The 57,157-nt window shown below is 66.8% G+C and carries 53 protein-coding genes, 1 tRNA gene, 1 rRNA gene and 1 pseudogene (1 of these 56 only partly in view); 43 read left to right on the forward strand and 13 right to left on the reverse strand.

All coding sequences use genetic code 11. The features are described from left to right. Positions 1–23 precede the first annotated feature (23 nt). The 3 genes from AC5Y5B_RS06165 (at position 24) to AC5Y5B_RS06175 (ending at position 5,137) form a co-directional block, all read left to right on the forward strand. Positions 24–1,175 carry a metallophosphoesterase family protein gene (locus AC5Y5B_RS06165; protein WP_112634219.1) on the forward strand — a complete coding sequence of 384 codons (1,152 nt, stop codon included), beginning with the start codon at positions 24–26 and terminating at the stop codon, positions 1,173–1,175. Next, positions 1,172–3,793, forward strand: a complete 2,622-nt coding sequence (locus tag AC5Y5B_RS06170; protein WP_500004365.1) for an AAA family ATPase — start codon at positions 1,172–1,174, stop codon at positions 3,791–3,793. The genes AC5Y5B_RS06165 and AC5Y5B_RS06170 overlap by 4 nt, the downstream gene beginning before the upstream one ends. Before the next feature lie 99 nt (positions 3,794–3,892). Beyond that, positions 3,893–5,137, forward strand: coding sequence for an alpha/beta hydrolase (locus AC5Y5B_RS06175; protein WP_500004367.1), 1,245 nt, complete (start codon positions 3,893–3,895; stop codon positions 5,135–5,137). Here AC5Y5B_RS06175 and AC5Y5B_RS06180 read toward each other — a convergent pair. The 4 genes from AC5Y5B_RS06180 to AC5Y5B_RS06195 are packed head-to-tail and all read right to left on the reverse strand — an operon-like array spanning position 5,124 to position 10,543. Beyond that, positions 5,124–6,758: an ABC transporter family substrate-binding protein gene (locus AC5Y5B_RS06180; RefSeq protein ID WP_500004761.1), complete on the reverse strand. Its 1,635-nt coding sequence runs from the start codon at positions 6,756–6,758 to the stop codon at positions 5,124–5,126. The genes AC5Y5B_RS06175 and AC5Y5B_RS06180 overlap by 14 nt on opposite strands. Positions 6,759–6,810: 52 nt before the next feature. Then, complete coding sequence (locus AC5Y5B_RS06185; RefSeq protein ID WP_500004369.1) at positions 6,811–8,646, reverse strand: dipeptide ABC transporter ATP-binding protein; 1,836 nt, start codon at positions 8,644–8,646, stop codon at positions 6,811–6,813. After that, entirely contained in the window at positions 8,643–9,569 is a 927-nt protein-coding gene (locus tag AC5Y5B_RS06190) for an ABC transporter permease (protein ID WP_112634771.1), read from the reverse strand. Before AC5Y5B_RS06190 ends, AC5Y5B_RS06185 begins: the two co-directional genes overlap by 4 nt. Further along, on the reverse strand, positions 9,566–10,543 hold the full coding sequence (locus tag AC5Y5B_RS06195) for an ABC transporter permease (RefSeq protein WP_112634772.1): 978 nt from the start codon (positions 10,541–10,543) through the stop codon (positions 9,566–9,568). Before AC5Y5B_RS06195 ends, AC5Y5B_RS06190 begins: the two co-directional genes overlap by 4 nt. Before the next feature lie 210 nt (positions 10,544–10,753). On the opposite strand from AC5Y5B_RS06195, the gene AC5Y5B_RS06200 reads away from it, so the two are divergent. Continuing rightward, positions 10,754–11,245: a beta-class carbonic anhydrase gene (locus AC5Y5B_RS06200; protein ID WP_112634773.1), complete on the forward strand. Its 492-nt coding sequence runs from the start codon at positions 10,754–10,756 to the stop codon at positions 11,243–11,245. A gap of 5 nt (positions 11,246–11,250) precedes the next feature. On the opposite strand, the gene AC5Y5B_RS06205 is transcribed toward AC5Y5B_RS06200, so the two are convergent. Beyond that, positions 11,251–11,691, reverse strand: a complete 441-nt coding sequence (locus AC5Y5B_RS06205) for a PaaI family thioesterase (RefSeq protein WP_112634774.1) — start codon at positions 11,689–11,691, stop codon at positions 11,251–11,253. A gap of 201 nt (positions 11,692–11,892) precedes the next feature. On the opposite strand from AC5Y5B_RS06205, the gene cysD reads away from it, so the two are divergent. The 3 genes from cysD to AC5Y5B_RS06220 are packed head-to-tail and all read left to right on the forward strand — an operon-like array spanning position 11,893 to position 15,207. Further along, positions 11,893–12,822, forward strand: a complete 930-nt coding sequence (cysD, locus tag AC5Y5B_RS06210) for a sulfate adenylyltransferase subunit CysD (protein WP_165821872.1) — start codon at positions 11,893–11,895, stop codon at positions 12,820–12,822. Further along, positions 12,822–14,663: an adenylyl-sulfate kinase gene (cysC, locus tag AC5Y5B_RS06215; RefSeq protein ID WP_112634776.1), complete on the forward strand. Its 1,842-nt coding sequence runs from the start codon at positions 12,822–12,824 to the stop codon at positions 14,661–14,663. Before cysD ends, cysC begins: the two co-directional genes overlap by 1 nt. Before the next feature lie 58 nt (positions 14,664–14,721). After that, positions 14,722–15,207, forward strand: a complete 486-nt coding sequence (locus AC5Y5B_RS06220; protein WP_112634777.1) for an Rrf2 family transcriptional regulator — start codon at positions 14,722–14,724, stop codon at positions 15,205–15,207. 14 nt (positions 15,208–15,221) lie between these two features. On the opposite strand, the gene AC5Y5B_RS06225 is transcribed toward AC5Y5B_RS06220, so the two are convergent. Then, a complete protein-coding gene (locus tag AC5Y5B_RS06225; protein WP_112634778.1) occupies positions 15,222–15,611 on the reverse strand; it encodes a VOC family protein in 390 nt (129 codons plus the stop codon). A gap of 46 nt (positions 15,612–15,657) precedes the next feature. Further along, positions 15,658–16,080, reverse strand: a complete 423-nt coding sequence (locus AC5Y5B_RS06230; protein ID WP_430919976.1) for a VOC family protein — start codon at positions 16,078–16,080, stop codon at positions 15,658–15,660. A 57-nt stretch (positions 16,081–16,137) separates the two neighbouring features. On the opposite strand from AC5Y5B_RS06230, the gene AC5Y5B_RS06235 reads away from it, so the two are divergent. Together AC5Y5B_RS06235 and AC5Y5B_RS06240 are read left to right on the forward strand one after the other, a co-directional pair. Next, a complete protein-coding gene (locus AC5Y5B_RS06235) occupies positions 16,138–17,016 on the forward strand; it encodes an LLM class flavin-dependent oxidoreductase (RefSeq protein WP_500004763.1) in 879 nt (292 codons plus the stop codon). A gap of 71 nt (positions 17,017–17,087) precedes the next feature. Then, a complete protein-coding gene (locus AC5Y5B_RS06240; RefSeq protein ID WP_112634779.1) occupies positions 17,088–17,957 on the forward strand; it encodes a tetratricopeptide repeat protein in 870 nt (289 codons plus the stop codon). 33 nt (positions 17,958–17,990) lie between these two features. On the opposite strand, the gene AC5Y5B_RS06245 is transcribed toward AC5Y5B_RS06240, so the two are convergent. Continuing rightward, positions 17,991–19,718 carry an NAD-binding protein gene (locus tag AC5Y5B_RS06245; protein WP_500004375.1) on the reverse strand — a complete coding sequence of 576 codons (1,728 nt, stop codon included), beginning with the start codon at positions 19,716–19,718 and terminating at the stop codon, positions 17,991–17,993. A gap of 112 nt (positions 19,719–19,830) precedes the next feature. Here AC5Y5B_RS06245 and AC5Y5B_RS06250 point away from each other — a divergent pair, with 112 nt between their 5' ends. The 7 genes from AC5Y5B_RS06250 to AC5Y5B_RS06280 all read left to right on the forward strand — a co-directional run bounded on the left by AC5Y5B_RS06250 (position 19,831) and on the right by AC5Y5B_RS06280 (position 27,545). After that, positions 19,831–20,808 carry a hypothetical protein gene (locus AC5Y5B_RS06250; RefSeq protein WP_500004378.1) on the forward strand — a complete coding sequence of 326 codons (978 nt, stop codon included), beginning with the start codon at positions 19,831–19,833 and terminating at the stop codon, positions 20,806–20,808. 223 nt (positions 20,809–21,031) lie between these two features. Then, positions 21,032–22,009: a hypothetical protein gene (locus AC5Y5B_RS06255; RefSeq protein ID WP_500004379.1), complete on the forward strand. Its 978-nt coding sequence runs from the start codon at positions 21,032–21,034 to the stop codon at positions 22,007–22,009. Between the two features lie 108 nt (positions 22,010–22,117). Then, a complete protein-coding gene (locus tag AC5Y5B_RS06260; protein WP_500004380.1) occupies positions 22,118–22,783 on the forward strand; it encodes a hypothetical protein in 666 nt (221 codons plus the stop codon). Then, on the forward strand, positions 22,704–23,096 hold the full coding sequence (locus AC5Y5B_RS06265; protein ID WP_500004382.1) for a hypothetical protein: 393 nt from the start codon (positions 22,704–22,706) through the stop codon (positions 23,094–23,096). Before AC5Y5B_RS06260 ends, AC5Y5B_RS06265 begins: the two co-directional genes overlap by 80 nt. A gap of 86 nt (positions 23,097–23,182) precedes the next feature. Next, complete coding sequence (locus AC5Y5B_RS06270; RefSeq protein WP_500004384.1) at positions 23,183–25,771, forward strand: hypothetical protein; 2,589 nt, start codon at positions 23,183–23,185, stop codon at positions 25,769–25,771. A 215-nt stretch (positions 25,772–25,986) separates the two neighbouring features. Next, positions 25,987–26,553 carry a hypothetical protein gene (locus AC5Y5B_RS06275; RefSeq protein WP_500004386.1) on the forward strand — a complete coding sequence of 189 codons (567 nt, stop codon included), beginning with the start codon at positions 25,987–25,989 and terminating at the stop codon, positions 26,551–26,553. Continuing rightward, a complete protein-coding gene (locus tag AC5Y5B_RS06280) occupies positions 26,550–27,545 on the forward strand; it encodes a sensor domain-containing protein (RefSeq protein ID WP_500004388.1) in 996 nt (331 codons plus the stop codon). The genes AC5Y5B_RS06275 and AC5Y5B_RS06280 overlap by 4 nt, the downstream gene beginning before the upstream one ends. A gap of 26 nt (positions 27,546–27,571) precedes the next feature. Here the strand turns inward: AC5Y5B_RS06280 and AC5Y5B_RS06285 are convergent, their stop codons facing one another. Beyond that, entirely contained in the window at positions 27,572–27,943 is a 372-nt protein-coding gene (locus tag AC5Y5B_RS06285) for a nuclear transport factor 2 family protein (protein WP_112634313.1), read from the reverse strand. A gap of 33 nt (positions 27,944–27,976) precedes the next feature. On the opposite strand from AC5Y5B_RS06285, the gene AC5Y5B_RS06290 reads away from it, so the two are divergent. Both AC5Y5B_RS06290 and AC5Y5B_RS06295 read left to right on the forward strand, forming a co-directional pair. Next, positions 27,977–28,546 (forward strand): NUDIX domain-containing protein, encoded by a 570-nt coding sequence (locus AC5Y5B_RS06290; RefSeq protein ID WP_205869165.1) that lies wholly within the window; start codon positions 27,977–27,979, stop codon positions 28,544–28,546. A gap of 73 nt (positions 28,547–28,619) precedes the next feature. Beyond that, entirely contained in the window at positions 28,620–29,129 is a 510-nt protein-coding gene (locus AC5Y5B_RS06295) for an Rv2253 family sensor-like surface protein (protein WP_500004391.1), read from the forward strand. 35 nt (positions 29,130–29,164) lie between these two features. Here AC5Y5B_RS06295 and AC5Y5B_RS06300 read toward each other — a convergent pair whose 3' ends face one another. Both AC5Y5B_RS06300 and AC5Y5B_RS06305 read right to left on the reverse strand, forming a co-directional pair. Next, positions 29,165–29,452, reverse strand: coding sequence for a DUF732 domain-containing protein (locus AC5Y5B_RS06300; RefSeq protein ID WP_500004766.1), 288 nt, complete (start codon positions 29,450–29,452; stop codon positions 29,165–29,167). A gap of 206 nt (positions 29,453–29,658) precedes the next feature. After that, positions 29,659–30,354, reverse strand: a complete 696-nt coding sequence (locus AC5Y5B_RS06305; protein WP_240631815.1) for a VldE C-terminal domain-containing protein — start codon at positions 30,352–30,354, stop codon at positions 29,659–29,661. A gap of 86 nt (positions 30,355–30,440) precedes the next feature. Here AC5Y5B_RS06305 and AC5Y5B_RS06310 point away from each other — a divergent pair, with 86 nt between their 5' ends. Both AC5Y5B_RS06310 and AC5Y5B_RS06315 read left to right on the forward strand, forming a co-directional pair. Continuing rightward, the gene (locus AC5Y5B_RS06310) at positions 30,441–30,968 is read left to right on the forward strand and encodes a nitroreductase family deazaflavin-dependent oxidoreductase (RefSeq protein ID WP_500004394.1); all 528 of its coding nucleotides are present in this window, start codon (positions 30,441–30,443) and stop codon (positions 30,966–30,968) included. Positions 30,969–31,098: 130 nt separating this feature from the next. Then, on the forward strand, positions 31,099–31,536 hold the full coding sequence (locus tag AC5Y5B_RS06315; protein WP_500004396.1) for a VOC family protein: 438 nt from the start codon (positions 31,099–31,101) through the stop codon (positions 31,534–31,536). Between the two features lie 58 nt (positions 31,537–31,594). Here AC5Y5B_RS06315 and AC5Y5B_RS06320 read toward each other — a convergent pair. Further along, positions 31,595–31,670 (reverse strand) — tRNA-Arg (locus AC5Y5B_RS06320). Positions 31,671–31,797: 127 nt separating this feature from the next. Here AC5Y5B_RS06320 and argS point away from each other — a divergent pair. The 21 genes and pseudogenes from argS (at position 31,798) to AC5Y5B_RS06425 (ending at position 53,380) form a co-directional block, all read left to right on the forward strand. After that, the gene (gene argS, locus AC5Y5B_RS06325) at positions 31,798–33,450 is read left to right on the forward strand and encodes an arginine--tRNA ligase (protein WP_500004398.1); all 1,653 of its coding nucleotides are present in this window, start codon (positions 31,798–31,800) and stop codon (positions 33,448–33,450) included. Further along, entirely contained in the window at positions 33,447–34,865 is a 1,419-nt protein-coding gene (gene lysA / locus AC5Y5B_RS06330; RefSeq protein ID WP_500004400.1) for a diaminopimelate decarboxylase, read from the forward strand. Before argS ends, lysA begins: the two co-directional genes overlap by 4 nt. 3 nt (positions 34,866–34,868) lie before the next feature. Continuing rightward, a complete protein-coding gene (locus AC5Y5B_RS06335; RefSeq protein ID WP_112634318.1) occupies positions 34,869–36,194 on the forward strand; it encodes a homoserine dehydrogenase in 1,326 nt (441 codons plus the stop codon). Then, positions 36,191–37,273, forward strand: a complete 1,083-nt coding sequence (gene thrC / locus AC5Y5B_RS06340) for a threonine synthase (RefSeq protein WP_112634319.1) — start codon at positions 36,191–36,193, stop codon at positions 37,271–37,273. The genes AC5Y5B_RS06335 and thrC overlap by 4 nt, the downstream gene beginning before the upstream one ends. A gap of 41 nt (positions 37,274–37,314) precedes the next feature. After that, positions 37,315–38,250, forward strand: a complete 936-nt coding sequence (gene thrB, locus AC5Y5B_RS06345; RefSeq protein ID WP_500004768.1) for a homoserine kinase — start codon at positions 37,315–37,317, stop codon at positions 38,248–38,250. A gap of 267 nt (positions 38,251–38,517) precedes the next feature. After that, positions 38,518–40,383, forward strand: a complete 1,866-nt coding sequence (gene rho, locus AC5Y5B_RS06350; protein ID WP_500004402.1) for a transcription termination factor Rho — start codon at positions 38,518–38,520, stop codon at positions 40,381–40,383. Positions 40,384–40,556: 173 nt separating this feature from the next. After that, complete coding sequence (gene rpmE / locus AC5Y5B_RS06355) at positions 40,557–40,787, forward strand: 50S ribosomal protein L31 (RefSeq protein ID WP_500004404.1); 231 nt, start codon at positions 40,557–40,559, stop codon at positions 40,785–40,787. A gap of 99 nt (positions 40,788–40,886) precedes the next feature. Next, positions 40,887–41,960, forward strand: coding sequence for a peptide chain release factor 1 (prfA, locus tag AC5Y5B_RS06360; RefSeq protein ID WP_112634322.1), 1,074 nt, complete (start codon positions 40,887–40,889; stop codon positions 41,958–41,960). After that, entirely contained in the window at positions 41,957–42,829 is an 873-nt protein-coding gene (gene prmC / locus AC5Y5B_RS06365; protein ID WP_500004405.1) for a peptide chain release factor N(5)-glutamine methyltransferase, read from the forward strand. Before prfA ends, prmC begins: the two co-directional genes overlap by 4 nt. Further along, positions 42,822–43,481: an L-threonylcarbamoyladenylate synthase gene (locus AC5Y5B_RS06370; protein ID WP_500004407.1), complete on the forward strand. Its 660-nt coding sequence runs from the start codon at positions 42,822–42,824 to the stop codon at positions 43,479–43,481. Before prmC ends, AC5Y5B_RS06370 begins: the two co-directional genes overlap by 8 nt. 28 nt (positions 43,482–43,509) lie before the next feature. After that, positions 43,510–44,719, forward strand: a pseudogene (locus tag AC5Y5B_RS06375) (glycosyltransferase family 4 protein); the annotation flags it as partial. A 214-nt stretch (positions 44,720–44,933) separates the two neighbouring features. After that, on the forward strand, positions 44,934–45,428 hold the full coding sequence (locus tag AC5Y5B_RS06380) for an ATP synthase subunit I (protein WP_500004409.1): 495 nt from the start codon (positions 44,934–44,936) through the stop codon (positions 45,426–45,428). Then, entirely contained in the window at positions 45,421–46,179 is a 759-nt protein-coding gene (gene atpB / locus AC5Y5B_RS06385; protein ID WP_112634327.1) for a F0F1 ATP synthase subunit A, read from the forward strand. The genes AC5Y5B_RS06380 and atpB overlap by 8 nt, the downstream gene beginning before the upstream one ends. An 87-nt stretch (positions 46,180–46,266) precedes the next feature. After that, positions 46,267–46,515: a F0F1 ATP synthase subunit C gene (locus AC5Y5B_RS06390; RefSeq protein WP_112634346.1), complete on the forward strand. Its 249-nt coding sequence runs from the start codon at positions 46,267–46,269 to the stop codon at positions 46,513–46,515. Between the two features lie 5 nt (positions 46,516–46,520). Further along, positions 46,521–47,054 carry a F0F1 ATP synthase subunit B gene (locus AC5Y5B_RS06395; RefSeq protein ID WP_500004412.1) on the forward strand — a complete coding sequence of 178 codons (534 nt, stop codon included), beginning with the start codon at positions 46,521–46,523 and terminating at the stop codon, positions 47,052–47,054. Positions 47,055–47,060: 6 nt separating this feature from the next. Beyond that, positions 47,061–48,401: a F0F1 ATP synthase subunit B/delta gene (locus AC5Y5B_RS06400; protein ID WP_500004414.1), complete on the forward strand. Its 1,341-nt coding sequence runs from the start codon at positions 47,061–47,063 to the stop codon at positions 48,399–48,401. Positions 48,402–48,459: 58 nt separating this feature from the next. Beyond that, positions 48,460–50,148, forward strand: a complete 1,689-nt coding sequence (atpA, locus tag AC5Y5B_RS06405; protein ID WP_112634330.1) for a F0F1 ATP synthase subunit alpha — start codon at positions 48,460–48,462, stop codon at positions 50,146–50,148. A gap of 6 nt (positions 50,149–50,154) precedes the next feature. Further along, positions 50,155–51,063, forward strand: a complete 909-nt coding sequence (locus tag AC5Y5B_RS06410; RefSeq protein WP_500004417.1) for a F0F1 ATP synthase subunit gamma — start codon at positions 50,155–50,157, stop codon at positions 51,061–51,063. A gap of 18 nt (positions 51,064–51,081) precedes the next feature. Continuing rightward, entirely contained in the window at positions 51,082–52,530 is a 1,449-nt protein-coding gene (gene atpD / locus AC5Y5B_RS06415; protein ID WP_112634332.1) for a F0F1 ATP synthase subunit beta, read from the forward strand. A 34-nt stretch (positions 52,531–52,564) separates the two neighbouring features. Beyond that, on the forward strand, positions 52,565–52,930 hold the full coding sequence (locus tag AC5Y5B_RS06420) for a F0F1 ATP synthase subunit epsilon (protein ID WP_112634333.1): 366 nt from the start codon (positions 52,565–52,567) through the stop codon (positions 52,928–52,930). Positions 52,931–52,936: 6 nt separating this feature from the next. Further along, positions 52,937–53,380, forward strand: coding sequence for a DUF2550 domain-containing protein (locus AC5Y5B_RS06425; protein WP_112634334.1), 444 nt, complete (start codon positions 52,937–52,939; stop codon positions 53,378–53,380). Between the two features lie 25 nt (positions 53,381–53,405). On the opposite strand, the gene AC5Y5B_RS06430 is transcribed toward AC5Y5B_RS06425, so the two are convergent. Then, on the reverse strand, positions 53,406–53,990 hold the full coding sequence (locus AC5Y5B_RS06430) for a cob(I)yrinic acid a,c-diamide adenosyltransferase (protein WP_112634335.1): 585 nt from the start codon (positions 53,988–53,990) through the stop codon (positions 53,406–53,408). A 68-nt stretch (positions 53,991–54,058) separates the two neighbouring features. Between AC5Y5B_RS06430 and murA the strand changes: the two genes are divergently transcribed. Together murA and AC5Y5B_RS06440 are read left to right on the forward strand one after the other, a co-directional pair. Then, positions 54,059–55,312: a UDP-N-acetylglucosamine 1-carboxyvinyltransferase gene (gene murA, locus AC5Y5B_RS06435; RefSeq protein WP_500004420.1), complete on the forward strand. Its 1,254-nt coding sequence runs from the start codon at positions 54,059–54,061 to the stop codon at positions 55,310–55,312. A gap of 360 nt (positions 55,313–55,672) precedes the next feature. Continuing rightward, positions 55,673–57,157, forward strand: a 16S ribosomal RNA gene (locus AC5Y5B_RS06440) (it continues 46 nt past the right edge of the window).

Consider the following 57,157-nt stretch of genomic DNA (forward strand, 5'->3'; position numbering starts at 1 on the left):
CACTTCGAAAGGGGGTCGCCGGCATGCGATTCCTGCACACCGCCGACTGGCAGCTGGGCATGACCCGGCACTTCCTCGCCGGTGACGCGCAGCCGCGCTATTCGGCGGCCCGCCGCGACGCGGTTGCCGGTCTGGGCGCGTTGGCGGCAGAGGTCGGCGCCGAGTTCGTCGTCGTGTCGGGCGACGTCTTCGAACACAATCAGCTTCCCCCAAAGGTCATCGGACAGTCCCTGGAAGCCATGCGCGCCATCGGGATTCCGGTCTACCTGTTGCCCGGAAACCACGATCCCTTAGACGCCTCGTCGGTGTACACCAGCGCGCTGTTCGCCGCCGAGCGCCCCGACAACGTGACGGTGCTCGACCAGGCCGGCCCGCATCGGGTGCGTCCCGGACTGGAGATCGTCGCCGCGCCGTGGCGATCGAAGGTGCCGACCACCGACCTGGTCGCCGACGTCCTCGACGAACTGCCCGCCGCCGCGGTCACCCGGATCCTGGTGGCGCACGGTGGGGTGGACATCCTGGATCCCGATCGGGACAAGCCCTCGCTGATCCGGCTCGCCACAGTCGACGACGCGCTGTCCCGCGGCGCGGTGCACTACGTGGCGCTGGGGGACAAGCACTCACTCACCCAGGTCGGCGGCAGCGGCCGGGTGTGGTACTCCGGCTCCCCGGAAGTCACCAATTTCGACGACGTGGAATCCGACCCCGGCCACGTCCTGATCGTCGACATCGACGAGGCCGACCCGCGGCGGGCGGTGTCCGTGACGCCGCGACGCGTCGGAAGCTGGCGGTTCGTCACCATGCACCGACAGGTCGACACCAGCCGAGACATCGCCGATCTCGACCTGAACCTCGACCTGATGACCGAGAAGGACCGGACCGTGGTGCGCCTGGCGCTGACCGGGTCGCTGACGGTCACCGACCGCGCCGCGCTGGACGCCTGCCTGGACAAATACGCACGGCTGTTCGCGTGGCTGGGCCTCTGGGAACGTCACACCGACCTGGCGGTGATCCCGGCCGACGGCGAATTCAGCGATCTCGGCATCGGAGGTTTCGCCGCCGCGGCGGTCGAAGAGCTGGTGGCGACGGCCCGCGAGGAGGACTCCGCGACCGCCGTCGACGCGCAGGCGGCGCTGGCGCTGTTGCTGCGCCTCACCGACCGGGGCGCGGCGTGAAGCTGCACCGGCTGATCCTGACCAACTACCGCGGGATTTCGCACCGGGAAATCGAATTCCCCGATCATGGGGTCGTGGTGGTGTGCGGCGCCAACGAAATCGGCAAGTCGTCGATGATCGAAGCCCTGGACCTGTTGTTGGAGGCCCGCGACCGCTCGACGAAGAAGGAAGTCAAACAGGTCAAGCCGACCCACAGCGACGTGGGCTCCGAGGTATCCGCCGAAATCAGTTGCGGTCCTTACCGATTCGTCTATCGTAAGCGTTTTCACAAGAAGTGCGAGACAGAGCTGACGGTGGTCCGGCCCTGCCGCGAACAACTGACCGGCGACGAAGCCCACGAACGGGTCCGGGCGATGCTGGCCGAGACGGTGGACAGCGACCTGTGGCACGCCCAGCGGGTGCTGCAGTCGGCGTCGACCGCCGCGGTCGATCTGTCCGGCTGCGACGCGCTCTCCCGCGCGCTCGATGTCGCCGCAGGCGATAGCGGCGGGCTGTGCGGCACCGAGCCATTGCTCATCGAACGCATCGACGCCGAATACGGGCGTTACTTCACCCCGACCGGACGCCCGACGGGGGAGTGGGCCGCCGCGATCACCCGGCTGGCCGACGCCGAGGCCGCGGTCGCCGAGTGCGCGGCGGCGGTCGCCGAGGTCGACGAGCGGGTGGCGCGCCACGCCGTGTTGACCCAGCAGGTCGCCGACTTCTCCCAGCGGCGGATCGCCGCCCGCCCCCGGGTGGCCGCGGCGCAGGAAGCCGCCGACAAGGTCGCGGCGCTCACCGCGCAGCGGCGCGAGGCCCAGCTGGTCGCCGACGCCGCGGTCGCCACCGCCGCCGCGGCGGGCGGCGCCCATGCCGCACGCCGGCAACTGCTCACCGAAATCGACACGCGCGCAGGGGCTGTCGCCGACACGCAAACGCAGGCCGAAGAAGCGGCCGCTGCGCACGCCGCGGCGCAGGCGGAGGGCGAAGCGTCCGACGCCGCGCTGCAGCAGGCCACCGAGGCCCTCGCCGAGCTGCACCGCCGGGCCGACTCCGCGCGGTGCACGGTCGACCAGCTCGCCCACCGCGAGGAGGCCGACCGGTTGACCGCCAGGCTGGCCAAGATCGACGCCATCGAGCGGGATCGCGAGCGGATCGGCGCCGAGCTCACCACCATCGCGGTCAGCGAGGCGGTGCTGCGACGCATCGAGGATGCCGCGGCCGCCGTCGACCGCACCGGCGACCAGCTGGCCCTGACCTCGGCGGCCATCGAATTCACCGCCGCCGCGGACATTCAGCTCATCGTCGGCGGACAGCAGGTCTCGCTGCCCGCCGGGCAGAGCTGGTCGGCCACCGCCGCCGGACCGACCGAGGTCGAGGTCCCCGGCGTCCTGACCGCCCGGGTCACACCGGGTGTGACCACGCTGGACGTACACGCCAAACATGCTGCGGCGCAAGACGAGTTGATTGCGGCGCTGGCGGCCGGAGAGGTGCCCGACCTCGCCGCCGCACGGTCCGCCGATCAGCGTCGCCGCGAGCTGCAGAGCACCCGTGACCAGCTCAGCGCCACTCTGGCCGGCCTGTGTGGTGACGAGCGGATCGACGAGTTGCGCTCGCGGCTCACCCAGCTGCGCGCCGAGAACCCCGCTGACGCCGACGCCGTTCCTGCGGATATCAGCGCCGCCCGCGCCGAACTCGCCGCGGTGCTTCAGGCCCGCGATGCCGCGTCGAGCGAATGCGAGGCCCGCCGTCAGGCGGCGGCCACAGCCTCCGCCAGGCTCGCCGAGTTATCCACGCGGGCAACGGTTCTCCAGAACACCCTGGCGACCCAGCGCGCCGAGCTCAACGCCGCCACCGGCCGGCTGGCCACCGAGCGGGCGTCAGCCGGCGATGCGGAACTCGCATCCTCGGCAGACGCGGCGCAGCGCGCGGCGCTGGCCGCGCAACAACGCGTCACCGAAGTCGCCGAAGCGCTGGCCGCGGCCATACCCGACGCGGTCGCCCGCGAATTGGCCGATGCCACTAAGGAAGCCGACTCGCTGCGCGAGCGCTACGAAGAAGCCGCCCGCGCATTGCGTGAGATCACGATAGAACTCTCGGTATTCGGCGGCGAGGGTCGCCAAGGCAAGCTCGACGCCGCGCAGACGGAGCGCGAACACGCCGCCAGCGAGCACACCCAGGTGGGTGGCCGCGCGCGCGCCGCGCAACTGCTGCGCTCGGTCATGACGCGGCATCGCGACACCACCCGGCGGCGTTACGTCGAGCCCTATCGGGCGGAACTGCAGCGGCTCGGCCGTCCGGTCTTCGGCCCCAGCTTCGAGGTCGACATCGACAGCGACTTGTGCATCCGTAGCCGCACACTGAACGGCATCACGGTGCCGTACGAATCGCTGTCCGGCGGGGCCAAGGAGCAGCTCGGCATCCTGGCCCGACTGGCCGGCGCGGCCCTGGTCGCCAAGGAGGACGCCGTCCCGGTGGTGGTCGACGACGCGCTCGGTTTCACCGACCCGGACCGCTTGACCAAGATGGGCGAGCTCTTCGACACCGTGGGAACCCACGGGCAGGTGATCGTGCTGACCTGCAGCCCCGACCGCTACGACGGGGTCAAGGGCGCGCACCGCATCGATCTCAGCGCCTAGCCCTGGCGGCGCGGCCGCGGCCGATAGTGCAGGTCAGTGCGATTCGGCGCCCATGCCGGCGCCTCGCCTGCAGAATGGGAACATGGTGGGCCCACGCGAATGACGATGACCGCGAAGCGCAGCCGGGTGCAGCAGAAGCTGGCGGAACTGCCCGGCGTGCGACCCGTGCGCCGGCCGATCTCACCGCACAGCGCCGAAGAGTTCGATCTGTACTACGTGCGCGCCGGACGCAAGTCCTCCTGTCCGGTGGTGATCATCCCCGGCGGTCCGGGCGTGGCGTCGGTGCAGATGTACAGGGGGCTGCGGCGGCGCGCCGCGGCGGCCGGCCTCGATGTCATCATGATCGAACACCGCGGGGTGGGGATGTCGCGGCACGACGATGCGGGCGCCGACCTGCCCCCGCAATCGATGACCGTGAACCAGGTGGTCGACGACGTGGCCGCGGTCCTCGACGACGCGCAAGCGGAATCCGCCGTCATCTACGGCGCCTCGTACGGCACCTATATCGCCGCCGGCGTCGGGGTGCGCCATCCGCAGCGGGTGCTAGGCATGGCGCTCGATTCGCCGTTGCTGTCCCGGCACGACATCGTGATCGTGCGCCGCGCGATTCGCCGGCTGCTGCTGAAGGGGGACAGCCCCGAAACCGCCTCGGTGGCACCCAAAATGCGCAAGCTGGTCGACGCCGGGGTCATGGACGCCGCGGCGACACAGGTCGTGGCGACGATTTACGGTTACGGCGGGGCCGACCTGCTCGAGCGGCAACTCGACCTGCTACTCGATGGCCGAAAGCTGTTGTGGTGGGCGCTGTCCCGGTTCACCACCCTGGGCAACCTGCCGTATCGCTACGAGGAAGACCTGGTGAGCCGCATCGCCTTCCGCGAACTGGACTACGCGGCCGAACCCGACGGCCTGCCGCTCGACCCTGCCGTCGCCGAAAGCAAAACCCGCACGCAGCGAGTGACCTTCGAGGACGAGCCCTATGACCTGCCGGCCGAAATGCCGAATTTCGACTGGCCCACCGCGGTGGTTTCCGGTGGTCGGGATCTGATCACCCCGCCGGCGGTCGCCCGGCGCGTGGCGTCGCTGCTGCCCAACGCGGTGCTGTTGAGCCTGCCGAGCATGGCGCACAGCGCGTTGGACTTCCGGGAGCCCGTCGCGCTCGCCACCGCCGATGCGGTTCGGCGCGGTGACCTCAAAGGGCTTGCCGCACAGGCGCCGGCGCTGGACGCGCTTCCGCCGCGCCCCGAGGTACGGCTGCTGTGGAAGGCGCTCGCAGCGGCGGCCGTCGCCGAGGGTGCGCTGCCGATCCCGAATCGGCTACGGCGGCGGCTCAATTCCGGGTGAACCCGATCGCGGTGTAGTCGAGGTCGGCGAGGCCGGCCGCGCCGAAGTTGGCCAGCGTGCTGCGCACCGCCACATCCCCGGGCGACTGCGTCAGCGGGAGGCTGAATCCCTCGGCCCAGATGAGCTTGTCGAGATCGTTGGCCAGCGCCCGCGCCTTGGCCGGGTCGAGTTCTTCCAGGGTGGCTTCGATGGCGGCGTCGATTTGCTCGCTGCCGATCTTGCCGAAATTGCTTTCCCCGTCCGACTTGTAGATCTGGGTCAGCGCCGAGAGCGGGAAGGCGTCTCCGAGCCAACCGAACTGGGCCATATCGAACGCCCCGACGTTGATGTAGTTGGTGAAAAAGCCGTTGCCGGAACGGGAGACGAGCTCGAGCCTGACCCCGATCTGGGCGAGGCTGTGCTGGGCGATCTGGGCGAATTGCCGGCTGCCCTGGGCGTCGTAGAACAAATCGCGGATGACCAGCTGCCGGCCGTCCTTCTCCCGGAACTGGCCGTTGCGCTTCCAGCCCAACGCGTCGAGTTCCCGGCCGGCCGCGGCCGGGTCGTAGGGAACGACGGAGCTGTTGTCCTGATAACCCTGCTGCCCGGCGACATAGATGTGGTTGCCCAGCGCCACCGGGCTACTGGTCAGCCCGTATTGGACGACCTTGGCGATGGTCTGCCGATCGATCCCCTTTGCCACCGCGACGCGCAGCGCCTTGTCGGACAAAATCGAGCCCGGCGCGCCGTTGAAGGTGAAGTGAGACCACGCCGGTGCGGGCGCGCGGAGGATCGAAATCCCCTTTGTGCGCTGTGCGATGGTCAGCTGATCGAGGCTGCCGACCCCGGTGGCGTCGATGGTGTTGTTCTGCAGCGCCGGTAGCCGCGCGGCATCGTCGAGCACCAGATAGGTGATGGTGTCCAGGCGGGCCCGCGTGCCCCACCATTTCGGGTTGCGGCGCAACACGATCCGCTGGGTGGTGCGATCCAGCGACGAGACGACGAACGGTCCGGCCGACGGGCCGGGGGCCTCCAGCTGGCCCTTGTTGAACGCCTCCGGGGTGGCGGTCACGCTCTTGGGCAGCAACATTCCGTTGCCGGCGAACATGCCGCGCCATTCGGCGTAGGGCCTGGCGAAGGTCATGATGGCCTGCCGATCGTCGACGCCGCGGGTCACCGAGGCGACGCGGTCGGCACCGCTGGGTCCGGCGATCTCGAACCTCTTGTCGGTTCCGCTGAGGGCGTGGATTTGGCTGGCGATGTCCTCCCAGGTGATCGGCGTGCCGTCGGACCACACCGCCTTGGGGTTGATCGTGTACGTAACCACCTGTGGCGCAGTGCCGGTGAGCTCGATGCTGGTGAAGTAATCGGTGTCGACCGTCGTGGAGCCGTCCGGCCCGATGACGAAGGCCCGCGGCAGGGTGGCCTTCATCATCGCGGAGACGTCGGCCGAATTGCCGTCGATGTGCAAAATGTTGAAGTTCGGCGGGAAGTCGGTGAGCGCCAGTCGCAGGTCACCGCCGTCTTGCAGGGTGGCCGGATCGCGCGGATTGACGTCGCTCGTCGAGCCGATCTGCGCGTTCTGGCCCGTTTCGGGAATGAGGCTGACGGCCGGCGAGCAGCCTGGCAACGCCAGCGTCATCGCGAGGAACACCGCCGCGAGGCGGGCTCCCCGGCGCGTTACGACCACGCGGCTAGGCACGTCTGTTCGGATCCGGTTGCGGCACCGCGCTCAGCAGCCGCCGGGTGTATTCGTGTTGCGGATCGGCGAAGACCTGCCGGCTGTCGCCCTGCTCCACGATCGCGCCGGCGTACATCACCACGACGTCGTGCGCGAGGTGTTTGACGACAGAAAGATCATGGGAGACAAACAGATAGGACAGGCCGAACCGCTCTTGCAGGTCCAGCAGCAGGTTGATGATCCCGGCCTGGATGGACACGTCGAGCGCGGAGACCGGTTCGTCGAGCGCCAGGATCTTCGGTTGCAGTGCCAGCGCGCGGGCGATGCCGATGCGTTGCTTCTGCCCGCCGGAGAATTCGGCGGGGTAGCGGACCGCGTCGGCGCGGCGCAGCCCCACGATGTCCAGCAGCTCGGCGACGCGCGCGTTGGTGCTGCTCTTGTCGAACCCGTTGGCCCGCAAGGGTTCCGCGAGGAGCTCGAACACCGGTAGTCGCGGGTCCAGTGAGGCGACCGGGTCTTGGAACACGACCTGGATGTCGCGCCGCAGCGATCGCCGGCGCGCCGCGCTCAACGTGGTGACATCGGTGCCGAGCACTTCGATCGAACCCGATTGGGGCCCGGTGAGTTCCAGGATCTCGTGCAAGGTGGTCGACTTGCCCGACCCGGACTCGCCGACGATGCCCAGGGTGCGGCCCTGCCGCAGCTCGAAACTGACGCCGTCGACGGCGCGGACCTCACCGGCGCTGCGGCGCCACACTCCCTTGGTCAGCCGGTAGGTCTTGGTCAGGTCGCGCACCGCGACGACCACCGAGTTGTCCCCCGATTGCACTTGGTGGGCTTCGGTGCTCACGCCGTAGATGTCCCCGGCACTGCGGCCGGCGACGAGCTCGGTGCGGATGCAGGCCGCCCGGTGATCGGTGCCGACGGGAACCAATTGTGGCTCCTCGAGCCGGCATTCGTCGATGGCCAGCGGGCAGCGCGGCGCGAACGGGCAACCGGGATCCAGGCCCGCGAGCGACGGCGGCGCGCCGGGGATCGGCACCAGCCTGGTGCCTTGGGCGGCGTCGAGCCGCGGCACCGAACCCAGCAACCCGACGGTGTAGGGCATGCGCCGGCCCCGGTAAAGCGTTGTGACATCGGCGGATTCGACCACCCGGCCGGCATACATCACCAGCGCCCGGTCGGCGAACTCGGCGACCACACCGAGGTCATGGGTGATGATGAGCACTCCGGCGCCGGTGATGTCGCGGGCCGTCTTGAGCACCTCGAGGATCTGCGCCTGCACCGTGACATCCAGCGCGGTGGTCGGCTCGTCGCAGATCAACAGGTCGGGGTCGTTGGCGATCGCGATCGCGATGACCACCCGTTGCCGCTCGCCGCCGGACAGCTCATGGGGGAACGCGCGGGCGCGTCGCTCCGGCTGGGCGATTCCCACCAGCTCGAGCAGTTCCACCGCCCGCCGGCGGGCGGCCTCCTTGCCCAGCCGCGGCTGATGGATCTCGATCGCCTCGGCGATCTGGTCACCGACGGTATAGACCGGCGTCAGCGCCGACATCGGATCCTGGAACACCATGCCGACCGTCTTGCCGCGAAACCGCGACATGGCGTCGTCGCCGAGGCCAAGCAGTTCGGTGCCGTGCAACCGGACCGAGCCGCGCACACGCGCGTATTCGGGCAACAGGCCGATGGCCGCCATCGCCGACACGGACTTCCCCGAACCGGATTCACCGACCATGGCGACGACCTCTCCCGGTTCGATGCGGTAGCTGATGCCGCGCACCGCGGTCACGGGCGCGCTGCCGGTTCCGAAGGTGACCGCCAAGTCGGTCACCTCGAGCAGCGCGCTCATCGGCCCCCACCCCGCAACCCCGCGCTGCCGGGGTCGAGCGCGTCGCGCAGGCCGTCACCGGTCAGGTTGGCGCACACCAGAATCAGCACCAGGACACCCGCGGGAAACAGAAACACCCAGGGAAACGTGGTCGCGGATTGGGTGCCGTTGGCGATCAACGTTCCCAGCGACACGTCGGGTGGCTGGATGCCGAAGCCGAGGAAGCTCAGGCCGGTTTCGGCCAGGATGGCCGAGGCGACGTTCAGCGCGGCGTCGATGATCAGGATGGAAGCCACGTTGGGCACCACGTGGCCGAGGATGATGCGACGGCTCGATACCCCCATATACCGTGCGGCCCGGATGAATTCGCGTTCACGCAAACTCATGGTCATGCCGCGCACCATGCGTGAGCTGACCATCCACCCGAACCCGGCCAGTAGCAGCACCAGCATCAACACATTGGCCGAGTTCTTGATTCGCGGTGTCACGATGGCGATGAGGATGAAGCTGGGCACCACCAGCAGCAGGTCGACCACCCACATCAACGCCCGGTCACGCCAGCCTCCGAAATAGCCGGAGATCGACCCGACCGTGGCGGCGATGCCGGTGGAGATCACCGCGACACAGACCCCGATCAGCATCGACTTCTGCATGCCGCGCAGGATTTGCGCCAACAGGTCCTGACCCAGGGCGTTGGTGCCCAGCCAGTGCCGCGCGTTCGGCGGCTGCAACAGCGCGGTGAAATCGAGGTCGTCGTAGGAGTAGGGCAGCGCCGCGGGCAGCGCGTAGCAGCCGACGAACAACAGGACCAGCAACGTCAGCGACGCCACCGCCAATCGGTTGCGGCCAAACCGTCGCAGCACCAGGGTGCGCCGCGAGGTGAAGTCCGCGACCTCGTGACCCGAAAACCCGTGGGCGCCATCGATATTGGCCTGAGACGTCATGACACCCGCACTCGCGGATCAAGGGCCGCGTAGAACACGTCCGAGAGCAGACCGGCCAGCAACACCACAGCGCCGGAGAACAGGGTGATCGCCGCGATGATGTTGGTGTCCTGAGTCGCGATGCCCTGCACCAGCCATTCACCCATGCCGTGCCAGCCGAAGATCTTCTCCACGAACACCGCCCCGGTGACCAGGCCGGCCACCCCGTAGGCGAACAGGGTGGCCAGCGGGATCAGCGCGGTCCGCAGCCCATGCTTGACCAGCGCCCGGCGGCGGGTCAGCCCCTTGGCGCGCGCGGTGCGAATGAAGTCCTGGCCGAGGACGTCGAGCATCGCGTTGCGTTGGTATCGGCTGTAGCCGGCCGCGGCGGCCAGCGCCAGGGTGAGCGACGGCAGCACCAAGTGCCGCAGCCGGTCGAGCAGCTGCGCCCCGGCGCCGGCGGTCACCCCCGGTGAGGTCTCCCCGGTGTAGTCGAAAACGTGGATGCCCAGCGCCCAGTTCACCCGCAGCGCAGCAAGGATCAGCAGGCTGGCGATCACGAATGTCGGGGTGCTGAGCACCAGCAGCGCCACCAGGGTGACGACGCGATCGCTGAGCCGATACTGCCGAATGGCGCCCCATGCCCCGGCCGCGATGCCCAGTGCGGTGCCCGCCAGCGAACCGATGACCAGCAGGCGCAGGGTGACTCCGACGCGACGCCAGAGCGTGGTCCCGACGGGCTGCCCGGTGACGGTCTTGCCGAAGTCGCCGCGGACGGCGTGTGACGCCCAGTGCGCGTAGCGGATCGGTATCGCCTCGTCCAGGCCGAGCGTGTGGGCCTTGGCGTCGATCACGGCTTGCGGGGGCCGCGGGCTGCGCTGCAGCAGGCTGTCGAGTGGCCTGAAGGCCGCCGACGTCAGGCAAAACGTGAGAAACGATGCCAGCGCCAGCAGCACAACGTAGTTGAGCAACCGGCGTGCCAGAAACCGCGTCATGCCCGTCCGCACACCCCACGTCGCATTGGGACAGGCTATCGAGCCGGCAGCACGACGTCGCGCGTTGCGGCGTCCGGCGCGTTCGGTCGCCTTCGGATCCGGTTGATTCTCACGGGTGAATCGCGTGTGATCGGTTGTTAGGATCCACCGCGGCACCGGGCCGTGCAGCAAACAAGCGCGTTCGGGCCGAGAACTCCCAAGGAGGCTTGCGTGACGGTTACCGATGATTACCTGGCCAACAACGCCGAATATGCGAGCACCTTCGAAGGGCCACTGCCCATGCCGCCGGGCAAACATGTCGCGGTCGTCGCGTGCATGGACGCCCGCCTCGATGTCTATCGCCTCCTCGGCCTCCACGAGGGGGAGGCCCACGTCATCCGCAACGCCGGCGGGGTCGTCACCGACGACGTCGTCCGCTCGCTGGCCATCAGCCAGCGGTTGCTGGGAACGCGGGAGATCATCCTGATTCACCACACCGATTGCGGCATGCTCACCTTCACCGACGACGACTTCAAGCGCGGCATCCAGGAGGAGACGGGCATCAAACCGCCGTGGGCGGCGGAGGCGTTCCCGGATTCCGCCGAGGACGTCCGGCAGTCGTTGCGCCGCCTGGAGGCCAGCCCGTTCGTCACCAAGCACGTCTCCGCGCGCGGATTCGTGTTCGACGTGGCCACCGGCAAGCTCGACGAGGTGACGCTGTAGTCCGGTCAGCCGACCTTGTAGGTCGCCAGCGCCTTGGCCACCAGCGTCCCCTGCGGGTCGACGATCTCTGCCTCGCAGTTGACCAGCGAGCGGCCGCGCCGCAGTACCCGGCCGATGCCGATCACGTCGGTGGCCCGGGCCGGGGCCATGAAGTCCAGCGCCATGGAGACGGTCACGCCCCGCAATTCGGGTGGCGCCTGCGCTCCGCACCACGCCGCCGCCATGACGGTCAGATCGGCGAGCGTGGCAATGGCGCCGCCGTGGACCATGTCACCGATGGTCACGTTGGACGGGTCCCAGGGCAGCCGCAGCCGCACTTCGTCGTCCTCGAGCCGGTCGGCGACAATGCCCAGCTTGGCGACGAAGGGTGACTGGGGGAGGAACTGGGCGATGACGTCGCGACCGCTCGGCGTGGGTGCGCCGGCGGCTTCAGGGGTGGCGGTCATCCCTCCATGCTTTCGCAACCGTCATCGGTCGCAAAAGTGCCGACGCGCTTCGTGACGCGATGTGTCCGGTGGTGGCCGCGCGCGCCATCCGGGCCGGCGGCTCGTCGGACCCCGCGGTTGACAGCGGCAGGACGAGCTGGTCTTATATCTTGCTAAGATGCCAAACTTGGTCAGTTCTGCCAGATTTTACCAAAGGAAGCCATGACCGGTGATCTGAAGGTGGCCCCCGCCGCCGGACAGTACGAGTTGAGCCATCTGCGCTCGCTGGAGGCAGAGGCCATCCACATCATTCGTGAGGTGGCCGCGGAGTTCGAGCGGCCGGTGCTGCTGTTCTCCGGCGGCAAGGACTCCATCGTCATGCTGCACCTCGCCCTGCGCGCGTTCCGCCCCGGGCGCTTGCCGTTCCCGGTGATGCACGTCGACACCGGGCACAACTTCGACGAGGTGATCGCCACCCGCGACGAGCTGGTCGCCGAGCACGGGGTGCGCCTGGTGATCGCGTCGGTCCAGGAGGACATCGACGCCGGCCGCGTCGTCGAGCCGAAGCAGGGCCGCAACTCGATTCAGACCGTGACCCTGCTGCGCGCCATCCGGGAGAACAAGTTCGACGCCGCCTTCGGTGGGGCGCGCCGCGACGAGGAAAAGGCCCGCGCCAAGGAACGCGTCTTCAGCTTCCGCGACGAGTTCGGCCAGTGGGATCCCAAGGCGCAGCGGCCCGAGCTGTGGAACCTCTACAACGGCCGGCACCACAAGGGCGAGCACATCCGGGTGTTCCCGCTGTCCAACTGGACCGAGTTCGACATCTGGTCCTACATCGGCGCCGAGAACATCGCGCTGCCGTCGATCTATTACGCGCACCGGCGCAAGGTGTTTCGTCGCGACGGCATGCTGCTGGCGGTCGACCGCAACATGCAACCGGGCGAGGACGAGCCGGTGTTCGAGACGACCGTGCGTTTCCGCACCGTCGGCGACGTCACGTGCACCGGGTGTGTGGAATCGCAGGCAGCCACCGTGGACGAGGTCATCGCCGAAACCGCGGTGTCCCGGCTGACCGAACGCGGGGCCACCCGGGCCGACGACCGCATCTCCGAGGCGGGCATGGAAGACCGTAAACGGCAGGGATACTTCTGATGACAACGCTCTTGAGGCTCGCGACCGCGGGTTCGGTCGACGACGGCAAGTCCACCCTGATCGGTCGGCTGTTGTATGACTCCAAGGCCGTGATGGAAGACCAGTGGGCCGCGGTGGAACAGACGTCCAAGGACCGCGGACACGACTACACCGACCTGGCGCTGGTGACCGACGGCCTGCGGGCCGAACGCGAACAGGGCATCACCATCGACGTCGCCTACCGCTACTTCGCCACGCCCAAGCGGAAATTCATCATCGCCGATACCCCCGGGCACATCCAGTACACCCGCAACATGGTGACCGGCGCGTCGACCGCGCAACTGGTGATCGTGCTCGTCGATGCGCGGCACGGCCTGCTCGAGCAGTCACGCCGGCACGCCTTCCTGGCGTCTTTGCTGGGCATCCAGCACATCGTCCTGGCCGTCAACAAGATGGACCTGATCGGTTGGGACAGAGAGAAATTCGAGGCGATCCGGGACGAGTTCCATGCCTTCGCCGCACGGTTGGACGTGCACGACGTGGCCACCATTCCGCTTTCGGCGCTGCACGGCGACAACGTGGTGACCAAGTCCGACCAGACGCCATGGTACGAGGGCCCGGCGTTGCTGTCCCACCTCGAAGAGGTGTACATCGCCGGTGACCGCAACATGGTCGACGTGCGGTTCCCGGTCCAGTACGTCATCCGCCCGCACACCCGTGAACACCAGGACCACCGCAGCTACGCCGGCACGGTCGCCAGCGGGGTCATGCGTCCGGGCGATGAGGTGGTGGTGCTGCCGGTCGGCAAGCGCACCCGGATCACGGCGATCGACGGGCCGAATGGCCCGGTGGAAGAAGCCTTCCCGCCGATGGCGGTGTCGCTGACCCTGGCCGACGAGATCGACATCTCGCGCGGCGACCTGATCGCCCGCACCCACAACCAGCCCAGGGTCACCCAGCAGTTCGACGCGACCGTGTGCTGGATGGCCGACAACGCGGCGCTCGAGCCCGGCCGCGACTACGTCATCAAGCACACCACCCGGACCACGCACGCGAAGGTGACCGCGCTCGACTACCGGCTGGACGTCAACACGCTGCATCGCGACAAGACGGCAACGGCGTTGCAGCTCAACGAACTCGGCCGCATTTCGCTGCGCACCCAGGTGCCGCTGCTGCTCGACGAATACACCCGCAACTCCAGCACCGGCTCGTTCATCCTCATCGACCCGCACACCAACGGCACCGTGGCGGCCGGCATGGTGCTGCGCGACGCTTCGGCGCAAGCGGCGAGCCCGAACACCGTGCGGCACAAGTCATCCGACGTCGCCGAGGCGCGGCCTCGTGGCAAGACGGTGTGGTTTACCGGATTGTCCGGGTCCGGCAAGTCGTCGGTGGCCATGCTGGTCGAGCAAAAGCTGCTCGAAAAGGGTGCTCTGGCTTATGTTCTCGACGGTGACAACCTGCGGCACGGTCTGAACGCCGACTTGGGCTTTTCCATGGCCGACCGGGCCGAAAACCTGCGCCGGCTGGCGCACGTGGCAGCGCTGCTCGCCGACTGCGGCAACGTCGTGCTGGTGCCGGCGATCAGTCCGCTGGCCGAACAACGCGAACTGGCACGCCAAGTGCACGCCGAGGCCGGCTTCGACTTCATCGAGGTGTTCTGTGACACCCCGATCGAGGAATGCGAAAAGCGTGATCCCAAGGGCCTGTACGCCAAAGCCCGGGCGGGTGAAATCACCCAGTTCACCGGCATCGACAGCCCATATCAGGCGCCGGTGAACCCCGATCTGCGGCTGACCCCGGACGGTACCGTCGAGGAGCAGGCGCAGCGGGTCATCGACCTGCTCGAATCACGCGGGTAGCGCCCCAGATCTGCCAGGCTGCACCGAAACGGTGCCGCCGGGTGGCACAATCCTGTGAGTGCGCATGTCGGCGAAGGCGGAGTATGCCGTGCGGGCGATGATTCAGCTCGCCACGGTGCCCGACGGAACGCTGGTGAAGACCGACGACCTGGCCCAGGCCCAGGGCATTCCGCCGCAGTTTCTCGTCGACATCCTGACCAACCTGCGCACCGACCGGCTGGTGCGAAGCCACCGCGGGCGCGAGGGCGGCTACGAATTGGCCCGTTCCGGCAAAGACATCAGCATCGCCGACGTGCTGCGCTGCATCGACGGACCGTTGGCCAGTGTGCGTGACATCGGGCTGGGCGACCTACCGTATTCGGGGCCCACGGCGGCACTCACCGACGTCTGGCGCGCGCTGCGGGCCAGCATGCGTTCGGTGCTCGAAGAAACGACCCTGGCCGATGTCGCCACCGGCGGCCTGCCCAAGCATGTCGCGCAGCTGGCCGACGACTATCGCCGGCAGGAAAGCCAGCGGCACGGCACGGCGCGCACCGGCGACTGAGCGCCAGTTATCGCTTAGCCCGCCGATCCGTACGGGCTGGTGAGGATCTCCATGGCATGCCCGGAGGGATCCGGGAAATAGACCCCGCGCCCGCCGTGATTGTGGTTGATCTCGCCGGGGCGTTTGGCGCCCGGATCGGCCCAGTGCTGCAGACCGCGTGATTGGATCCTGGCGTAGATGGTGTCGAACTCCTCCTCCGACACCAGGAACGCGTAGTGCTGGCGGGGGATGTCCGCGCCCTCGGGTGCGTCCGCATAGTCGAGGCTTGCGCCGTGCTCGAGTTCGACAACCATGAAGTGGCCGAAGGGCTTTGGGCTGGGCAGGCCGAACAGTTCGGTGAGGAACTCGGCTGATTCTTGTTTGTCGCGTGACGCGACGATGGTGTGGTTGAAACTGATGGTCATAGTTCTTTCCAGTCAACCACCGTCCACCCGGCGCGACAACGTCGCACTATTTCGGCGCGGTTAGCTCTAGGGCGATGTTGTCGGGATCGCGGAACTCCAGGATGAAGGACGGTCCGATGTCCTTGACCGGCTCATGGATGACGCCAAGTTCGTCGAGATGTGCTGCTGCCGAATCCAATTCGTCTTTGCTGGCGAGTCGGAAGGCGATGTGGTCGAGACCGACTCGATCCTCGTCGAAGCGGTCCGCGGCGACCGGGCGCAGCCCGAGCAGCGTGCCGCCCAGGTCGTAGATGACGCCGCCGAACAGGAAACTCAACTGGTTACGGGTGGGTTCGTCGGCGTTGTCGGGGACCTCGATCAACACCGGCCAACCGAACACGCTCTCGTAGAACTGCCGCGACCGCTCGATATCGGTCACCGTCAGCCGGACATGTGCGATGGAACTACTGGTGAACGCCACCCGGTCCATGGTTCCACTGATGGGCGGCATGTTAAACATGCCAAAATCGCGGTCGTGCAGATTGCGATGACCATGCCGGTGATGGAGCCGGATCTGGATGCGACCGTCCTCGAGAGCTGGGCGCGCGCCATCGACGAGGGCCCGTTCTCGTCGCTGTGCTGGGGTGAGCGCATCGCCTTCGACAACCCGGACAACCTGACGTTGCTGGGTGCGCTGGCCGCGTGGACCCAGCGGGTGCGGCTGCTGACCACGGTCATCGTGCCGCAGTTGCACGATCCGGTCATGCTCGCCAAGGGCTTGGCGACGGGCGATCTGTTGAGCGGCGGCCGCCTCACCGTGGGCATCGGGGTGGGCGGCCGGCACGAGGACTACCACGCCGTGAGCGCCGATCCGGCGACGCAGACGATGCGCGGCATGGCCGAACGCGTGGCGGTGATGAAGCGAGTCTGGGCGGGGGAGAAGACCTCCGACTCGGTGCTGCCGGTCGGTCCGGCCCCAGTCCAGCCCGGCGGTCCGCCGCTGTTCGTCGGCAGTATCGGGCCGAAAACCATCCGCAGCGCGGCCGCGTGGGCCGACGGGCTGGCCGGCACCACCCTGGACCTCGACGTGGCCAAGCAGAACGAGCTGTTCGACGTGACCCGGGCGGCCTGGGCGCAGGCCGGCAAACCCAAACCGCACCTGATCACGTCGTTCTGGTTCGCGTTCGGGTCGCCCGAGGGGTCCCGCGACCAGATACACCGTCATCTGCGCCGCTACATGAACTGGATACCGGCCGAATACGTCGACGCGATGGCGCCGATGACGGGCTGGGCCGGCAGCGAAGACGAGCTGCTGGACGTGCTGCGCCGGTTTGCCGAGATCGGCACCGAAGAGGTCCAGCTGATCCCGACCAGCTCGGATGTCGATCAGCTCCGTCGCGCCGCCGACGTGGCGGCCCGCCTCTAGCCTTAAAGGCATCGCCGCAGCTCAGACGGGGTGAATTGCCGCACCGGCGCGGTGGCGATTTCATTAGCGGCATGACGCAGCAGGAGCTGCCCGCCCCGCTGGCTGAACTGACCGGGCTCATGACGGAGTGCGCGAACAACGGCGATTACGCCGGGGCCGCGCGGCAGGCGAACGAGCTGGTCACCCTCTGCCGGGCAACGCTGGGCGAGCGTCATCCCACCGTCCTGGAACTCAAGGTGTCGCTGGCCACGGTGCAACTGCGGGCGGGCGACGACGCGGTCGCCTACGAAGAGTTCGCTCGGCTGATTCCGGACCTCGTCGAGGTGCTCGGGCGCGATCACCTCAGCACCCTGACCGCCCGCCACCTTTTGGCGGGGCGGCAACAACCGTCGCTGGCAGCGCTCGCCGAATGGTCGCAGTTGTTCGCCGACGAACAGCGGGTGTTGGGTGCCGAACACGAGAGCGTGTTGGTCGCCCGCGAGAAAATCGCTGAGAAGCGTTGGGAGATAGGTGATCTCGTCGGTGCAATGGCCGAGGGCGAACACGTACTCGCCGCGCGCCGACGCGTCCTCGGTGACGACCACGCCGACACCCTGGGGACGCGGTTGATGCTGGCGATCTGGCGAGGACGATCCGGCGATGTCGCCACGGCCGTCGCCGAGCTCGAGCCGTTGATCGGCGAGCTGCGCGACAAGCTGGGCGGCGACCACGTCCACCTGCTGATGGCCCGGCACATGTTCACGCTGTGGGCCCCCGACCTGGCCGGCGTCAAGGACGAGGTGGCGGCATGGGAAGCGCTGGTCGACGAAGAGGCCCGGGTCCTCGGCGACGAGCACCCGGTGACCGTCGCCGCCCGCCACGAGCTTGCCGGATGGTGCGCCCGGCATGGCGGTCACCCGGACCCCGGCGGCCAGGGCTCGTTGAACTGGTCGGCTTCGTGACCCGCCTGCGCGGTTGTGCGCGTCCGGCGAGGCTCAGGTCGCCGCGCGATCCGCGGGGCGCTCGTCGGTGACGGCGGGCTCCTGGGGCGGCTGCCCTTTGCGCAGCGTCTCCAGCAGCTCGCGGTACGGCCCCACCAGGTAGACGGTGTCGCCGCCGCGCAGCCAGGCGTCCCGGCGAGGATGCAGCTCGACGGGCGTATCCCGGCGGGTGATCGCGATGACCCGGGTCTGGGTGGACATCTCGAACATCCGCAGCCCGTCGAGCTCGCTGCCGGGCGCCACGTGCATGGCGCCGACCATGAACGAACGCGGCCCCACCGAGAACGTCCCGAGCACCTGCAGGCCCATCGCGGCGCCGATGAACCAGGGCGCGGCCAGGTCGACGGTCGAGCGGACATTCTCGAAACCGAACCGCTTGGCCACCGCGTCGCCCAGGGTGCGGTCATAGATCCGCAGCACGATCGGCACGTCGGGCCGGTTGACCTCGGGCATCACCCGCGGGCCGAGCATCTCCCGCAGCACGATCCCCGTCTCGATGTTGACCATGTCGTCCTGGGTCAGCACCGCGACGGCGCGGGCGCGGTCCACGCGGGCCGCCTCCAGCGTCTGGCGCAGCGTCGCGTCCCCGAAGATCACCGGCACGTCGAGTTCGTCTGCGGTCGAGAGGAATCGGTTGTTCTCATCGCGCTCGATCACCGCGACGTCGTATCCGGCGGCGGTCAGATCGCCGACGACGCGGCTGCCGAACGAGCCCAGCCCGACGACGATGATGTGGTTGCGCAGGTGGCGCGCCCGCCGGACCCCGGCCGATTGGACGAAGCGGCGCGACAGCAGCAAGTCCGCGAGGAAGGCGACGAGCAGCGCAGTAGTGGTCACCCCGGTGAACATCAGGGCGACGGCGAAAACTCGCAGCCACGCCGACTGGTGCAGGAAGGTGAATTCGCCGTAGCCCACGGTGGTGATGGTTTCCGCGGTGAAGTACATGGCGTCCAGCCAGGACAGCCGCGGCTTCGTGTAGGAGAAGTGCACCACGACCGTCGAGGCGAGCAGCAGGCTGAGCGCGAGCAGCATCGCGGGAAAGAGCATGGGGTTGACGTCGTCGCGCATCGCCCGCGCGGCGTCCGAGACGCGCCGCATCCACGATTGGCGCGACCGTGTCGCGCTCGGCCGGGGCGTCTTGATGCCGCGCGCGGCCAGCTCATCGGCGCTGCCGATCATCGCGGTCCAGTCGCCGGCGCGCACTTGATGATCGCGTCCCGGGCACGGGACCACCTCGTCGGGCGTGGCGGAGTTCTCGCCATGAATCACGGCTACCGGTGCCAGGTCGCCATAGATCTCGCGAAGGGTTGCGTCGCGGGGCGCCTCGGCGCCCGACACCAGGAATTTGATGCCGGCCGCCTCGACCGGATGCGTATGGCTCGACAGGCAGGCCTCAACCACCGAAGGCGCCGCGAGGTCGGCGACGTCCAGGATGGCGCCGGGACCGTTGTCGGCCGCCACCGCTGCCCGCAGCACGTCGTTGCCCAGGCGGGCGACGACGCGCACATGGGGGTTCGTTTTCCTTGCCAGCAAGGCGATTTCGAGATTCTTCGCGTCGTCATCCCCGGCGCACACGATGGCGTCCGCGCGGGCAAGATCGGCGGCGGCGAGCTCCTCGCTGTGCAGCTTGACGATCGTGGCGCCGGCGCGGTTCAGTTCCTCGGCAATCGTTGTGGCGAGCGCGTCGTCGCCGCTGACGATGATGTGGCGGCGCGTGCTCATGTATCCCCACCTCTGATGACATTGGCGCTCAGCTGTTGCTATGACTATCGGGCACCGTGCCGATTGATGCCAGCGCGACATGTCCTGAACTCGAGATGGATGGGAGGACGCCGTGGAGCGGGCGCCACTCGATTGGTGGTTGGACCGGGTCAACCTGCTGATCGACATGATGGGCGATGTCGATCTCGGCGGGGCGGTCGTGCTGGATTATTCCCAGGACTCACTGGCGGCGGTGGAGGCCGCGGCGCGGGGTCGGTTGGGCGGTCCGGCCGAGGCGCTCGATGGCGGGAATCAGTCCTTTACCGCGGGAGTGGTGGCGTATGTGGGTGAGGCGTTGATGCGTGTGGGTGGTGGGCGGTGGGACTGGGTGGCCGAGGCGCCCGCTGGTGTCGCGGTGGCTGACGCCGTGCTGGGGCAGCGGTTGGCTGAGCATCGTTGGCGCATCGACAGTGCGGGCGAGCCGGACGCGACGGGGTTTCCGATCATTCGTCCCGACGCCGAATCGGGGTTGGAGGCGTTGTCGCCGACGCATCTGTTGTTGCAGGCGTTGGCGAGCGACGAAAGCGCGGTGTTATCGGTCGTCCACCAGCGCTGGGAACGGGCCGTGAAGTCCCATGCGGCAACGAATCCCGATTGGTGGCCGGTCAAAGAGCGCACGCTGGCGGACGGGCTGTTCAACGCCCCGCCGCCCTCGACGGTGCTTGACGAGTGGCTGGCGCGGCGGGAGCAGAATTTCCCGGACTGGGCGGCCGAAAACGGCGGCGACTGGGATTACAGCCCCGACAGTCTCAACCGCCTCGCCGCTCTGGTCCTGCGGGTCACGCCGACTGTCGAGGCTTTCCACGATCCGGCTAACGTTGAGTTCGTCGACGGCGCCTCTTATTACCTGGGCGAGATGCTGCGTCGCGGCTATCCTTCCCGCTGGGTATACCGGGACTTCTTAGACGAGGGCGACTCGATCACCGCGAATTTCAAGATTCAGCTGAACGACGATGGCGGCTTTACTGGCCCTTACCATCTGCTCTCTCGCATGGTGAGGCGCGGCGATCTCAACCACACCCGCGCCTACTATGACGACTGGATCAGTTAAGTCCAGCACTACTGCGGTGCGGCGTTTTCGCCACCTACCGGACCGCGAGCGAAAACCGTTGCAAAGCTTATATTTCCGCGGTCCATCTCGACCCGTTGGTCGTGGCTGCGGCGGCAATGCTGATGATCGTCGTGCGATGATGTGGCGGGCAATCTTGCGGTACAACAGGGACAATGCGCATCATCGCGTATCGGGCGGCGCTGCGACTGGATAGGAGAACGCGGTGGAGGGTGGACCGCTGGATTGGTGGTTGGACCGGGTCAACGTGCTGATCGACATGATGGGCGATGTCGATCTCGACGGGGCGGTCGAGCTGGACTATTCGGAGGCGTCGTTGTCGGCGCTCGAGGCCGCGGCGCGGGATCGGTTGGGCGATCCGGCTGAGGCGCTCGATGGCGAGCAGCAGTCCTTTACCGCGGGAGCGGTGGCGTATGTGGGTGAGGCGTTGATGCGGGTCGGTGGTGGGCGGTGGGACTGGGCCGCCGAGGCGCCCGCCGGCCTCACGATCGATGATCCCCAGCTGCGGCAACGGCTCTCCGGGCATCGCTGGCGCATCGACAGTGCGGGCGAGCCCGATGCGACGGGCTTCCCGATCATTCGACCCGATGCCGAATCGGGGTTGGAGGCGTTGTCGCCGACGCATCTGCTGTTGCAGGCGTTGGCGAGCAACGACAGCGCGGTATTGGTACCCGCCTATGGCCGCTGGAAGCAGGTGGTCCAGGACTACGCCGAGGCGCATCCTGGATGGTCCCCGGTCAAAGAGCGCACGCTGGCGGACGGGCTGTTCAACGCCCCACCGCCCTCGACGGTGCTCGACGAGTGGCTGGCGCGACAGAAACGCAATTTCCCGGACTGGGCGGCCGCGAACGGCGGCAACTGGGATTACAGCCCGGACAGCATTAACCGGTTGACCGAGCTCGTATCGCGGAAAACGCCGACTGTGGCTGCGATTCGGGATCCCCGCAATGCTGAGTTCGTTGACGGTGCCAGCTACTACTTGGGCGAGATACTGCGGCGCGGCTGCCCGTCGCGTTGGGTGTACCGCGAGTTTCGCGACGACGGCGACCCGATTACCGCAAACTTTCAACTTCAGTTGAACGACGATGCCGGCTTCACCGGGCCGTTCCATCTGCTTTCCTTCATGCTCGAGCGTGGCGACCTCGGCCGTCCTCGCGCCTACTACGACGAATGGGTCGGCTGAATCCCGCCCCGCTGATCCAACAGATCGCGAGCGAAAACGGTTGAGGGAGGCGCACGTCGTTGCGGGCAGCCCAATGGGAGAGCCGTCAGAACCGATTAGGAGGTCGCGGTGGTCGGTGGGCCGCTGGATTGGTGGTTGGACCGGGTCAACGTGCTGATCGACATGACGGGCGACGTGGATCTCGGCGGGGCGGTCGAGCTGGACTATTCGGAGGCGTCGTTGTCGGCGCTCGAGGCCGCGGCGCGGGATCGGTTGGGCGATCCGGCCGAGGCGCTCGATGGCGAGCAGCAGTCCTTTACCGCGGGAGCGGTGGCGTATGTGGGTGAGGCGTTGATGCGGGTCGGTGGTGGGCGGTGGGACTGGGCCGCCGAGGCGCCCGCCGGCCTCACGATCGATGATCCCCAGCTGCGGCAACGGCTCTCCGGGCATCGCTGGCGCATCGACAGTGCGGGCGAGCCGGACGCGACGGGGTTTCCGATCATTCGTCCCGACACCGAATCGGGGTTGGAGGCGTTGTCGCCGACGCATCTGCTGTTGCAGGCGTTGGCGAGCGACGACAGCGCGGTATTGGTACCCGCCTATGGCCGCTGGAAGCAGGTGGTCCAGGACTACGCCGAGGCGCATCCTGGATGGTCCCCGGTCAAAGAGCGCACGCTGGCGGACGGGCTGTTCATACGCCCCACCGCCCTCGACGGTGCTCGACGAGTGGCTGGCGCGACAGGAGCAGAATTTCCCGGACTGGGCGGCCGAAAACGGCGGCAACTGGGACTATAGCCCCGACAGCATCGACCGCCTTGCCGCTTTGGTCCTGCGTCTGACGCCCACGATTCAGGCCTTCCACGATTCGGTCAATGCCGAATTCGTCGAGGGCGCCTGCTACTACCTCGGCGAAATGTTGCGTCGGGGGTATCCATCGCGCTGGGTCTACCGTGAGTTCCGCGACGAGGGCGCCCCGCTCAGCGCCAACTTCAAAATCCAGCTGAATGACGACGCTGGATTCACCAGCCCGTACGCTCTGCTGTACTCCCTGATCGAAAGCGCCAATCCCAGCGCTACTCGCACTTTCTATGACGAGTGGGTCAGCTGAATTTTCAAGGCTACCAATCCCGTCTTAGGATTCCGACATCTCTTGCTCGCCCTCGAGCGCGCGGAGGATGACGGGGAGGTTGGCAAATGGTGGGGCTTTGGCTGATATCGCGGCGTCTGGTCGCGACCGTCCTGGCCCTGGCACTTGTCGCCCTGCTCATGCCCATCGCGCAGGCCGCAGCAGATCCCACCCCGAAACTGCCCGGGTATTCCGCCGACCAGGATCCGCCGCCCGGCAAGACCCCCCTCACCTATACCTTTCCGTCAGCCAACGGCCTCTCTGCACTACCCGCACCGAGCCGCGCGGCCTTGATCGATATCAATACCAAGGGCAAGTACAAAGCCGGCACCGAGCAACATCTCTACAAGAGTTGGTTGGTCTATCAGAACCAGCGGGCGCCGGCTGTGGCGAATCCGTTGAGCTGGGCGGATTATCGCGACGCATACGTCCGCGCCTTCAACAATCGCAACACCGGCACCAGCTTCGAAACCGCGCTCGATCAAGAGCTGAAGTTGACCGAAAACGGTTACATACGCAACCGGAAGATCAAGGGCACCTCAATCAACCGCCGCCCTGACTTCCACAACGACCAAGAAATCGTCGAGATCAAGACCGGGGCCGTCGACAAGGCACAGCTCGAAGACTTCCTACGCATCGCGCAACAGACCGGTCGTCGGGTGGTGTACATCTTCCCGGACAAGCCTCCTCCGGCGACGCTTCAAGCCATGCTGGCTGCCGCTCAGGGCCTGGGCGCGTCCGACCGGCTATTCGTCCGGTATTACCCGACGGTGGGTGTACCCGACCCGTCGGGGAAAGCCGTCCTCGCCAGCGGCGGGCAGAACCCGGTCAACGGGGGTGCCGATCAAACCACCGGCGCATCTCCGGACTCGCCGGCCCAGGCGATCGAACAGGCCTTTGTCTCAGGGCAGGTCAACGCCGACATGGACATTGAACAGGCGGCCCAGGATCCCGAGTCGGTACCGGAGTCGGTGCCCGCCTCGGCGCCGGCTCCCGCCCCGGGCCAGCAAGCACCCGGTTCGGCCCCGGCTCCCGCCCCGGGACAGCAAGCGCCGGCCCCGGCACAGCAGGCGCCCGGTTCGGCTCCCGCCCCCGCCCCGGCACAGCAAGCACCCGGTTCGGTCCCCGCACCGCAAGCGCCCCGACCGGTCCCTGCCCCCCAAGCGCCCAAGCCGGCGGCCGGCCCGATGCCGATCAATCCGGGAGCCGTTGTTGGCCCAATCGTCGACGCCGGAGTCCTCGCAGGCGTGACGGCGGCCAACACCGTCGCCGGCATCATCGGCGCCGCTACGGGCGGCGCTGCCACGGTTTTGGCCAACGTCACGGGTGGCCTAGTCAGCGGCATCGCCGGCGCGGTGACCGGGGGAATCGTCGGCGGCGTGGCCAGTGGGATCGGGGGCGGCGCCGCGAGCGGCGTCAGCGCCGTTTCCAGCGGGATCGGCGGAGTGCTGGGCGGCGTCGATTTCTCCACGCTGCAGCTGCGCTACATCTCCGACACCGACCTCAACGGCAACGGTGTGCAGTATTCCTTTGCCGCCAATACGCAAACCGGCGGTGCGCCGTCGTTCGGCGGTAATACCAACGCCTACATGGCTTCCGACTCGTTCTTCGTCTGGCTGGCGCTACCAACCTCGGCGTTCACGGTGAACCTCAACCCGAACGAACCGGACCGCATCATCGACGCGCAGTTCGGTCGCACCGACGCCGGGCGGATCCTGCTGGAAGCCGACTACACCATGAAGCAGGCCACCGCGAAGCTGGTCGACCCCGCAACGCCGGACGGCCGCCAATTCTTGGACGCGTTGAAAGGCTCCAAATGCTTTTCCCCGCAACGGAAGTGGATCATCCCGTTGCCGGCCAGCGTGTCCACGCAGGGCGACTCCATGTACATCTTGGACGCCCCGCTGGATGTGAAACTCGAGATCGAGGGGATGGACTTGAAGCCGGGCATCGGCTGTCCGGCCCAGGATGCGGCGATCACCCGCCAAAACGACGATCTGTACCGGACGATGATTTTGCCGAAGATCGTCGACGAGGTGAACCACGCGCCCGAGTACGCCGACCTGCGCCGCGTCTATGCCAGCCGGATCGCCGCCGAGTGGTACCGGCAGCGCAGCGCCACCAAGCCCACCGCCTACTCGAAGATCGTCGATTCGGGCAACATCGACGCCTGGACCACCAAGGAACCGTTCAACCCGCAGGAACTCTTCAACCGTTATCGCAAGTCCTTCTACGAGGGCGACGCGACCTACACCTGGCAGACCGGGGACCGCACCACCTGGAAGCTGACCATCGGCGGCGTCGACTTCACCAACATCCCGATGGTCAACATGTCGCCGAAGGATTTCGCCAAAGACCATCCGACGCTGCCTGCAACCGCAAGCGGCTCGCTGTTCGGGCCGCGGCTGCAGAGTTCGGCGCAGCAGAGTTCAGCGCAGCAGGTGTGGCTGGGCGGCCTGACCAGTGCGCGACCCATGAGCCAGGTATGGAAAGGCGATCCGGGAGTGCTCATCCCGATGCCGAAGTCGGTTTTCGGGACGTCGCTGAGCCCGCTCATGTACGCCGCGATCGTGCTGCCGTTGGCCGCCTGGATCGGTGTCGGGGGTGCGCTGTGGTGGCGGCGCAGGCGGACCGCCGGCTTGCCGGGGAGGCGCTGACGGTGTCAGACCACTCCCAGGATCCCTTCTTCGATCCCTTTAGCCCCGAACCGGTTTCGCCCACGCCCTCGTGGGCCCCGCCGGCCTCGCCCGGCCTGCCGCCGCCACCCGCCGCGCCTCGACCATCCGCGGGGCAGCCACCGCCTGTCGCGCCGCCCCCCGGAAAACCGCGGCCGCCCGCGGCGCCGGCGCCGTCGGCCAGGCCGGCCGCGGGTGTGTCCCCGGCCACCGTGTTCTTCGGCAGCTACGTGTTCGCCGGCATCGCCGCCCTGCTGGTGGCGGCGGCGATCGCCGTGCTGGTGGCGATTTCGGATTTCCGTGCACGCGGTAGCACGTCGGGCCCGGCGCTGGTCGCCGCGGCCGCCGGATTGATCGTCGTCGCCGCGTTGGTGGTGTCACTGGGTGTGCTCGACGATCGCGGACGCAGCGGGGCCCGAGTCGTGACATGGGTCGTCTGCGGTCTTGGATTAGCCTCGGGCGCAGCGATTTTCGTTGTCGACCCGGGGGAGTCGGTGGCGTGGTTCGGTCAGTTGCTGCACGTGGGCGCGGTGGTGACGATCATCGTCTCGGCCGCCGCCGCCGCGTTGCTCGCGCTGCCGGACTCCAACGCGTACTTCCGGCAGAGCGGCCCTAAACCCGTTCCCGCATCGACCTTTCCGCAACACGTCGCCTTTCCGCCACCCGCGCCGCATCAACCCCCGGCGCCTCCGCAACCGCCGGCCGGTTCCGCACCGCCGCGGAGGACGCCCGCGAATGACCCTGACTACGACCCGTTCTCATGACGGCTAGCTGGCCGGGCCCCAGTTGGCCCAATCCGTTCGACCCGGGCGCCCCGCAGCCACCGCCGCCCGCCCCGCCCTCCGAGGAAGTGAACACGCTGGCGACGCTGTCGGTCATGTTCGCCTTTCTGCTGGCACCGGTGGGAGTCGTGTTGGGGCACTTCGCCCTCAAAGACATTCGTCGGCGGGGTGAGCGCGGCCGCAATCGCGCGCTGGTCGGACTGACGCTGTCGTACGCCTTCACCGTGATCGCCGTGGTGGCGCTGGTGCTGTGGACGACGCTGGGTGACAAGCAGACTGGCCAGTCGACGGCGCATTCCGGGGGCACCACCGCCGCGGGTGCGGCGAAGCCGACCGCCACCGCCTCGGCGCCGCCCGAACCGTCGGTGACGGCCGAAGGCCTGCAGTCGCTGGTGCTCACCGGCGAAGACGTCGCCGGTCTCATCAAGGCGCCGGGCATGTACGTCAACAAGACCTGGACGCAAACGCACGAACTGCAGCCCGGTGACAGCTTCGATCCCCCCGAATGCACCGAGGCGGTGTTCAACGGCTTGACGGCGTCCTATCGTGACAGCGGTTATCGCGCCATCTACGGCGTGGACCTGGGCCAGCACACCAACGGTTTCCCGCACGGGGTTTCGGAGTTCGTCGCGACGTTCGACAACGCCGCGGCCGCAAAGGGTTTCGTCACCAACGCCGTCAACCAAATCAACGGTTGCGCCGGCAAGCAATTGACCTACTCGCACGGCGGCATCTCCGGCATCTACAGCGTCGGAACACCGGCGCAGACCGGGCCGGTGACCTCGGTGCGCAGCACCCTGGGGACGGTGCAGGACAACGGGCGGACCACCGATGTCGGCGGCCAGCACACCAGCGCATTGCGGGCCCTGGCGGCCAAGGCCAACGTCGTGGTCGACGTCGACGTCATCGGACGCGATCTCGGCGACGACGCCACCACCCTCGTGCAGGGCATCCTGGGCCGTATCCCGAGTTGACCAGGCTGCCAACAGGATTGGTGGATCTACAAGACCCGAACGTCTGCAGGTGACCAGAACGCGCGCATCGAGGTGATCTTGGCGTCCCCGTCGAACGACATCGTCGAAATGGGCGAGATCCGGGTGCTGCTGTCGCCGGCGTCGAGCGTGAGATGCCACAAGAAGGCGGCTTCGCTGCCGCCGATCCGTATTTCGGCGAGCTCGGTGTCCTTCTTCGCGTCCTGAAATCCCGCATAGAAGGTCCGGATGGCGTCCTTTCCGCGGCGGATGTCGGACCCGATCGGGTCCTCGATGGTGGCGTCGTCGGCGTAGAGCGCCACGATGTCGTCGGCGGTACCCGTGGCGACCAGCGCGAGGTAGCGATTGACGGTCTCGGTGATGGCTTCTGGGGACGGCATGGCTCGGACGCTACTCCTAGCCGTTGCCACCGTATGCGTTGCGGTATTCGCGGCAATACTGGCGGCGTGACTTTTATCGAACGCCTCGCGAGCCGCGAGATCTACCGCAACCAGTGGATGGTGCTGCGTGAGGACGACATCCGCCGCCCGGACGGCAGCCAGGGTATCTACGGCGTCGTCGACAAGCCGGCCTATGCACTCGTGATGCCTTATGACGGGCGCCGCTTCCGGCTGGTCGAGCAGTTTCGCTATCCCCTCGGCGAGCGGCGTTGGGAATTTCCCCAAGGCACCGCTCCCGAATTGGCCGACGCCGAACCGGCCGAGCTCGCCGCGCGCGAGCTACGGGAGGAAACCGGGTTGCGCGCAACGTCGTTCGAGGCGATCGGCCAGCTCGACGTCGCACCGGGAATGACCAGTCAGCGGGGTTGGGTGTTTCTGGCCACCGGGATCGCCGAAGGGGAAGTCGAGCGCGAGCACGAGGAGCAGGACATGCGCAGCGCGTGGTTCTCGCGCGACGAGGTCGAACAGATGATTCGCGAGGGAGTCATCGTCGACGCGCAGTCGGTGGCCGCCTACGCGCTGTTCCTGTTGCGAGCGGGGTGAATCGGCGCGACGGCACCGCGATCGTGTCCGCGCCGAGATCGGGCCGCGTCATCGAACGTCCACCATTGACGCAATGCGGCCGACGTCTCGGGTAGGTGCGGTGCTCACTGCCGTCACCGCGTGGGTCGTGGGCGCATCCGGCGTGTCTGTCCACGCGATGTCGCCATCGTGGAGCGGCAAATATTCATTGGTGAGGTATGCGGCCGGTAAATCCGGCACCAGCGTCGCCGCCAAACAGGCCGAACCGACCTTCAGTGCCGATTACGTCTTCACCACCGCGTGCTCGTCGGGCCGGTGCGTCGCCACCGCCACGAACGGGCCCGCGCCCAAAAACCCGACGTTGCCCCGGCCTTCGCATTACACGTGGGACGGCGCCAAGTGGGTCGAGCGCTTCGACTTCCAATGGGATTGCTATATGGGCGAAGGGATTCCGAAGGTGTGGGCACCGGCACGGTCGTGGGCGTTCTACACACCGCAGGCGGACGGATCGTTGCGTGGCACCTGGCACACCGATATCAGCGGCGGGCCCTGCGGTGGGTCCGTCGAAATGCCGGTGGCGGCGTTCGCCGCCGCGCCGGCATGACGGAGACGCCGTCAGGGCGGCGCCTCAGAGATTGATCAGGGGCAGTAGTTGGATTCCGCCGCGCTCACGATGGCCGTCGCGTCCCCGTAGTTGAAGGAACTGTTCAACCCGGAATGGACATCGGTGGCCAGCTCGTCGGGAGTCTTGCCCGCGGCGCGATCCGAGCAGATGGCGTGGCCCAGCGAGATCAGCGTGCCTTCGCCGCCCGGTTGCCACACGACGCCGATCTTCTTCAGTTGACCCAGGTATCCGTCATCGTCGGCGGCGGCGACCCCGCTACCTGCCGTTAACGCGGCAGCAACGACCGCCGGAATACACAACATGCGCAGCCCGCAAACAGCCTTCATCTCGGCTCCTTCTCGTCAGGGATGGTGATAACGGGCTCATTATGCGGCGCTCCGTCTGCGATTGCGCGGCGAACAGCAAAAGCTGGCAAGCCATCACTGGGCAACTATGTCCTGCATCGGCAATCGAAGGCGATTGCCGTGGCAACCAACTCAAACCCGGTGCCGGGTAGTGGCCCGGCGGATCAGTCCGGCGGAGCTGGAGTCATCGAGGCGATGTAATAGGTTTCGTGCCCGCTCGGGTAGCCGCCCCCGCCGGTCGCGATATGGACGTGGTCGTAGTGGTCGGCGGTCTCCGAACCCAGGTCGGCCATCCAGTTGCCCCCGCCGACGCCCGGGTAGATCTTCTGTCGCCAGATCACGTGGTTGATGCCCCACCGTTTCGCGTTCGCCAGGGCGTAACCGGCGATCTGGTTGCCGAGCTCGATGCCTTCGGGGGAGTGGTAATTGGGGATCATCACGTCGATCGCCAGCCCGTTGGGATGCCACGGCAACGGGTCCTCGCGGTAGCCGTAGATGGTCTTGATCTGGGGGAAGAGCACGGTGATGACGCGGGCCGCCCAGATGGTCTTGACCTGCAACCGTTCTTCGGATCCCACGCTGTGCGGCAAGGCGAGCTGGAATTGCTGGCCGGCGGACGGGGCCGGCGGTGCCAGGGCCGTCAGCGACTCGATCTCGGCCGGGCTGGCCGGGCGCGGCGCGCTGGCGGGCGGCACAGGCGCCGTCGCGCTGGGGGTGATCGGACCCGGGGCCGCCGCGGGCGTTTCGACGCAGCAGCGCGTCTTGGTGCCCTGCGCGTGGATCATGGCCGCGGAGACGACGAGCGATGCCGCGATCGCCAGCCATCGCCCCCGCCCGTTCGCGAACACCTTCACGGCCACGACCAGCAGCTTAATGTCGTCTGTGACGCGTGGGGCCCGTTTTCACGTTGCTTGTCCAGCGCGGGCGAGCGGACCAGAATGACACCATGGCCGGGCGGTCGTTCGACGATGCGAATGCCTTTCACCGAACGATGCGCCGCTTCGCGTCGACGACCGTGGGCGCGGCGCTATTGCGCCCGACGGCCCACCACCTCGACCGCCTCGTCGCCAAGGCCACCGGAGGACGGAAAAGCTTCGCCGAGGTCGCGACTGGCATCCCGGCGGTCTTGCTCACCACCACGGGCGCCAAATCCGGTGCGTCGCGCACCGTCGCCGTGTACGGGATCCCGCATCCGGACGGCCTGGCCCTCATTGCGTCCAACTTCGGTGGCAGCAAGCATCCGGCCTGGTACCACAATCTCAAGGCCCACCCGGAAGCGACGGTCACGATCGGCCGTGACGCCTGGAATGCCACCGCGCGGCTCGCGACGCCACGGGAGCGCGACGAGATCTGGGCCAAAGGACTCGAGCTGTATCCAGGCTGGCACAAGTACGAGGTGCGGGCGAAAGATCGACACATCGAGGCGTTCGTGCTGGCGCGAAGCTCTCAACACAAACAAGGGTCGGCCTCATGACACGGCGACACAGGCAAGTCGACCGGACGTGAAGCCGAGGTCGGGCCACCCGAGAAGCCGGGGTGGGGCGACCGACCGCCGGCGTGAACTAGGTCGGCCGTGAGAGGCCCCGCTCGATACGATGCACCGCATGGCCATCAAACTCGAGAACGTCGGCATCGCCGTGCGTGACCTCGATGCAACGATCGCGTTCTTCACCGATCTTGGTCTCACGGTCGTCGGCCGCGACACCGTCCGCGGCGAGTGGACCGACACTGCCGTCGGCCTCGATGGCAACCACGCAAACATTGCGATGCTTCAGACGCCGGACGGTCATGGACGCCTCGAGCTCTTCGAGTACATCCATCCCAAAGCGATTGAGTCGAAGCCCACTCGTCCCAACGAGATCGGCATGCACCGCGTCGCGTTCTCGGTTGATGACCTCGACAAAGCCCTCGAAATTGCCGCGAGGCACGGCTGCCGTCCGCTTCGTGGCGTGGCGACTTACGAGGACGCCTACAAGCTCACCTACGTCCGCGGTCCCAGCGACATCCTTGTGATGCTCGCCGAGGACCTGAAGAAGGCCTAACGGCCGATCCCACTGGGGGTGTGGCTAGACCTTCGTCGAGGTCAGGCGGTGTTTTGCGTGGTGCCCCCGGCAGGATTCGAACCTGCGGCCTTCTGCTCCGGAGGCAGACGCTCTATCCCCTGAGCTACGGGGGCGCACCGACATACCTGTTGCGCCATGGGGCTTTCGAACAAGCACGGACAGACTAACGCATCCAAGCGGCCACCCTGCCACCGCAATGGATTCGGGGTGGGAGCACCCCAGCCAATAGGATGGACGCTCGTGACCCCCGCTGACCTGGCTGAGCTGCTCAGAACCACCGCCGCCGCGGTGCTCGCCGAGCGCGGGCTCGACGCTGCCGCGTTGCCGCCGACCGTCACCGTGGAGCGTCCCCGCAATCCCGAGCACGGCGATTACGCCAGCAACCTGGCGCTGCAGCTGGGTAAGAAGGTCGGCGCCAACCCCCGTGAGCTGGCCGGATGGCTCGCCGAGGCGCTGGCCCGGGCCGACGGCATCGCGTCGGCGGAGGTGGCCGGACCGGGCTTCATCAACCTGCGCCTCGAGGCGTCGGCGCAGGCCGTCGTCGTCACCAACGTGATCGACGCCGGCGACCGCTTCGGCCATTCGGACGGCTTGGCCGGGCGCAACATCAACCTCGAATTCGTGTCGGCCAACCCGACCGGGCCGATCCACATCGGCGGCACCCGCTGGGCCGCCGTCGGCGACGCGCTGGGCCGGCTGCTCACCACGCAGGGGGCCGCCGTCACCCGCGAATACTATTTCAACGACCACGGCGCCCAGATCGACCGATTCGCCAGCTCGCTGATCGCCGCGGCCAAGGGCGACCCCACCCCGGAGGACGGGTACGCGGGCGCCTACATCAACGACATCGCGGCTCAGGTGTTGCGCAAGGCGCCCGACGCGCTGAGCCTGCCCGACGGCGAAATGCGGGAGACCTTCCGCGAAATCGGCGTCGACCTGATGTTCACCCATATCAAGGAGTCGTTGCACGAGTTCGGCACCGACTTCGACGTCTACACCCACGAAGACTCGATGCACACCAAGGGCCTGGTCGAGGAAGCCATCGCCAAACTGCGCGAAACGGGCAACATCTACGAGAAGGACGGCGCAACGTGGTTGCGCACCAGCGCCTTTGGCGACGACAAGGACCGTGTCGTCATCAAGAGCGACGGCAAGCCCGCCTACATCGCCGGTGACATCGCCTACTACCTGGACAAGCGCCAGCGCGGCTTCGACCTGGCCATCTACATGCTCGGGGCCGACCACCACGGTTACATCGCCCGGCTCAAGGCGGTGGCGGCGGCGTTTGGCGACGACCCAGCGGCCGTCGAGGTGCTCATCGGCCAGATGGTCAACCTGGTCCGCGACGGCCAGCCGGTCCGGATGAGCAAGCGGGCCGGAACGGTGATCACGCTGGACGACCTGGTGGAGGCGATCGGCGTCGACGCCGCGCGCTACAGCCTGATTCGTTCCTCCGTCGACACCCCGATCGACATCGACCTTGCGTTGTGGTCGTCGGCGTCCAACGAAAACCCGGTCTACTACGTGCAATACGCGCATGCCCGGCTCTCGGCGCTGGCCCGCAACGCCGCCGAGCTCGGCCTGATCCCCGACACCGGCCACCTCGAGCTGCTCAGCCACGACAAGGAGGGGACGCTGCTGCGGACCCTCGGCGAATTCCCGCGAGTGCTCGGCACCGCGGCGACCTTGCGCGAACCCCACCGGGTGTGCCGGTACCTGGAAGACCTCGCCGGCGACTACCACCGGTTCTACGACTCGTGCCGTGTCTTGCCGCAGGGCGACGAGCAACCGACCGACCTGCACACCGCGCGCCTGGCGCTGTGCCAGGCCACCCGCCAGGTGATCGCCAACGGTCTGGCGATCCTGGGCGTCACCGCTCCGGAGCGAATGTGAACGTTCATCCCGCCGGTCCTCGGCACGCCGAAGAGACCCGCCACGCCGAGAGCCCGCTTCGGCCACAATCCCCCGAGGAGTTGCTGCTGCTGGCGCCGAACGTATGGCCGCGCAGCACCGTTCGCAACGACGATGGGGTCGCCAGCATCGCGGGCGTCGCGGTGACCGACCTCGCCCAGGAGTACGGCACCCCGCTGTTCGTCATCGACGAGGACGACTTTCGGTCCCGCTGTCGCGAGATCGCGTCGGCCTTCGGTGGCGGCAAGAACGTGCACTATGCCGCCAAGGCGTTCCTGTGCAGCGAGATCGCGCGCTGGATCGACGAAGAAGGGCTGTCGCTCGACGTCTGCACCGGCGGTGAGCTGGCCGTCGCGTTGCACGCAAACTTCCCGCCGGAGCGAATCACCTTCCACGGCAACAACAAATCCGTCGCCGAGCTGACGGCGGCGGTCAAAGCCGGTGTCGGCCATGTCGTTTTGGACTCGATGCTCGAGATCGAGCGTCTCGATGCCATCGCGGCGGAGGCGGGCATCGTCCAGGACGTCTTCGTTCGTCTCACGGTCGGTGTCGAGGCGCACACCCACGAGTTCATCTCCACCGCACACGAGGACCAGAAGTTCGGCCTGTCGTTGGCCAGCGGTGCGGCCCTGGACGCCGTGGGCAAGGTGTTCGAGACGCAGCACCTGCGGCTGGTGGGTCTGCACAGTCACATCGGGTCGCAGATCTTCGACGTCGCCGGCTTCGAAATCGCCGCGCGCCGGGTCATCGGCCTGCTGCACGACGCCGTGGAACGGTTCGGTGTCGACAAGGCCGCACAGATCTCCACCGTGGATCTCGGTGGGGGGCTTGGTATCTCGTACCTCGCCGTCGACGATCCGCCGCCGATGAATGAGTTGGCCGCCAAGCTGGGTGCGATCGTGCGGAACGAGTCGGCGGCCGTCGGGCTGCCGACCCCACGGCTGGTGGTCGAGCCCGGGCGCGCGATCGCCGGGCCCGGCACCATCACGCTCTACGAGGTGGGCACCGTCAAGGACGTCGACGTGAGCGCCACCGCACACCGGCGCTACGTCAGCGTCGACGGCGGCATGAGCGACAACATCCGCACCGCGCTCTATGACGCGCAGTACGACGCCCGGCTGGTCTCACGGCTCAGCGATGCGCCGGCGGAGCTGGCCCGCATCGTCGGAAAGCATTGCGAGAGCGGCGATATCGTGGTGCGCGACACCTGGGTTCCCGGCGATCTGCGGCCCGGTGATCTCATTGGGGTGGCCGCCACCGGCGCCTACTGCTATTCCTTGTCGAGTCGCTACAACATGATCTGCCGTCCCGCCGTCGTCGCGGTTCGCGACGGCCGCGCGCGTCTGGTCCTGCGTCGCGAGACGGTCGACGATCTCCTGAGTCTGGAAGTGAGGTGAACTGTGCCCCGTGACGAAAAGCCGGTCGGCGTAGCGGTACTCGGATTGGGCAACGTCGGCAGCGAAGTTGTCCGGATCATCGAGGACAGCGCCGATGACCTCGCCGCCCGTGTCGGCGCGCCCCTGGTGTTGCGCGGCGTCGGAGTGCGCCGCGTCGCCGACGACCGGGGTGTCCCCGTCGAGCTGCTCACCGACGACATCGAAGAGCTCGCCGCGCGCGACGACGTCGACATCGTCGTGGAACTGATGGGGCCGGTGGAACCGGCGCGCAAGGCCATCCTGTGCGCGCTCGAGCACGGTAAATCGGTCGTCACGGCGAACAAGGCGCTGCTGGCCACCTCCACGGGTGAACTGGCGCAGGCCGCCGAAAGCGCGCACGTGGACCTGTATTTCGAGGCGGCCGTCGCCGGCGCCATCCCGGTCATCCGCCCGCTCACGCAGTCGCTGGCCGGTGACACGGTGCTGCGGGTGGCCGGGATCGTCAACGGCACCACCAATTACATCTTGTCCGCGATGGACAGCACCGGCGCCGACTACGACACCGCGCTGGCCGAAGCCGGCGCGCTGGGCTACGCCGAGGCCGACCCCACCGCCGACGTCGAGGGCTACGACGCGGCGGCCAAGGCCGCGATTCTGGCGTCCATCGCCTTTCACACCCGGGTGACCGCCGACGACGTCTACCGGGAGGGCATCACCAAGGTCACCCCGGCCGACTTCGAGTCGGCCCGTGCCCTCGGCTGCACCATCAAGCTGCTGTCCATCTGCGAGCGCATCACGACCGACGGTGGCCAAGAGCGGGTTTCGGCGCGCGTCTATCCGGCGCTGGTGCCGCTCTCGCACCCGCTGGCCACCGTCAACGGCGCGTTCAACGCGGTGGTGGTCGAGGCCAAGGCCTCCGGCCGGCTGATGTTCTACGGCCAGGGCGCCGGCGGGGCGCCGACGGCCTCCGCGGTGGCCGGCGACATGGTGATGGCCGCACGCAACCGGGTGCTGGGCAGCCGCGGGCCGAAGGAATCCAAGTACGCCCAACTTCCGATCGCACCAATGGGTTTCATCTCCACGCGCTATTACGTCAGCATGAATGTCGCCGACAAGCCCGGCGTGCTGTCCTCGGTCGCGGCCGAATTCGCCAAGCGCGAGGTGAGCATCGCCGAAGTTCGTCAGGAAGGCGTCGCGGACGAGGGCGGACGGCGGGTGGGCGCCCGTATCGTCGTGGTCACCCACCGCGCCACGGATGCCGCGCTGTCCGAAACCGTGGAGGCGCTGGCCGATTTGGATGTCGTGCAGAGCGTGACCAGCGTGCTGCGACTGGAAGGGACCACCCTATGAGCGCCCCGCGAACCGCCGTCCACAAACCGTGGCCGGGTCTCATCGAGGCATACCGGGACCGGTTACCCGTGGGCGACGACTGGACCCCGGTCACCCTGCTCGAGGGCGGTACCCCGCTGATCGCGGCGGGCCGGATCTCGGAAAAGACCGGCTGCAACGTGCATCTGAAGGTCGAAGGCCTCAATCCCACCGGCTCCTTCAAGGACCGGGGCATGACGATGGCGGTCACCGATGCGCTGGCGCGCGGCCAGCAGGCGGTGCTGTGCGCGTCGACCGGAAACACCTCGGCGTCCGCGGCGGCCTACGCGGCGCGCGCCGGCATCACCTGCGCGGTGCTCATACCGCAGGGCAAGATCGCGATGGGCAAGCTGGCGCAGGCGGTGATGCACGGCGCCAAGATCATTCAGATCGACGGCAACTTCGACGACTGCCTGGAGTTGGCCCGCAAGATGGCCGCCGATTTTCCGACGATCGCGTTGGTCAATTCGGTCAACCCGGTGCGCATCGAGGGTCAGAAGACGGCGGCGTTCGAGATCGTCGACGCCCTGGGAACCGCGCCCGACGTGCACGCCCTGCCGGTCGGCAACGCGGGCAACATCACCGCGTACTGGAAGGGATACACCGAGTATCACCACGAAGGCTTGATCGAGAAGTTGCCGCGCATGCTGGGCACCCAGGCGGCCGGTGCGGCCCCGCTGGTGCACGGCGCGCCGGTCAAGAACCCGGAGACCATCGCGACCGCGATCCGCATCGGCGCGCCCGCCTCGTGGACGGCGGCCGTCGACGCGCAGCAGCAATCGAATGGCCGCTTCCTGGCCGCGACCGACGAAGAGATCCTGGCCGCCTATCACCTGGTGGCCGAGTCCGAGGGCGTGTTCGTCGAACCCGCCTCGGCGGCCAGCATCGCCGGGCTGCTCAAGGCTGTCGACGACGGCTGGGTGGCCCGCGGGTCGACGGTCGTGTGCACGGTGACCGGCAACGGCCTCAAGGACCCCGACACCGCGCTGCGGGACATGCCGACCGTGACCCCGCTGCCGGTGGATCCCGTCCTGGTGGTCGAAAAGCTGGGGCTGGCCTGACACATGTGCGCGCTCGCGACGAAGGGCTGTTGATGACCCCGATGCTGCCCGTCGGGCTGGTGGCCAGCGCCGTGGTGTCGGCGTCCAGCGCCAACCTCGGCCCCGGCTTCGACAGCATCGGCCTGGCGTTGAGCCTGTACGACGAAATCATCGTCGAGACAACCGATTCCGGTTTGGTTGTGCTGGTCGAAGGCGAGGGGGCGGGCCAGCTGCCGGTCGGCCCGGAACACCTGGTGGTGCGCGCCCTGGAATGTGGGTTGCGTGCGGTCGGGGTTCGCGCGCCGGGTCTGGTGGTGCGTTGCCGCAACGCCATCCCGCATTCGCGCGGCCTCGGCTCCTCGGCGGCCGCGGTGGTCGGTGGCCTGGCTGCCGCCAACGGCCTTGTCGCACAGACGGATTGGAACCCGCTCAGCGAGACCCAATTGATTCAGCTGTCCTCGGAGTTCGAGGGTCATCCCGACAACGCGGCGGCCGCCGTCCTGGGCGGCGCGGTGGTGTCGTGGGTGGACCGCGGTGGCGATCGCCCCCAGTACGCGGCGGTGCCGCTGCGACTGCACCCCGACATCCGTCTGTACTCCGCGATTCCCGAGGAACGCTCGCTGACCGCGGAGACCCGCGTGCTGCTGCCCGCGCAGGTCAGCCACGAGGACGCCCGCTTCAACGTCAGCCGGGCGGCGTTGCTGGTAGTAGCGCTCACCGAGCGCCCCGACCTGCTCATGGCGGCAACCGAAGACGTGCTGCACCAGCCGCAGCGCGCACCGGCCATGCCGGCGTCGGCGGAATATTTGCGGCTGCTGCGGCGTCATAACGTTGCGACGACTCTCTCCGGGGCCGGACCATCGTTGATCGCGCTGACCACGGCGTCGGAGTTGCCTGCGGAAGTGGCGGAGTACGGGGCGGCGCACGGATTTGCCATCACCAAAATGACGGCTGGCGAACCTGTTCGCTGGAACCCGGGGGTCACCGTCGTCGGTTGATCCACGGCGTGGCCGGAGGGTTTGCTTGCTTCCGACAGGGATGGGGGCTATCCTCGGAGCCGTCCAGCAATCGCAGCATCTGCATCTGCATCCATACTGCCTTGCCGCTAGGACAACACCAATTCTTCTTGTGGACGAGGTTCGCCGTTTACTCCGCCGATCCAGGCGATCACCGTTGCAGAGTCGATGATTGGGCGCACTCGGCAATTTGCCTGAATGCAACGAACCCCCCGTATGACCTGATCAGCGGGGGAAGAAAGGAAATCCGTGACTGATACGGACCTGTTCACGGCTGGCGAAAACACTGACGCCAATCAACTGTCGAATGCCGTGACCACTGACACTCCAGACGCGAAACCCGCCGTCTCGGGAGGTGCGCTGTCCACGATGGTGCTGCCCGAACTGCGCGCGCTGGCCAATCAAGTTGGCGTCAAAGGGACGTCGGGCATGCGTAAGAACGAACTGATCGCCGCGATCAAAGAAGTCCGGGCACAGGCCAACGGCGTTCCCGCCAACGGCACCACGTCCGCCGAGGACAGCGGCACGTTGGACAGCAACGACAACGCCAAGAACGGCACCGACGGCGCCGAGGCGCCGGCCGCCAAGGGCGACCAGAACGGCGCGAGCACCGAGGCGCCCCGCCGCGAACGACGCGGCGCTTCCCGCGAGGCCGGTTCGGCCGGGCGCGGCAACGACGAGGCCGACCGTGAGGGCGCAGGCAGCCGTGAGGGCGCAGCCACCGGTGAGGCCGAGCGTCGCGAGAAACCCAAAAATGACAACCAGAACGACGACCGCGGCCAGGACGGCGGCGGCAACGACCAGGATCAGAACTCCGGTGGCCAGCAGGGCCGCGGCGGCTCGAACCAGCAGGACGACGACGGCGAGGGCCGTCAGGGCCGGCGGGGACGCCGATTCCGCGACCGTGACCGTCGTCGCCGGGGTGAGCGGTCCGGCGAGGGTGGTGACACCGAGCTGCGTGAGGACGACGTCGTTCAGCCGGTAGCCGGCATCCTTGACGTCCTCGACAACTACGCGTTCGTGCGCACCTCCGGTTATTTGGCCGGTCCCCACGACGTCTACGTGTCGATGAACATGGTGCGCAAGAACGGCCTTCGCCGCGGCGACGCCGTCACCGGCGCGGTCCGCGTGCCGAAGGAAGGTGAACAGCCCAACCAGCGGCAAAAGTTCAACCCGTTGGTGCGCCTGGACAGCATCAACGGCGGCTCGGTCGAGGACGCCAAAAAGCGTCCCGACTTCTCCAAGCTGACACCGTTGTACCCCAACCAGCGCCTGCGTCTCGAGACCACGCCCGACCGGCTGACCACCCGGGTCATCGACCTGATCATGCCGATCGGCAAGGGCCAGCGCGCGCTGATCGTGTCGCCGCCCAAGGCCGGTAAGACGACGATCCTGCAGGACATCGCCAACGCGATCACCAAGAACAACCCGGAATGCCACCTCATGGTCGTGCTCGTCGACGAGCGGCCCGAAGAGGTCACCGACATGACCCGCTCGGTCAAAGGAGAGGTCATCGCCTCGACCTTCGACCGGCCGCCGACGGACCACACGGCGGTCGCCGAGCTTGCCATTGAGCGCGCCAAGCGCCTGGTCGAGCAGGGCAAGGACGTCGTCGTGCTGCTGGACTCGATCACCCGCCTGGGCCGCGCCTACAACAACGCGTCGCCTGCGTCGGGCCGGATCCTGTCCGGTGGTGTCGACTCCACCGCGCTGTATCCGCCCAAGCGGTTCCTGGGCGCTGCCCGCAATATCGAGGAAGGCGGGTCGCTGACCATCATCGCCACCGCGATGGTCGAGACCGGGTCCACCGGTGACACGGTCATCTTCGAGGAGTTCAAGGGCACCGGTAACGCCGAGCTCAAGCTGGATCGCAAGATCTCCGAGCGCCGGGTCTTCCCCGCGGTCGACGTCAACCCGTCGGGCACCCGCAAGGACGAGCTGCTGCTCTCGCCGGACGAGTTCGGCATCGTGCACAAGCTGCGCCGCGTGCTGTCGGGGCTGGACTCGCATCAGGCCATCGACCTGCTGATGTCGCAGCTGCGCAAGACGAAGAACAACTACGAGTTCCTGGTCCAGGTGTCCAAGACGACCCCTGGGGCGATGGACAACGACTAGGGGGACGGTCGCTCACCGCGACACTTAAACCACGCACCCGACACGCCGGCCGCCATCGCCGTGATTTAAGTTTCGGCGCAACGGCCCCGGGAATGGCGGAGCCCATCCCGCTGTTTTGGGGACATGGCGGTTGACCCGGCATAATCGACGCGGACACGATCGAAGAGGACATCATGAAAGCTGACATTCACCCCGCCTACGCGGAGACCACGGTGCTCTGCGGGTGTGGCAACACGTTCCAGACGCGCAGCACCAAGGACGGCGGCCACATCACCGTCGAGGTGTGCTCGCAGTGCCATCCCTTCTACACCGGCAAGCAGAAGATCCTGGACAGCGGTGGCCGGGTGGCGCGTTTCGAGAAGCGGTACGGCAAGCGCACCGCCGGAGCCGCTGCCGACAAATAGCTCGGTTACCGACGCCCGAACTGTGCGAGTCGTCGCACGGGCCGGGCGTCGGTTTGCGTTTGCGGCAATGACGGGCACAACGGGGCAGGAGGTAGGGCGGTGACCAAGCCGGTACAGACCATTGACGTGCTGCTGGCCGAGCACGCCGACCTCGAGCGCCGGCTGGCCGACCCCGAATTGCACAGCAACCCCGACGAGGCGCGCAAGGCCGGACGCCGGTTCGCCCGGCTGGCCCCGATCGTGGGCACCTACCGCAAACTGGTGGCCGCGCGCGACGACCTGGAGACCGCGCGAGAGCTGGCCGCCGACGACGCGTCCTTCGCCGCCGAGGTCACGGACCTGGAAACCCAGGTGGCCGAGTTGGACACCCAACTCACCGACATGCTGGCCCCGCGCGACCCGCACGACGCCGACGACATCGTGCTCGAGGTGAAATCCGGTGAGGGCGGGGAAGAATCGGCCCTCTTCGCCGCGGACCTGGCGCGAATGTACATCCGCTACGCCGAGCGGCACGGCTGGACCGTCACCGTGCTGGACGAGACCACCTCGGATCTGGGCGGCTACAAGGACGCGACGTTGGCCATCGCCAGCAAGGGCGACAGCGCCGACGGGGTCTGGTCCCGGATGAAGTTCGAGGGCGGAGTGCACCGGGTGCAACGCGTCCCGGTAACGGAATCCCAAGGCCGCGTTCATACTTCGGCGGCCGGCGTGCTGGTGTACCCCGAACCCGAAGAAGTGGGCGAGGTGCAGATCGACGAGTCGGATCTGCGCATCGACGTCTACCGCTCCTCGGGGAAGGGCGGGCAGGGCGTCAACACCACCGACTCCGCGGTGCGCATCACGCACCTGCCCACCGGCATCGTCGTCACCTGCCAGAACGAGCGCTCGCAGCTGCAGAACAAGGCCCGCGCCCTGCAGGTCCTGGCCGCCCGTCTGCAGGCCTTGGCCGAAGAACAGGCGCTGGCCGATGCCTCGGCGGACCGCGCCAGCCAGATCCGCACGGTGGACCGCAGCGAGCGCATCCGCACTTATAACTTCCCGGAGAACCGGATCGCGGACCACCGCATCAACTTCAAGGCGCACAATCTCGATCAGGTCCTCGACGGTGACCTGGACGCCCTATTCGACGCCCTGGCCGCCGCCGACAAGCAGACCCGGCTGCAACAGGCATGAACGTCCTGCGGCGCGCGATCGACGATGCTGCGGCCACCCTTGCCGAGGCGGGAATCGATTCTGCGCGTTGGGATGCCGAGCAGCTGGCCGCGCATCTGGCGGGTACCGACCGGGGGCGCCTGGCCCTGCTCGAGTCGCCCGGCGCGGACTTTCTCGGGCGCTACCGCGACGTCGTCGCCGCACGCTCGCGACGGGTGCCCCTGCAACACCTGGTGGGGACCGCGGCGTTCGGCCCCGTCCTGCTGCACGTCGGCCCCGGCGTCTTCATACCCCGCCCCGAGACCGAGGCCCTGCTGGAATGGGCGACCGCGCAACAACTTACGCCGAAACCTGTCATCGTCGACCTGTGCACCGGTTCGGGCGCTTTGGCGGTGGCGCTGGCCCACCACTGGCCCGAAGCGCGAATCGTCGCCATCGACAACTCCGATGCCGCGCTCGAGTATGCGCGCCGCAACGCGCGGGGCACGACGATCGAGCTGCTGCGGGCCGATGTCGTCGAGCTGGCGTGCGATCCGGGCCTGCTCGCCGATCTGGATGGGCGGGTCGACATGGTGGTGGCCAACCCGCCCTACGTTCCCGACGATGCCGTGCTGGATCCTGAAGTCGCCCAACATGATCCATACCAGGCCGTCTTCGGCGGTCCGGACGGAATGGCGGTGATCGCGCCCCTCGTCCGTCTCGCCGGTCGCTGGCTGCGCCCCGGCGGGCTCATCGGCGTCGAGCACGACGACACCACCTCGGCGCAGACGGCGGAATTGTTCGTTGGCACAGGGGCGTTCGACGACGTCCAGGCCCGCCGCGACCTGACCGGACGGCCACGCTTCGTGACGGCGCGACGAAAAGCGGGGGAGAGCGGCGCCGATGACTGACGTCTTCGATTGTGCGGATCCCGATCAGCGCTCACGTGGAATCGCCGCCGCAGCGGCAGCGCTCAAGGGTGGCCGGCTGGTTGTCATGCCGACCGACACGGTGTATGGCATCGGCGCCGATGCGTTCAACAGCGCCGCGGTATCCGCATTGCTGTCGGCGAAGGGGCGCGGGCGCGACATGCCGGTGGGCGTGCTGGTCGGCTCCTGGCACACCATCGAGGGGCTCGTCTACACCATGCCGGACGGGGCGCGCGACCTGATCCGTGCCTTCTGGCCGGGCGCGCTGAGCCTGGTGGTGACCCAGGCGCCGTCGCTGCAGTGGGACCTCGGCGATGCCCGCGGCACCGTGATGCTGCGCATGCCGCTGCATCCGGTGGCGATCGAACTGCTGCGCGAGGTCGGGCCCCTGGCGGTCTCCAGCGCCAACATCTCCGGCCATCCGGCCGCGGTTGACGCCAACGAGGCGCGCAGCCAGCTCGGCGATCTGGTCGACGTCTATTTGGAAGCGGGTCCCTCGGATCAGGGGGCGGCGTCCACGATCGTCGACCTGACCGGGGCCACGCCGCGGATTCTGCGACCGGGCCCGGTGAGCGCGGAGCGGATCGCCGAAGTGCTGGCCCTCGATCCGGAAAGTTTGACCGCCCAGGCCTGACTGGAGCGGTTGTCGAGGTACCAGGTTTGTCCAGTACGGTCTCGGTGATGTCCAGCGACGTGACCAACCTTGCCGGTGGTTTGCTCGCGCTGGCCGACCGCGGTGCCGGCGTTCCGCTTCGCGAACTGGCGCTGGTGGGGCTGACCGCGGCGATCATCACCTACTTCGCCACCGGGCCGGTGCGGGTGCTCGCGACCCGGCTGGGCGCGGTCGCCTATCCGCGGGAGCGCGACGTCCACGTGACGCCGACGCCCCGGATGGGCGGGCTGGCGATGTTCGTCGGCGTCATCACGGCCGTCTTTCTGGCGTCTCAGCTTCCGGCGCTCACCCGTGGGTTCGTCTACTCCACCGGCATGCCCGCGGTCCTGGTCGCCGGCGCGGTCATCATGGGTATCGGCCTGATCGACGACCGTTGGGGCCTCGACGCGTTGACCAAGTTCGCCGGTCAGATCACCGCGGCCAGCGTGCTGGTCACCATGGGTGTGGCATGGAGTGTCCTGTACATCCCTATTGGCGGCGTGGGCACCATCGTGCTCGACCAGGCCTCGTCGATCCTGCTGACCCTGGCGCTCACCGTCTCGGTCGTCAACGCGATGAACTTCGTCGACGGGCTCGACGGTCTGGCCGCCGGGCTGGGGCTGATCACCGCCCTGGCCATCTGCATGTTCTCGGTCGGGCTGCTGCGCGACCACGGCGGTGACGTCTTGTTCTATCCGCCCGCGGTCATTTCGGTGGTGCTCGCCGGGGCGTGTCTGGGCTTCCTGCCGCACAACTTTCATCGCGCCAAGATCTTCATGGGCGACTCCGGTTCGATGCTGATCGGTCTGATGCTGTCGGCCGCGTCCACCACCGCCGCCGGCCCCGTCTCGCAGAACGCCTACGGCGCCCGCGACGTGTTCGTCCTACTGTCGCCGTTTTTGCTGGTCGCGGCGGTCATCTTCGTACCCATGCTCGATTTGCTGCTGGCGATCGTGCGCCGCACCCGCGCGGGCCGCAGCGCGTTCAGCCCCGACAAGATGCATCTGCATCATCGGTTGCTGCAGATCGGTCATTCGCATCGCCGGGTGGTGTTGCTGATCTATCTGTGGGTGGGGATCGTCGCGTTCGGCGCGGCCAGCACGATCTTTTTCCGTCCCCGCGATACCGCTGCGGTGATGCTGGGCGCCATCGTGGTGGCCGGCATCGCCACCGCGATCCCGCTGTTGCGGCGGGGCGACGACTACTACGACGAAGGGTAGTAGTAGGGTCCCGCATGTGGTACGGTGCTGGTAGAACCCCAAAAAGCCGTGCAGGCTACCGGCCCATCGGAGGCCACTCCGACCGGGCTGGTTCGAGACCGGCCTCGGGAGATACCCCTTGGGTGATTCAACTGTGACGTGCGATACGCTCGGCGGACCACCGATCAGTCGGTCGGGGGGTTCCCGTTCATCAACCTGGGATTGAGGTGCTGCAGTGACGACACCAGCGCAGGACGCGCCGTTGGTGTTTCCCTCTGTTGCTTTCCGTCCGGTTCGGCTCTTCGCGATCAGCGCTGTCATCACCGCCGTGGCGGTGCTCGCCGCCGCACTGTCCGGTCACCTGATGGTCGGCGTCTTCTTCGGGGTCGGGCTTCTCCTGGGTTTGCTCAACGCGGTACTGGTGCGTCGCTCGGTTGAGTCCATCACCGCCAAGGATCACCCGCTGAAAAGGTCGATGGCCGTCAACTCGGCGTCACGGCTGGCCATCATCACCGTCTTCGGGCTGATCATCGCCTACGTCTTTCGGCCCGCCGGCCTGGGCGTCCTGTTCGGATTGGCGCTGTTCCAGATCCTCTTGGTCGCCGCGACGGCGCTCCCGGTGTGGAAGAAGTTGCGCGCCGGCGACTGGGCGGAGCCGACGGACGGTGCCGAAGGCGGAGTGATCGCAGGGTCGGAAGGACCGGAAGGAAGGAACATCACCGATGCCTGAGACGACGTTCCTGGCCGAGGGCGCGATCGAGGTCGGCGCCCACACCCAAGCCAAGTGGCTCGGCCTGACCGTCAACACCGACACGATTCTGGCGACGGGTATCGCCGCGGTGATCGTGTTGGCATTGGCCTTCTTCCTGCGCGCCAAGATCACCTCCACCGGTGTGCCCAGCGGCGTTCAGCTGTTCTGGGAGGCCATCACCGTCCAGATGCGCGATCAGATCGAGAGCGCGGTCGGCATGCGCATCGCGCCGTTCGTGTTGCCCTTGGCCGTCACCATCTTCGTGTTCATCCTGATCTCCAACTGGCTCTCGGTGCTCCCGCTGCAGTACACCGATAAGTCGGGCCACACCACCGAGCTGCTGAAGTCGGCGGCTGCGGACATCAATTACGTTCTGGCGCTGGCTCTGTTCGTGTTCGTCTGCTACCACGTGGCGGGCATCTGGCGCCGCGGCGTCATCGGACACCCGCTCGCGGTGATCAAGGGCCACGTGGCCTTCCTGGCGCCGATCAACCTGGTCGAAGAGCTCGCCAAGCCAATCTCGTTGTCGCTGCGACTTTTCGGAAACATCTTCGCCGGCGGCATCCTGGTCGCCCTGATCGCGCTGTTCCCGCCCTACATCATGTGGGCGCCCAACGCGATCTGGAAGGCCTTCGACCTGTTCGTCGGGGCGATCCAGGCCTTCATCTTCTCGATCCTGACCATCCTGTACTTCAGTCAAGCCATGGAGATCGAGGATCACCATGACTGAGACTGGCCGTGAATCGCTTTGAGTCACACACCATTACAGAAGCCTGGTAGACCGCTACCAGATTAGAGGAGGAAAACAATGCCCAGCTTGGACCCCCAAGTCGCAGCCGCAGCTCTCATCGGCGGTGGACTCATCATGGGCGGCGGCGCGATCGGTGCCGGTATCGGTGACGGCATCGCCGGTAACGCGCTGGTTTCCGGCATCGCCCGGCAGCCCGAGGCGCAAGGCCGGTTGTTTACGCCGTTCTTCATCACCGTCGGTCTGGTTGAGGCGGCCTACTTCATCAACCTGGCCTTCATGGCGCTGTTCGTCTTCGCAACCCCCGTCGGCAAGTAGTTCGCATGGGTGACGCGAGCCCGAGCGTCCTGGCATCCAGCCAGGTGGTGGCCGAGGGGGGCAGCAACTTCCTCGTCCCGAACGGCACCTTCTTCTTCGTGCTGGCCATCTTCCTGATCGTGCTGGCCGTCATCGGCACCTTCGTGGTGCCACCGGTCATGAAGGTGTTGCGCGAGCGTGACGCCATGGTCGCCAAGACGGCTGCCGACAACAAGAAGGCGGCGGAGCAGTTCGAAGCGGCCAAGGCCGACTACGAAGAAGCCCTGACCGAAGCGCGGGTTGAGGCGTCGTCTTTGCGCGACGACGCCCGCGCCGAAGGCCGTAAGGTGATAGAAGACGCGCGCGCCCGTGCCGAGCAACAGGTGATGTCGACGTTGCAAATGGCATCCGAGCAATTGAAGCGGGAGAGGGACGCCGTGGAACTGGATCTGCGTGCCAACGTTGCCGCGATGTCGGCGACACTGGCCAGCCGGATCCTGGGCGTCGAGGTCGCGCCCGCCACCGCCAGCGCGTCCGCAACAGGGAAGTCCGGGCGGTAATCACCTATGTCGACTTTCATCGGGCAGTTAATCGGATTCGCGGCCATCGTGTTACTGGTGGTGCGGTATGTCGTGCCGCCGGTGCGTCGTCTGATGACCGCTCGGCAAGACGCCGTACGCCAGCAGTTGAAAGACGCTGCGACGGCGAGCGATCGGTTGACCGAGTCGACCACGGCACACAGCAATGCCGTCGAGTCCGCCAAGGCGGAGGCCGAACGGATCGTCGAGGAGGCCAGGAGCGACTCGGGCCGCATCGTCGAACAGCTGCGGGCCCAGGCCGACGTCGAATCCGAACGCATCAACGTACAGGGCGGCCGACAGGTCGACCTGTTGCGCACCCAGCTGAGCCGGCAGCTCCGTCTGGAACTCGGCCACGAAGCGGTGCGTCAGGCGGGTGAGCTGGTGCGCAACTTCGTCGCCGACCCGGAGCAGCAGTCGGCCACCGTCGACCGGTTCCTCGACGAGCTCGACGAGATGGCTCCCGCGTCGGCCGACGTTCAATATCCGTTGATGACCAAGATGCGCTCGTCGAGTCGCGTCGCGCTGGGCAACCTGTCCGAAAAGTTCAGCTCCATAGCCAAAGACCTTGACAGCAAGGGCCTTTCGAGTCTCTCCAGTGAGCTGGTAGAGGTGGCCCAGATGCTGGACCGCGAGATCGTCGTCACGCGGTATCTCACCGTCCCCGCCGAGGATGCCGCCCCCCGGGTCCGGTTGATCGAGCGGCTCGTCTCTGGCAAGGTCGCCGACGCCACACTGGAAGTGCTGCGCGCGGCGGTCTCGGAGCGTTGGTCGGCCAACTCCGACCTCGTCGACGCCATCGAACACGTGTCTCGACAGGCGCTGCTGGAAGTCGCCGAACGCGAGGACAAAGTCGGCGAGGTCGAAGAACAGCTGTTCCGGTTCTCCCGCATCCTCGACGCGCAGCCTCAACTTTCCATCCTGCTGGGTGACTACGCCGTTCCCGTCGAAGGCCGAGTCGCGTTGTTGCGCAAAGTACTTGACAGCGCAAGCGGCAGGGTCCAGCCCATTGTGACTGCGTTGCTGACCCAGACGGTCGAACTCCTCAGGGGCCAGCCGGCCGAGGAGGCCGTTCAGTTCTTGACCGAAGTCGCCGTGGCACGCCGCGGTGAGATCGTCGCCGCGGTCAGCGCGGCGGCCGAACTCAGCGATGCCCAACGGTCTCGTCTCACCGACGTGCTCAGCCGCATCTACGGTCACACGGTGGCGGTGCAGCTGCAGATCGATGCCGAACTGCTGGGCGGCCTGCTCATCTCCGTGGCCGATGAAGTGATCGACGGGACGCTCGCTTCTCGCCTTGCCGCGGCCGAGGCTCAATTGCCTGACTGACACCAACCATTCATCACAATCGCACGCGAACCACGATCAAGTAGGAAGACGAAAAGCCATGGCCGAGTTGACAATCTCCGCTGATGACATCCAGAGCGCCATCGAGGAGTACGTAGGCTCTTTCACCTCCGACACCTCCCGGGAAGAGGTCGGTACCGTCGTCGACGCGGGGGACGGCATCGCGCACGTCGAAGGCCTGCCCTCGGTCATGACCCAGGAGTTGCTCGAATTCCCCGGCGGCGTCCTTGGCGTCGCGCTCAACCTCGACGAGCACAGCGTCGGCGCGGTGATCCTGGGTGACTTCGAGAAAATCGAAGAGGGACAACAGGTCAAGCGCACCGGCGAGGTCCTGTCGGTCCCCGTCGGCGACGCCTTCCTCGGCCGCGTCGTCAATCCGCTCGGGCAGCCGATCGACGGCCGCGGAGACATCGACACCGACATTCGCCGGGCGCTGGAGATCCAGGCGCCGTCGGTGGTGCAGCGGCAGAGCGTGAGCGAGCCGCTGCAGACCGGCATCAAGGCCATCGACGCCATGACCCCGATCGGTCGCGGCCAGCGCCAGCTGATCATCGGTGACCGCAAGACCGGCAAGACCGCCGTCTGCGTCGACACCATCCTCAACCAGCGGGAGAACTGGGAGAGCGGCGACGAGCGCAAGCAGGTGCGGTGCGTGTACGTGGCCATCGGCCAAAAGGGCACCACGATCGCGTCTGTGCGGCGCGCCCTGGAGGAGGGCGGCGCGATGGACTACACGACCATCGTCGCGGCGCCGGCGTCGGACTCCGCCGGCTTCAAATGGCTTGCGCCGTACACGGGTTCGGCCATCGCCCAGCACTGGATGTACGACGGCAAGCACGTCCTGATCGTCTTCGACGACCTGAGCAAGCAGGCCGAGGCCTACCGGGCGATCTCGCTGCTGCTGCGCCGCCCGCCGGGCCGCGAGGCGTACCCCGGCGACGTGTTCTACCTGCACTCGCGGCTGCTGGAGCGCTGCGCCAAGCTGTCCGACGAGCTCGGTGGTGGCTCGCTGACCGGGTTGCCGATCATCGAGACCAAGGCCAACGACATCTCCGCCTACATCCCGACCAACGTCATCTCCATCACCGACGGGCAGTGCTTCCTGGAGTCAGACCTGTTCAACCAGGGTGTGCGGCCGGCCATCAACGTCGGTGTGTCGGTGTCCCGCGTGGGTGGTGCGGCACAGATCAAGGCCATGAAGGAGGTCGCCGGTTCGCTGCGGCTGGACCTGTCGCAGTACCGCGAACTGGAATCGTTCGCCGCCTTCGCCTCGGACCTGGACGCGACCTCCAAGGCGCAGCTGGAGCGCGGTGAACGCCTCGTCGAACTGCTCAAGCAGCCGCAGTACCAGCCGATGCCCGTTGAGGAGCAGGTGGTTTCGATCTTCCTGGGCACCGGCGGTCACCTGGACTCGGTGCCCGTCGAGGACGTCCGTCGCTTCGAGACCGAGCTGCTCGATCACATGCGGGCCTCGGAAGAGAAGTTCCTGGCCGGCGTCCGCGACAGCGGCAAGCTCTCCGAAGAGGGCGAGAACCAGCTCACCGAGATCATCAACAACTTCAAGAAGGGCTTCGCGGCCACCGGCGGCGGGTCTGTGGTGCCCGACGAGCACGTCGAGCCCCTCGACGAAGAGGACCTGGAAAAGGAGTCCGTGCAGGTCAAGAAGGAAAAGCCGAAGGACAAGAAGGAATCCAAGGATTCCAAGGCCTCCGGCAAGGACAAGAAGTAGCCACCGATGGCAGCCACACTTCGCGAATTACGGGGCCGGATCCGTTCGGCCGGGTCGATCAAGAAGATCACCAAGGCCCAGGAGATGATCGCGACCTCGCGCATCGGCAAGGCGCAGGCGCGGTTGGAAGCCGCGCGGCCCTACGCATTCCAGATCACCTCGATGCTCACCACGTTGTCCTCCGAAGCCGCGTTGGACCATCCGTTGCTGGTCGAGCGCGACGAGCCGAAGCGGGCCGGCGTCCTTGTGGTGTCCTCCGACCGTGGTCTGTGCGGCGCGTACAACTCGAGCATCTTCCGCCGCTCCGAGGAGCTGTTCTCCCTGCTGCGGGAGGAAGGCAAGACGCCGGTCGTCTACACGGTGGGTCGTAAAGCGCTGAACTACTTCAAGTTCCGCAACTGGGACATCACCGAATCCTGGACGGGTTTCTCCGAGCAGCCCCGGGTGGAAAACGCTCAGGAGATCGCGTCCACCCTGGTCGAGAGCTTCATGGCCGGCACGGGCGACGACGAGTCGGAGGACGGCCAGGGCGTCGACGAACTGCACATCGTCTATTCGGAGTTCAAGTCGATGATGTCGCAGGCGGCGGTGGCCCACCGCATCGCTCCGCTGGTCATGGAATACGTCGAAGACACCGACGAACTCCACACCTTGTACTCGTTCGAGCCTGACGCCACAACGCTTTTCGATGCCCTGCTGCCACGGTATGTGACGACCCGCGTGTACGCGGCACTGCTCGAATCGGCGGCGTCGGAGCTCGCGTCGCGGCAACGGGCGATGAAGTCGGCAACGGACAACGCGGACGACTTGATCAAAGAGCTCACGTTGATGGCGAACCGCGAGCGGCAGGCCCAGATCACCCAAGAGATCAGCGAAATCGTCGGTGGCGCAAACGCGCTGGCCGACGCTAAGTAGCACACGAGGAAGAAGAAAATGACTGCTACTGACGAAAAGACCACCAATTCCGACACCAGCGGCCGCGTCGTGCGAATCACCGGCCCGGTGGTCGACGTCGAGTTCCCGCGTGGCTCCGTGCCGGAACTGTTCAACGCGCTCAACGCCGAGATCACGTTCGAGGAGCTCAAGAAGACGCTGACGCTCGAGGTCGCACAGCACCTCGGCGACAACCTGGTGCGCACCATTTCCATGCAGCCCACCGATGGCCTGGTGCGCGGGGTCGAGGTGAAGGACAGCGGCAAGTCGATCTCGGTGCCGGTCGGCCAGGAGGTCAAGGGCCACGTCTTTAACGCCCTGGGGCATTGCCTCGATAAGCCGGGCTATGGAGAAGATTTCGAGCACTGGTCGATTCACCGCAAACCGCCGCCTTTCGAGGAGCTCGAGCCCCGCACCGAGATGCTCGAGACGGGCCTGAAGGTCGTCGACCTGCTCACCCCGTACGTGCGTGGCGGCAAGATCGCGCTGTTCGGCGGTGCCGGCGTGGGCAAGACCGTGTTGATCCAGGAGATGATCAACCGTATCGCCCGAAACTTTGGTGGCACTTCGGTTTTCGCTGGCGTTGGTGAGCGCACCCGTGAGGGCAACGACCTGTGGGTCGAGCTGAAGGAAGCCGATGTGCTCAAGGACACCGCGCTGGTGTTCGGTCAGATGGACGAGCCGCCCGGCACCCGTATGCGGGTGGCGCTGTCCGCGCTGACCATGGCCGAGTGGTTCCGTGACGAGGCTGGGCAGGACGTGCTGCTGTTCATCGACAACATCTTCCGATTCACCCAGGCCGGTTCGGAGGTCTCGACACTGCTCGGCCGGATGCCCTCCGCGGTGGGTTACCAGCCGACGCTGGCCGACGAGATGGGCGAGTTGCAGGAGCGCATCACCTCGACGCGAGGCAAGTCGATCACCTCGATGCAGGCCGTCTATGTGCCTGCCGACGACTACACCGACCCGGCGCCGGCAACGACCTTCGCGCACCTGGACGCGACCACCGAGCTGTCCCGAAACGTGTTCTCCAAGGGCATCTTTCCGGCGGTGGACCCGCTGGCATCGAGCTCGACCATCCTCGACCCAAGCGTTGTCGGTGACGACCACTACCGCGTGGCGCAGGAAGTCATCCGAATCCTGCAGCGGTACAAGGACTTGCAGGACATCATCGCGATCCTCGGTATCGACGAGCTGTCCGAAGAGGACAAGCAGCTCGTTCAGCGGGCACGGCGCATCGAGCGATTCCTGTCGCAGAACATGATGGCGGCCGAGCAGTTCACCGGCCAGCCGGGCTCGACGGTGCCGCTCAAGGAGACGATCGAGGCATTCGACCGCCTGGCCAAGGGCGATTTCGACCACATCCCGGAGCAGGCGTTCTTCTTGATCGGTGGCCTCGACGACCTGGCGAAGAAGGCTGAAAGCTTTGGCGCCAAACTGGAATCCTGAGGCGTGAGCGGAACGGCTCTGAAAGGCTTGTGGCATGGCTGAATTGAACGTTGAGATAGTCGCCGTCGACCGAAAGATCTGGTCGGGTGAAGCAACGTTTCTGTTCACCCGCACCACGGTCGGTGAGATCGGCATCCTGCCGAGGCACATCCCGCTGGTAGCGCAGTTGGTCGACGACGCAATGGTGCGCGTCGAACGAGAAGGCGAGGACGACCTGCGGGTCGCGGTGGACGGCGGATTCCTGTCCGTCACCGAGGAATCGGTGACAATCCTCGCCGAATCCGCCGAGTTCGAGTCGGAGATCGACGAGAGCGCCGCCAGAGAGGCTGCTGAGTCGGACGATCCGCGCATCGCCGCCAGGGGGCGCGCGAGATTGCGCGCCGTCGGCGCGATCGACTAGCCGCCGATGAGCGCGCCCATGGTTGGCATGGTCGTGCTCGTCGTCGTGCTGGCGGGCGCCGTCGTCGCGCTGAGCTATCGGTTGTGGAAGCTGCGCCAGGGCGGCACGGCGGGGATCATGCGAGACGTTCCCGCGGTCGGAGGCCATGGCTGGCGCCACGGCGTAATCCGTTACCGCGGTGGTGAAGCCGCGTTTTACCGGCTGTCCAGCCTGCGCCTGTGGCCGGACCGACGGTTGAGCCGGCGCGGCGTCGAGATCGTGTCCAGGCGGGCACCCCGCGGTGACGAGTTCGACATCATGACCGATGAGATCGTCGTCATCGAGTTACGTGACACCACCCAGGACCGCAGGTCCGGGTACGAGATCGCCCTCGACAAGGGCGCTTTGACGGCGTTCTTGTCCTGGCTGGAATCGCGTCCGTCGCCGCGGTCCCGCCGGCGCAGCCTCTAGAGCGCATCGCCCTATCGGACCCCTGCTAACTTCCGCCGGGGTTCCCGCCGCCCGGCTTCCACAGCACATCGCCATCCGCGTTGGCCACCCGCGACAGGATGAAGAGCAGATCCGAGAGGCGGTTCAGGTATTTCGCGGGCAGCACGCTGACCTGCCCGGGCGCGGCATCGACCGCCGCCCACGCCGACCGTTCGGCCCGGCGCACCACGGTGCGGGCGACGTGGAGAAACGCCGACAACGGCGAACCGCCGGGCAGCACAAACGAATTCAGCTTCGGCAAGGGCTCGTTATATGTGTCACACCACTTTTCGAGCCGATCGATGTAGGGCTGGGTGACCCGCAGCGGGGGATATTCGGGGTTGTCGACCACGGGGGTCGACAGGTCCGCGCCGGCATCGAACAAGTCGTTCTGGATCTGGCGCAACACGCTCGCGAGCTGCTCGTCGGGCCGGCCCACGGCGACCGCGACACCGATCGCCGCGTTGGCTTCGTCACAATCGGCGTAGGCCACCAGGCGGGGATCGTTCTTGGAGACCCGCGAGAAGTCGCTCAATCCCGTAGTGCCGTCGTCGCCGGTCCGTGTGTAGATGCGAGTCAGGTGTACAGCCATGAGCAAACCGTACTCGGGTGTGGCTTGGCCGACTGACAAGGCGATACCGCTTCACTAGACTGACGCGGGTGGCTGAGCGATTCGTGGTGACCGGCGGCAACCGGTTGGCAGGCGAAGTCGCAGTCGGGGGCGCCAAAAACAGCGTGCTCAAGCTGATGGCCGCGACGCTGTTGGCCGAGGGAACCAGCACGATCACCAACTGTCCCGACATCCTGGACGTGCCGCTGATGGCGGAGGTGCTGCGCGGGCTGGGCGCAACCGTCGAACTCGACGGCGACGTCGCCCGAATCACCTCTCCGGATGAGCCGAAATACGATGCCGACTTTGCCGCGGTGCGACAGTTCCGCGCGTCGGTGTGCGTGCTGGGACCGCTGGTCGGCCGGTGCAAGCGTGCCCGAGTCGCGCTGCCGGGCGGCGACGCGATCGGATCGCGCCCACTGGACATGCACCAGGCCGGCCTGCGCCAGCTCGGTGCGCAATGCAACATCGAGCACGGATGCGTGGTGGCGCAGGCCGATACGTTGCGCGGCGCAGAGATTCAGCTGGAGTTCCCCTCGGTGGGGGCGACCGAGAACATCCTGATGGCCGCGGTCGTGGCCGAGGGCGTGACCGTCATCCACAACGCGGCGCGCGAGCCCGACGTCGTGGACCTGTGCACGATGTTGAACCAGATGGGTGCGCAGATCGAAGGCGCGGGTTCGCCGACGATGACCATCACGGGCGTCCCGAAGCTGCACCCGACCGAGCATCGGGTCATCGGGGATCGCATCGTCGCCGCCACGTGGGGGATCGCCGCCGCGATCACCCGCGGCGACATCACGGTGACGGGCATCGACCCCGCGCACCTGCAGGTGGTGCTGCACAAGTTGCACGATGCCGGCGCCACCGTTACCCAGACCGACGACAGCTTCCGGGTGGCGCAGTACGAGCGCCCAAAGGCCGTCAATGTGGCGACGCTGCCTTTCCCCGGGTTCCCGACTGACCTGCAGCCGATGGCCATCGCCCTGGCCTCGATCGCCGACGGCACCTCGATGATCACCGAGAACGTATTCGAGGCGCGCTTTCGGTTCGTCGAAGAAATGATTCGCCTGGGCGCCGATGCCCGAACCGACGGGCACCACGCCGTCGTTCGGGGGCTGCCGCAATTGTCGAGCGCGCCGGTGTGGTGTTCGGACATCCGGGCCGGCGCGGGCCTGGTATTGGCCGGGCTTGTCGCCGACGGAGACACCGAGGTCCACGACGTCTTCCACATCGATCGCGGCTACCCGTTGTTCGTGGAAAACCTGGCGATTTTGGGAGCGGAGATCGAGCGGGTACAGTAACCAAAGTCAGTGCCCCACAAGCGCGATCACCAACGCGAAGGTGGACGAGAGCGGGGCCTTGACTCCCTCGCTGGATTGGTACTAGCCTGGCACGGCTGCTCCCGAGACGGTCTCTAGCAGATCAAAATTGGGAGTTGACTTATCTGCCGGATCTGTATTAAGCTGGCAGGGTTGCCCCAAAACGGGCGAAACAAGTGTTGTTTGAGAACTCAATAGTGTGTTTGGTCTTTTTATTTGTTGTTGTTTTTTGACCATATTTCGCACCCCCCGTGTGTGGGTATGGTCGTTTTTTGATGCCAGTTTTTGGCGTCTTGTCAGGTATCTCTGATTTGAAATTCAACTCGCCTTGCGAGGAGATTTTGTTTGGAGAGTTTGATCCTGGCTCAGGACGAACGCTGGCGGCGTGCTTAACACATGCAAGTCGAACGGAAAGGCCTCTTCGGAGGTACTCGAGTGGCGAACGGGTGAGTAACACGTGGGCAATCTGCCCTGCACTTCGGGATAAGCCTGGGAAACTGGGTCTAATACCGAATAGGACCTTTAGACGCATGTCTTTTGGTGGAAAGCTTTTGCGGTGTGGGATGGGCCCGCGGCCTATCAGCTTGTTGGTGGGGTGATGGCCTACCAAGGCGACGACGGGTAGCCGGCCTGAGAGGGTGTCCGGCCACACTGGGACTGAGATACGGCCCAGACTCCTACGGGAGGCAGCAGTGGGGAATATTGCACAATGGGCGCAAGCCTGATGCAGCGACGCCGCGTGGGGGATGACGGCCTTCGGGTTGTAAACCTCTTTCACCATCGACGAAGGTCCGGGTTTTCTCGGATTGACGGTAGGTGGAGAAGAAGCACCGGCCAACTACGTGCCAGCAGCCGCGGTAATACGTAGGGTGCGAGCGTTGTCCGGAATTACTGGGCGTAAAGAGCTCGTAGGTGGTTTGTCGCGTTGTTCGTGAAATCTCACGGCTTAACTGTGAGCGTGCGGGCGATACGGGCAGACTAGAGTACTGCAGGGGAGACTGGAATTCCTGGTGTAGCGGTGGAATGCGCAGATATCAGGAGGAACACCGGTGGCGAAGGCGGGTCTCTGGGCAGTAACTGACGCTGAGGAGCGAAAGCGTGGGGAGCGAACAGGATTAGATACCCTGGTAGTCCACGCCGTAAACGGTGGGTACTAGGTGTGGGTTTCCTTCCTTGGGATCCGTGCCGTAGCTAACGCATTAAGTACCCCGCCTGGGGAGTACGGCCGCAAGGCTAAAACTCAAAGGAATTGACGGGGGCCCGCACAAGCGGCGGAGCATGTGGATTAATTCGATGCAACGCGAAGAACCTTACCTGGGTTTGACATGCACAGGACGCGTCTAGAGATAGGCGTTCCCTTGTGGCCTGTGTGCAGGTGGTGCATGGCTGTCGTCAGCTCGTGTCGTGAGATGTTGGGTTAAGTCCCGCAACGAGCGCAACCCTTGTCTCATGTTGCCAGCGGGTAATGCCGGGGACTCGTGAGAGACTGCCGGGGTCAACTCGGAGGAAGGTGGGGATGACGTCAAGTCATCATGCCCCTTATGTCCAGGGCTTCACACATGCTACAATGGCCGGTACAAAGGGCTGCGATGCCGTAAGGTTAAGCGAATCCTTTTAAAGCCGGTCTCAGTTCGGATTGGGGTCTGCAACTCGACCCCATGAAGTCGGAGTCGCTAGTAATCGCAGATCAGCAACGCTGCGGTGAATACGTTCCCGGGCCTTGTACACACCGCCCGTCACGTCATGAAAGTCGGTAACACCCGAAGCCAGTGGCCTAACCTTTTGGAGGGAGCTGTCGAAGGTGGGATCGGCGATTGGGACGAAGTC

It is taken from the genome of Mycobacterium sp. NGS33 (assembly GCF_059812885.1).

Excerpts from the sequence above, each read along its gene's own strand:
- AC5Y5B_RS06165 (WP_112634219.1), top strand. The coding sequence starts at position 24 with ATGCGATTCCTGCACACCGCCGACTGGCAGCTGGGCATGACCCGGCAC.
- AC5Y5B_RS06175 (WP_500004367.1), top strand. The coding sequence starts at position 3,893 with ATGACGATGACCGCGAAGCGCAGCCGGGTGCAGCAGAAGCTGGCGGAA.
- AC5Y5B_RS06180 (WP_500004761.1), bottom strand. The coding sequence starts at position 6,758 with ATGACGCTGGCGTTGCCAGGCTGCTCGCCGGCCGTCAGCCTCATTCCC.
- AC5Y5B_RS06185 (WP_500004369.1), bottom strand. The coding sequence starts at position 8,646 with ATGAGCGCGCTGCTCGAGGTGACCGACTTGGCGGTCACCTTCGGAACC.
- AC5Y5B_RS06190 (WP_112634771.1), bottom strand. The coding sequence starts at position 9,569 with ATGACGTCTCAGGCCAATATCGATGGCGCCCACGGGTTTTCGGGTCAC.
- AC5Y5B_RS06195 (WP_112634772.1), bottom strand. The coding sequence starts at position 10,543 with ATGACGCGGTTTCTGGCACGCCGGTTGCTCAACTACGTTGTGCTGCTG.
- AC5Y5B_RS06205 (WP_112634774.1), bottom strand. The coding sequence starts at position 11,691 with ATGACCGCCACCCCTGAAGCCGCCGGCGCACCCACGCCGAGCGGTCGC.
- cysD (WP_165821872.1), top strand. The coding sequence starts at position 11,893 with ATGACCGGTGATCTGAAGGTGGCCCCCGCCGCCGGACAGTACGAGTTG.
- cysC (WP_112634776.1), top strand. The coding sequence starts at position 12,822 with ATGACAACGCTCTTGAGGCTCGCGACCGCGGGTTCGGTCGACGACGGC.
- AC5Y5B_RS06225 (WP_112634778.1), bottom strand. The coding sequence starts at position 15,611 with ATGACCATCAGTTTCAACCACACCATCGTCGCGTCACGCGACAAACAA.
- AC5Y5B_RS06230 (WP_430919976.1), bottom strand. The coding sequence starts at position 16,080 with ATGGACCGGGTGGCGTTCACCAGTAGTTCCATCGCACATGTCCGGCTG.
- AC5Y5B_RS06235 (WP_500004763.1), top strand. The coding sequence starts at position 16,138 with ATGACCATGCCGGTGATGGAGCCGGATCTGGATGCGACCGTCCTCGAG.
- AC5Y5B_RS06240 (WP_112634779.1), top strand. The coding sequence starts at position 17,088 with ATGACGCAGCAGGAGCTGCCCGCCCCGCTGGCTGAACTGACCGGGCTC.
- AC5Y5B_RS06245 (WP_500004375.1), bottom strand. The coding sequence starts at position 19,718 with ATGAGCACGCGCCGCCACATCATCGTCAGCGGCGACGACGCGCTCGCC.
- AC5Y5B_RS06270 (WP_500004384.1), top strand. The coding sequence starts at position 23,183 with ATGGTGGGGCTTTGGCTGATATCGCGGCGTCTGGTCGCGACCGTCCTG.
- AC5Y5B_RS06280 (WP_500004388.1), top strand. The coding sequence starts at position 26,550 with ATGACGGCTAGCTGGCCGGGCCCCAGTTGGCCCAATCCGTTCGACCCG.
- AC5Y5B_RS06285 (WP_112634313.1), bottom strand. The coding sequence starts at position 27,943 with ATGCCGTCCCCAGAAGCCATCACCGAGACCGTCAATCGCTACCTCGCG.
- AC5Y5B_RS06290 (WP_205869165.1), top strand. The coding sequence starts at position 27,977 with ATGCGTTGCGGTATTCGCGGCAATACTGGCGGCGTGACTTTTATCGAA.
- AC5Y5B_RS06295 (WP_500004391.1), top strand. The coding sequence starts at position 28,620 with ATGCGGCCGACGTCTCGGGTAGGTGCGGTGCTCACTGCCGTCACCGCG.
- AC5Y5B_RS06300 (WP_500004766.1), bottom strand. The coding sequence starts at position 29,452 with ATGTTGTGTATTCCGGCGGTCGTTGCTGCCGCGTTAACGGCAGGTAGC.
- AC5Y5B_RS06310 (WP_500004394.1), top strand. The coding sequence starts at position 30,441 with ATGGCCGGGCGGTCGTTCGACGATGCGAATGCCTTTCACCGAACGATG.
- AC5Y5B_RS06315 (WP_500004396.1), top strand. The coding sequence starts at position 31,099 with ATGGCCATCAAACTCGAGAACGTCGGCATCGCCGTGCGTGACCTCGAT.
- thrC (WP_112634319.1), top strand. The coding sequence starts at position 36,191 with ATGAGCGCCCCGCGAACCGCCGTCCACAAACCGTGGCCGGGTCTCATC.
- thrB (WP_500004768.1), top strand. The coding sequence starts at position 37,315 with ATGCTGCCCGTCGGGCTGGTGGCCAGCGCCGTGGTGTCGGCGTCCAGC.
- rpmE (WP_500004404.1), top strand. The coding sequence starts at position 40,557 with ATGAAAGCTGACATTCACCCCGCCTACGCGGAGACCACGGTGCTCTGC.
- prmC (WP_500004405.1), top strand. The coding sequence starts at position 41,957 with ATGAACGTCCTGCGGCGCGCGATCGACGATGCTGCGGCCACCCTTGCC.
- AC5Y5B_RS06370 (WP_500004407.1), top strand. The coding sequence starts at position 42,822 with ATGACTGACGTCTTCGATTGTGCGGATCCCGATCAGCGCTCACGTGGA.
- atpB (WP_112634327.1), top strand. The coding sequence starts at position 45,421 with ATGCCTGAGACGACGTTCCTGGCCGAGGGCGCGATCGAGGTCGGCGCC.
- AC5Y5B_RS06395 (WP_500004412.1), top strand. The coding sequence starts at position 46,521 with ATGGGTGACGCGAGCCCGAGCGTCCTGGCATCCAGCCAGGTGGTGGCC.
- AC5Y5B_RS06400 (WP_500004414.1), top strand. The coding sequence starts at position 47,061 with ATGTCGACTTTCATCGGGCAGTTAATCGGATTCGCGGCCATCGTGTTA.
- atpA (WP_112634330.1), top strand. The coding sequence starts at position 48,460 with ATGGCCGAGTTGACAATCTCCGCTGATGACATCCAGAGCGCCATCGAG.
- AC5Y5B_RS06410 (WP_500004417.1), top strand. The coding sequence starts at position 50,155 with ATGGCAGCCACACTTCGCGAATTACGGGGCCGGATCCGTTCGGCCGGG.
- atpD (WP_112634332.1), top strand. The coding sequence starts at position 51,082 with ATGACTGCTACTGACGAAAAGACCACCAATTCCGACACCAGCGGCCGC.
- AC5Y5B_RS06420 (WP_112634333.1), top strand. The coding sequence starts at position 52,565 with ATGGCTGAATTGAACGTTGAGATAGTCGCCGTCGACCGAAAGATCTGG.
- AC5Y5B_RS06425 (WP_112634334.1), top strand. The coding sequence starts at position 52,937 with ATGAGCGCGCCCATGGTTGGCATGGTCGTGCTCGTCGTCGTGCTGGCG.
- AC5Y5B_RS06430 (WP_112634335.1), bottom strand. The coding sequence starts at position 53,990 with ATGGCTGTACACCTGACTCGCATCTACACACGGACCGGCGACGACGGC.